The sequence below is a fragment of the Paenibacillus sp. FSL M7-1414 genome, from assembly GCF_038003195.1.
Lineage (GTDB): Bacteria > Bacillota > Bacilli > Paenibacillales > Paenibacillaceae > Paenibacillus > Paenibacillus amylolyticus.
In genome coordinates, this window is the sequence record NZ_JBBOOS010000001.1 from 5,997,834 (window position 1) to 6,055,504 (window position 57,671).

Here is a 57,671-nt window from a genome sequence, read left to right on the forward strand (position 1 = left end):
GCCTTAATGACCATCGGGTTTACAATTTCGGATGCCATCTTGGCCAATTACAGAACGATAGGTATTCTCAAGTCACTTGGGCTAACTTCCGGGAGAACAATAGGTACCTATGTCATTCAATATGCGATGCTCTCCATTGCTGCCATTATCCCCGGAATTGCACTTAGCGTATGGATCTCCAAGTGGATCATTAATATATCCGTGTCCTCTCTTCGAGTGGACCATCAGAACATTCCAGTCCAAGGATTGGACGCTGCCATTATGGCTGGTGTGCTTCTATTTGCTATAGTGATTCTGTCAGTTGTGTTATATGCCAAAAAAGCACGCAGCATACAGCCTGTGCAGGCCATTCGTTATGGTATGTCGGAGACAGATAATAGCCGGATGGCGGGCAAAATGAATTCACCCTGGGCACGATGGATCGGGTTTACACGACTGCCTGTGACTATGGCCCTTGGACTTCGACATTTGTTCAAAAACACCAAAAGTTCTATTCTAACCCTCCTGCTGACCACGATGGCATCCTCTGTATTAGTTCTAGGGTATGTTCTGCTGACCAGCATAACCGGAATCTATCAGACCGCAGCCCATTGGGGCTATGATAATGCCAACATCGCAGCAGTCGTGGTGAACAAAAGCACCTTCCCCAAGGTTGAGCTGAAGCACGTGTTAGAACAGGATTCAAGGATCAGCAATGTGGGCTGGCAAGGGAACACAACGGGTTTCATTAGTCTGGAGTCTTCTACGGGAGTGCAAGGCCAATCCATCAGTCTCAACTTGAGTGTACTGGACGGAAAATATCAGGAACTTGGGTTCACAACGTTGAGAGGCGATAACCCTCGCCATGTGAATGAGATTGCCATTGGTGTAAGTATAGCCCAATCATCCAATAAGGATCTTGGTGATCTCATCGACATCTATATTGAAGGAGAAAAGAGGACATTCCTCATCACAGGAATCTATCAGGCGATCGCCAACATGTCTGTTTCAGGCCGAATCACGATCGATGCCATGAGAAGTGTGAACCCGGCTTATGGTGAATTCGATGCCATTTTCATCAATGTGAAGGATATTACACAGGCGGATCTGGTTGCCGGGGAATTGAACGAACAATTTAAAGATTTTGCATCCGTAGTCACCCAGAAGACATTGCTTGATTCAGTATACGCGGAAGCTGCCAATATCCTGATCTATCCCATGAGTCTGATTGGATTGCTGTTCATCGCTGTGACGTTCATCATTATTTTCAGCACCTGTCGGATCAATATCCGCAAAGAGAGCAGAAACTACGGAATATACAAATCACTGGGAATGACATCCCGCCAGATCCGTTTCTCGGTCACGATGGGAATGATCGTGCTGTCCTCCATCGGAGCGATACTGGGTATTTTCGTCGGCGTATATCTGCTGCCTCTTCTACTCGAAATGATCCTTTCCGGTTATGGTATCGTACAACTTCCACTGATCCTGCATTGGGGTGGAATGGTACTGTTCACCTGTCTAAGCATCATTGCAGCCAGCCTTGGATCGTGGTTCTCTTCGAGAATCATTCGGGAAGCATCGCCACGTATGCTGGTTATCGAATAATGTAATCAGAATGCCTAACACAATAAAACAAGCCCTTCCATACCTCTATAGGATGTGGAAGGGCTTGTTATCATGATATGAACTATTTCCGCCATTTCTTCGCAAGTGCACCAATCTGATGTGGCGTAGTACGGCAGCAGCCGCCAATAATTTGCGCGCCCGCAGCAACCCACTGCTCCGAAGCATCACTCATGCTGCCACAAGTACCCTGTCCGCTCCACGTCTTCGTTGCTGCATCATATACTTCTCCCGAGTTCGGATACACAATAACAGGTTTATCGCTGGTACGGCTCAAAATACCCACTGCTTCCGTCACCACTTCCATCGGAGCACAGTTCAGGCCAATCGCCGCAACCTGCGGCTCGGAGCCAAACTTCTGTGCACATACCTCAAGCGGTGTGCCCTCGCTGATGCTTGTCCCGTCTTTTAAAGAAAAAGATAACCAAGCATACGCATGAGGGAACTCCTTCAGTACATCAACCAGCACCTGTGCTTCCTGCAAGGAAGGAATCGTCTCAAACGCAAGAATATCAGCACCTGCTTCAATCAGCGCCGCCATACGTGGACGGTGAAATGCGACAAGCGTCTCATCCGACACGCCGTAATGTCCCACATACTCTGAACCATCCGCCAGATAGGCGCCGTACGGACCAACGGACCCGGCAATAATTGGACGTGGACGAAAACAATCTCCTTCGCGATCTACTGTACGATCTGTTATATGCTCCTCATTCTCCTCAGTTTCGGAACGTACTGAAGGAGCTTTTACAAGCTGACCCTTTAAACCTTTACTCCCTACTACACCGCTCTGCACTTCTGCCCATACGTCATCTCTCGCTTGTGCAGCCAGTTCCACCGTCTTGCGGATCAGCTCCAGTGCTGCCTGTTCATCAATCCCTCTCTTGCGGAAACCATCCACCGTCGCCTGATAACTGGATGTAATCGCACAGTCGGCTCCTGCTCGAAAATAATCTGCATGGACCTGAACGATAACATCCGGATTCTCAATTAACACACGAGCCGACCAGAGCGGATCATCGAGATCACATCCATGCTGTTCGAGTTCCGTTGCCAGCGCTCCATCCAGAATCATGACCGGATGTTCACGCAGGATCTGTTCTATGGGGTTATTCTGTTGTGCTTGCGTCATGTACTTGTCCTCTTTTCTTATTCACACGTTCTGTCAGATAATAAGCAGCGTAACATACTGCGATAAACGGAACCCCACAATACAGCGCAATTCGCTGTGTCGGGTCAAAGGCAATACCTATACATGAAGCCAGGCATAATATAAATGAAACAATCGGTACCACCGGATATAGTGGTGTGCGGTAGACCAGATCTTTGACCGCATGTCCTTCCCGGATATATTGTCTGCGGAACATGTATTGGGAAGCGCTGATGCTCATCCATACCGCAACGACAGCCAGACCTGAAATGGAAACCAGCGTAATATACACCGTACCTGGCGCAATAATACTGGACAGCAATGCCAACGCACCACCCACCATACTAATTAGAAGTGCATTCAGGGGTACCCCGCTTTTGGTCAATTTGGCAAACCACGGAGAGATCGTTCTTTTGTCAGCCAGAGACCAGAGCATCCGTGAAGATGCATACAGGCCTGAATTGGCAGCAGAGAGAATCGCCGTCAGAATAACAAAGTTCATAATGTCTGCTGCATAGGGTACACCCACCCGCTCCATTACCGCTACAAATGGACTTTCCAGTACACTGGCATCCGACATGGGCAGCAAGGCCGACAAGATAACAATCGTTCCGATGAAGAAAATAACCAAACGCCACAGCGTTGTATGAATAGCCTTTGGTATCGTCTTTTCCGGGTTCTCCGTCTCACCGGCGGCAATCCCGATTAACTCGGTACCTGAGAAGGCAAAGTTTACAGCAAGCATGGTCATCAATATCGCTGTAGCCCCATGAGGGAACCAACCGGATGCGGTAATATTCGATAGAAATGGAGCCGGTTCAGAATCCGCCATGGGAATAATACCAAACATGGCTGCGCCACCGATAATAATGAAAATTACGATAGTAACTACTTTTACAGATGAGAACCAGAACTCGGATTCCGCAAATAATTTCACCGTTAGAGCGTTAAACAGAAAGATCATCAGTGCAAAAACCGCGCTCCATATCCATACGTTTACCGATGGGAACCAGCGCTGCATAAGCAATCCAGCGGCTGTGAATTCGGAGCCAAGCGCAACAGTCCAGGTTAACCAGTACAACCAAGCTACCGTGTAACCTGTTGCTGGTCCGATATATTTGGCTGCATAACTATGAAATGCTCCCGTCTCTGGCATATGAACAGACAGTTCACCAAGACAGAGCATCACCAGATATACAACGATGGCTCCAATCAGATAGGACAGAATGGTTCCCAGTGGTCCCGCCTGCTGAATGGTGTAACCTGAGCTGAGGAATAATCCCGTTCCAATGACTCCTCCGAGAGAGAGCATGACCACATGCCGTGCCTGCATTTTCCGCTGAAAATGCCCTTTGTCGTTGTTGTTCTCCATACCTGCTGCTCCCCTACTTCTTCATCCAGAAAAAACAAAAAAGACCCACTCTGCCTAAAGAGTGCGCCGTTACTGACAAATAAAAACAAACGCTCCTATCTATCAGGCTTTCACCCGCTGGAATTAGCACAGTATCCTTCAGATCTGTTGCTGAGGTTTCTAAGGGCCAGTCCCTCCACCTCTCTGGATAAGAAAATGATTTTTTACTAATATAGCGATCTATCATGAATGTGTCAACATTTAAATAATAAATGGCACACCTCGCTATTCGGTGGAAGACCCCGGATTGGTGATGGTGGTCTTTACCTCATAGGTGATCGGCACGGTGCTAAAAATTTTATCCCAATCGTCTTTGACTTTTTTCCATGTTTTAGGTTCTTTGATACGTAAGCTATCCCGAAAATCCGCAACATCTACTTTATAGGTATGCTGCAGTTTGTATAACAACTGTCGAATCTGTTGTTTGGCAAGTTCAGCAAATTCTTTTTCCAATTCACTGAGATATGCACCTTTTTCCTCTTCCTCGGGAGCACGCCAATCCTCCATCAACCAGCCTTCGGATTCAGTTTTCACATGGAATGAAATATCATCGCCAACCACTTTTGGAATTATTGTTGTTTTTTTCTTCTTCATTTCATATACAACAGTGAACCCCTCTTTATTGTATGTCTTCAAGATACCTCCTTTTTCTTTAGGTCTGAGCCAAGATAGCCCTTCTAGATCCGTTTGGCTGAGTTCCCCGATGAATTTGGTTGTTTTCCCATCAAAGATACTGGCACCGGAGAACTTGTCCTCTCCATTGAAGTTCAGTACATTCTGGAGCAAAAAGCTGGAACCGGATTGCATTTGTGCATCTAATTTGGAGAGTAGAACGGGGTCCAGGATTTTATTGGACAAGTATGAATTACCGGTAATACCTGTAAGATAAAATGCTGGAATCCGGGAAGGATCATCTGAAGTCAGTACATCAACAGCGCGATGATGGCTAATCAACACTAGACAGTTAGGACGAATATCGTTATCCCGAAGTACAAAATCCAGCAGCTGGTCCAGACCATACTTTTTGGCGATATCCTTGGACACAACGATAACCTTCAGATGATGTCCGATGAGCGGATGATCTCGTCTCAGTGCAAACTGACGAAAGATTTGCAGCAAGGAATCTCCGGTAAGCTGTTCATTGGAATAGGACGTTTTACCAGAAGCAGGCGAACCGGATTGTTGGCTCTTCTGACTGCTGGAATTACCGGGAGCAATCTGTACCGTGGCTGTCACATTGTTCTGCTTGGAATACCCTCCTCCCTGATTGGCGATGTTCTCCTCAAATTCAGTCTCTTTGCCGATATCGATCCCGAGACCAACGTAGACACTTAGATCCTCTATCTCTCGACTGCTCCAACATCCGGATATCGTTAAGAGAATGCATAATACAGTGGCTAAGCGTAACAACATGCGGAATGTAATCATGCATGCTTGCCTCCTTTTTTGCGAATCAGACTTAACAACAGTAGTACCAGAGGTAAAATGCCAAACAAAAATACGGACACATTGCCTAGCATATCTCCTAGTACGAAGGTATCATCCACTGTTTTGGGTATCATTGCTGTCAGATAAATGAACGGCAGCAGGCCGTACATGATGCCTTTGATTTTTTTGGAACGAAACAAATCACGAATACCCACCGAAGCGCAGTAATGTGTAATTGCTGTAGTCGAAAAGATTTGCATAATCCAGATGACCAGCAATAAGGATTCAAAACGCTCGAATATCAGACCCTGGATTTCGAAGCTTCTTACCAAATCCAGCGTTGGCCAGGTTCGAGTTTTGATGCCATCGAGCGATAAACTGCCTATAACCATCACCACCGTGATCAAGTAGATAATAGTGGATATGAGTATCCCCCAGGTCATCGCTTTATTGCTCTTCTTCGGATTTTTCATATAGGCAGTCATGATTAACATCACCTCATAGCCCGTATAAGATAATAGTGAAGGCTTCAACCCTTGGAAAACGGGCATAACCCCATCACCGAGCACGGGTCTCAGATTGCCAATCTCGAATAGCTGATTACTAAGCAAAATTTCAATCACAAATATAATAATCGTAATTGGAAGGATGATCTCAAACACGCGTACGATAACGCCAAGCCCGCCTGAGATCATATATACACCGATCCACATGAAGACCATCACAATCGCCCAGGTGGGGGTGCGTTCGAGCAGATACATCCCAGTCACTTCAGCCATAACTCTGATTTCGAATGCGGCAATAACTATGAAATACATAATCATAGACAATCCCAGTATGTAAGCAATCCAGCTGCCCGTAATCTCACGGGTGAACTGGAAGACGGTTTTCTCCGGAAATCTGCGACACAGGGTAACCAGAATTATTCCCACACCTATGATAATGAATCCAGATAGGATAATGGAAATCCAGACATCCGGTGTTCCGACAGCTTTGCTGGTCGTTCGAGGTAGTGTCAATATCCCGGCACCAAGCATGTAATTGACAATAATTACAACGGCCTGTGTCGTCGTTAGCTTTCCTTGGGAGCCATTCACTTTAGTTCACCTCCAGACCTTCAGTAGATGGAATTCCATTTATTTTTTCCGATCATCATCTATCGGATTAGTCATCTTGGGACGCATTCTCATCATATTTAACGGAGCACGGATAACGAAGTCTTTCCATTCATTGATGTGATAAGGAACGGCTGGTGCAACATAAGGTACGCCAAAGCTTGAGAGTCGTGCCAGATGTGTACACACAAGCAGAAAGAACATAACCACGCCAAACAATCCAAGTACGGCTGCGCTGAACATAGCGGCAAATCGTAGAATCCTTAGCGTTAATCCCGCACTATAGACCGGAATCGTAAAGGAAGATATGGCTGTTACCGCAACGACAATGACCAGAAATTGGCTTATTATTCCCGCTTGCACCGCTGCTTGGCCAATAATCAGACCTCCTACGATACCCATCGCTGGCGCAATCGGTTTGGGCAAGCGTATCCCGGCCTCCCTCAAGATTTCAATTGAAAGCTCCATGATGAGTACCTCAATAATTGAAGGGAATGGCACTCCGGTACGCGTTTCAATAATCGTCAATACCAGCTTGGTTGGAATAAGACCCGGATGGAACGAGATAAACGAGATATAGAGCGCAGGAGCAAGCAATGCCAGCATCGCGGCCATAAAACGCAGCACTCGCAAAAATGTTCCAGGAATCCAGCGTTCATAATAATCCTCGGGAGACTGAAGCAACATGCTAAAGGTCACCGGTACAATTAATACAAATGGCGTTCCATCCAACAAAATTGCCACTCGGCCTTCCAGAAGGGCACCCATCACCCGGTCAGGTCTTTCCGTATTCAGTACCTGCTGAAAAGGACTCAGCGTATTATCTTCGATGAGTTGTTCCACATAACCTGATTCCAACATCGAATCCATATCCATCTCTTCAATTCGCTTGCATACTTCAGCAACGAGATCTGGATCGGCAATATCCTGAATATAGGCTATCGCCAAATCTTTTTTGATCCGTGAACCCACTTCATACTTCTTAATAAACAGGCTCTGATCACTTCCATAACGACGTAAAATGCCTGTATTATCGCTTAATTGCTCTGTAAAACCAATACGAGGCCCACGAAGCAGTCCCTCTGACAAGGGTTCATTCATACCTCTTGTTTTGATCTTATGAGCTCCAATTAATAAAGCACCTGGCAAACCATCAACCAGCAGTGCATTTTTCCCAAACAACACACCAACTGCGAGTTCTTGGAGGGACTTCGTCTCCTCAACCAGACTGACAGGAAGTAATTGATCTTGCAGATATGCCGACAGTAAGTGTGCGTTGTCTGGATGAAGGAAACCCTCCTGCTTAAGTAGAGGAACACCTTCGAACATCAACGGTGTGATCAAGTGATCATCAACTAAGTCCTGATCTACCAGGCCTTCGGTATAAATGACCGCAGCCCGTGTATTCGTTCCCCTAATAATAAATTCCCGAATATGCACGTCTGCATTGAGTCCAAAGCTTTCTTTCACACTCGTCAGATTCATGCTGTACTTTTCGGTTAATTTTATATTGGCATATTGGCCTGTTTCGGTCCCTTCACCCTGCCCTTTGGCTGCTGGCGAGATATCCTTCGAGGATACGGACGATGGCTTGGAACGAGAGAAGCTTCCGCGCTTAATGGCAGCATTGATCCAGCGCATGCTCAATGTAATACCAATTGGAATGATGAAGACCAAGAATGCCTGAATCCATATGGACCAATCCGGCACGTAGGATACAATTGTTGACCACATGTTCCCACCCCAACATTTCTCTGCATGACATAGCTGCAGGTATTCCCAAGTATTGTGTCCCCGTTTGATCACAATAATTCCCGTTTTTTTGAGTACTGAACGACAAAAAAAACGGTTCCTGTGCAAGGAACCGCTATTACTATATATTGTTATACGATTCTGGTCACATGCTCCGCTTTGGCATCCAACAAGTGAGCTGAAGCAGCAATTGCTGTAAAATCATTCAATGCGATCTCAATCTGCTTCTGGCTCTGCTCCACATATTCTTCTACTTTTTTGGTACCACCCGTGATATTACCAATCTCCTTGGTTATTCCAGTCACGCTATCACGAATCTCATTAATCGAACTCTCCACCATTGCGGATAGTTTCTTAACTTCCTTGGCCACGATATCAAATCCTCGTCCGTATTCTCCTGCATGTGCAGCCTCAATGGCAGCATTCAACGCGAGCAGTTGCGTCTGAGACGAAATCTCGCGTATCGTTCGTACCACGCCCTGAATCGATCCGGCCTGTTCCTGCAAATGAGTCAGCGTTGCACGGTTAGAAGTTGACACCTCTGAGATATAGGAGATACTGGACATCAATTCCTGACTCCGTTCAATGCCTACATCTGCCTGCCCATTCAGTTCATGAGACATCGTTTTCAGTTCGTTCACTACGACGGAAATGTTGTTCTGACGGTTGGTAATGTTGGTGGCGATTTTGGAGACACCCAGTATCTTCTGATTCGTTTCATCGTACACCGGCATATATGTCGCCTCAAGCCATACGGAATTCCCCTTTGCATCCTTGCGTTCAACCTTGTCCTGAAAGCTGACACCATTAAATATGCTATTCCAAAAAGCATCATAGTCCGGGGTATTCGCAAAATGACCGAAGCACAGTTGCTGATGCTTCATGCCGTACATCTCATCTACCGTATATCCCATCGTCTGGGCAAAGACTTCATTCACGTAGGTTACCCGGCGATCCAGATCAAATCGAATGATAGCAAGACTTTTCTCCATCGCCTTGATGACCATTGCATCGGTGACAACATCTTTCTTTTCCATATCTAATATAGACACTTGATAACCCCCACAGTTCATTCCATAATAGACAGCCTTTAACTAGCAAAAAACAATCATAACAACATATGTATCCATCAGGTTCTAGATGGCTCTACTATGGATACCCAATTTGCAGCATTTTGGATCACCTGTTGTCATTTATTTTTATTGCAACCCTGTGAAGTCAAAATATATAGTTGTTCCTTTGTTTCAATGCTTCTTCAATATTCTGGATAAAAGGGTTCCATCAACATACTTTCGGAGCATATTCATCGTCCAGAAAAGAGACGTTATAACTTATCTTATCCGTAAAATATCTCTGTATCTACTAGTACGTATCGTAACATAAGGCAAAGAGGTATACACTTCTGTATTTGTAACGTATTTGTAACATAATTTCTGTTTTTTAGTGACTGTTTAGCCCCTATATACAAGAAAAACAGAACGATTTGTCTTGCATCGTCCTGTTTCTTATCCAGTCTCATCTTTATTATTTTTTTCGTGGTGTCCAGCGCTTCGTTTCACTGTGATTCGGATACTGAATGCCCGCAGGATAGGAGATCAGCTCGATCAGCATCCCCCAAGGTGCTCTTCCATACACAAACTGATTGCCTTCTCCACCTTCAATATGACCGGTCAACGCCCCAGGCTCTGTTAGCAACACCCCGCCCGCTTCTTTGAAGTGTCGTGTAGCTTCTTGCATATCGTCCACATACAACGCCATATGCTGCAATCCGTAATCTGATGCCCTAACTGGCTCCGATTGCGCTGTATTCGCGTACTGAAATAACTCTATACTGGCGCTCTCCCCTAGCGATAACATCCGAATATGAATAACCTTTGCTCCTGAACGCAGTCCTAATTTACGCTCTGCCTCGGGTCCTTCCTGTGGGGGATCATCCGGCGTTATATGGTCATAGGCAAGTTGAGCTCCAAACGCCTGTTGTAGAAATAGTGTCGCCTGCTCCATATCCGGTACAGTTATTCCAATATGGTCGATTCCTCTCGTAATCATGTTATCCCTTCTTTCCTTTATCCATTGAACTTGCTTGTACACAGCGACATCCGTACCTATATGATTTACACGAAAAGAGGGCCGCTATAACCATTCAGCTGTCTCACTTATCTGATGGTTGTGCGAACGACCTTGTATAAAAACCGAAAAAGAAGAGTGCATGATATCCATGGCTCTTCTTTTTTTGATGTTTTTAAGTTAGTTACAGGTTTACATAACGAGTGCTTAACCGGGGGCCTGAACTCATTTTAAAAATCATGTACAGTGACACACAGCTGAATCGCAATGCCAAATGGGTCCCTTACAATACCGTATCCTGGGCTGAATTCATTTTGTTCATACGGTACCAGTACCTTCACACCCTCATGTTGCATCAGAGAATGATACAGTTGATCGATGGTATCTTTATCCTTGGATTGAATACATAGCGACGTGCTGTTCCCCAGCTGCCATGCTCTCTCCGTGTCCATTGCTTCTTCCGCAATCATGACTTTGTTAACCCCAATCTCCAGCACCGAATGTGTAATATACTCATCTTGACCGGCAGGGTACTCGAAACCTGGGTTCATCTCCTTCATCTCTTTATAACTTTTCTTGAATATCACCTTGGCGTCCAGAAACTCCTCATAAAAAGCAATGGCTGCCGCCGCATCCCCGTTCATCGACAAAAATGGTATCACTTCAAAATTCATTATATTGCCTCCTTGTTCCTATTGGATTACACTTATCACTATAACAACGAAAGGTGCCAATCCATGGCACCATTAAGAGGGTTTGATATGAAAAAATCAGAACGTATGAACCAGATGCTGCGCTTCATTAATCAAAAACAACAGTTCACCCTGCAAGATCTCATGCAGGAGTTCCAGATCTCCAAACGAACCGCGTTAAGAGATATCACTTCATTGGAAGAGTTAGGTGCGCCCATCTATGTCGAATATGGACGCTACGGCGGATATCGACTGCTGCAACAGATGCAGCTGCCTCCCATTTCGTTTAATACGGGGGAGCTTCATGCCCTTTATTTTGCGATGCAGGCTCTCCGCAGCTTCTCCAGCTTACCCTTTCAAGTCTCTTTCCGTACCATTCATGAGAAATTTATGAGCGCGTTATCCGACAAGCAACGACAGGATATTGAGAACATCCAACACCGGGTTTACTTCCAACATACCGAGCAGATCCGCGACAGTGCACATTTGGAGTTTCTGTTGATGGCTGCTGTTCAGAATATAGTGATCCAGATTACGTACGCTAATCAGCGTAGATCCTCTGATCAAAGGCCATCTTCTGCAAACACCAATATCCGCACCATTCAACCCATCGCGCTTTATGCCAGGAAAGGTTATTGGTATTGCCAGGCCTATGATCTGCAAAAACAAGCTTATCGTGTATTCCGCTGCGACCGCATCATTTCAGCCGAAACAACGGAGATTGAACCTTTAACTCATGTAAAGGAACTCTATTCACAGGATGCCCAATCCCTATGGAAACCATCGGAACAAGCAATTCCATTCAAATGCCTGATTGACGAAGCCGGGATGGAGCTATTCCAGCAAGAACATTTCCCATCTATGCAGATCATCGAGAAGATGGGACACATGTATCTTGTCGGTTCGTACGAACCTCACGAGCTTGATTTCATAGTGAGATATCTTGCAGGCTATGGTAAATCGATTAAGATTATGGAGCCCATCATCTTACAGAAAGCATTAAGGCAGTACTATCTGGACTTGTTGGATCATGTATAAAGATCATAATTCTATAGCCATTTTACTTTACATGCCTTTTAGCTCTGCTCCTGGCTAACTTTTAAACTTTTTTTATTGCCAATAGCAACTTGAACGATAATCTGCAACACGATGATGATAGCCAAGCCATAAAATGCTTGCACAAAGCTGCCTGTTAGATCGCGGAGCCAACCAATCGCCAGCGGCCCAAGTGCTCCAAGAATGTAACCCCCAGATTGAGTCATAGCGGACCAGCTACTTGCTTCCTGAGCATTGTTTGTCTCATCAATCGGCAACATAAGTGCAATCGGGAACAGTCCACCTGCACCAATCCCGAGCGGAATCGCCGCGAGCCACGGACTGACAGAGAGATTCAGCATCAGGACACCTATTAATTCCAACATCGCACATCCAACAAGCCAGAAGACACGTTTTTGGTACCGATGTACAAGCATGGGAATGAATAATGTTGAGGGCAGTGATATCAATGTAAATAACGTTTGGATGTTGCCAGCAGTCTCTTGGCTATATCCATGGCTCTGAATGGCTGGCGCAAGCCAGGCGGTTAATGAATAGAAGATCGCGGCCATCAATCCAAAGAACAGTGTCAGCACCCATGCACGCCTGTTCTTCACAGGAAGTGGTGCATGGACTACAGCCGAAGTTTGTCCGGATTGCCGCTCTGTACGCGCAGACCAAGCTAATTTTAACCAGATTGGCAATGCAATGGCTGCGAGTAATGCCCATGTAACCAAAGAACCTCTCCAAGATCCACCCAAAGTATGCTGAAGCGGAACCGATAATCCCACACTAATGCTGGCCCCCATCACCATTGCTGTTGAATAGATGCCGACCATAGCTGCCACTCGGTTAGGGAAATACTGCTTAATGAAGCTGGACAACAGCGGCCCTGCCAATGCAATCCCTACACCTGACAGAAAAGAAGTGAACATCATCAACGGAGTTGCGCCTACAAACAATCGTAATCCCGTACCTATCCCAATAAGGATTAAAGCCAGCACAATGGCACCTTCGTTCCCCCACCTTCTACTTAGTCTTACAGAGAATGGAGCGAATATGCCCATACATAATACCGGTAGTGTAGTTAACAGACTGGCGGTCATGCCGCTCAAACCCAGATCATTCTGTATGGTACTCATCAGAGGAGAAATGGAAGTAATCGGTGGTCTTAAGTTCAGTGAAGCCAGAATAAGCGCCAATACAATATAAAAAAGTTTCATTATGAATCACCTCATGGGAGTAGTCTCGTTGCCTTCACCAAAGATCCTATTCTTTAATGACAAGATCTTCGAGTGGTGCACGAATTAAGTATAGGATCATTATAATGATTGAACAATACTATTGTTTCTATTAAAATGATTACTAAAACCAATGATTAGAGGTGAATTCATGGAGATTCGTCAAATGGAAAACTTTATTACGGTGTGTGAGGAGCTTCATTTTACACGGGCAGCGGAGAAACTTGGCATATCTCAACCTACGTTGAGTCAACAAATACGTGGGTTGGAAGATGAACTTGGTGTTCCTTTGTTTGACCGCGTCGGCAAAAAGATTGTGATGACCCAGGCAGGCACTCTGTTTCTGGAGCACTGTGTACAGATGATCCGGCATTTACAGAATACCCAGGATGCGCTAGCTGAATTCCGGAATGATCAGCGGGGACGATTGGTTATTGGTGTTCTTCCGTCGGATTTGGATTACCGTATCACTCCGCTGCTCGTTGATTTTCATGCCCGATTCCCCAAGGTGCAATTGAAGGTTATCTCTTCGATCTATGTCGTAAATCAAGTGTTGGAAAATGAAGTCGACATCGGCATCGAGATCACGTCTGCCCCTGATAGGCGGCTTGTACGCATTCCTTTGTGCAGTGAAGAATATGTACTGGTCGTATCCGAGAATCATGATTGGGCTGAACGAAGCACAATTGAAATTCAGGAGTTGCGTAATATCCAAACGGTGATGTTCCCCGAAGGATTTACAGGCAGAGAATTGGTCGATGGCTATTGCCGTAAATATGGATTCACCCTAAATACCATCATGGAGACCAGTTCGGCAACCTCCATCATTAGCCTGGTCAAAGCCAACGTTGGAGGAACACTGCTGCCTTATCCTCTGATCAAAGCCATGAATGAGCCCACGCTACGTTGCATCCGAATTACAGACGATCCGCCCTACCGGCACTTTGAGATCATCCATCGGTCCGACCGTTACCTGACGCAATCGGCCAAGGCATTTATTGAGAAAACAATCGAGTATTTCAATCAAAGGTAAGATTAAAAGGAGGATATTCAAATGATAATAAGAGAAGTTGGTTTGTTAACACATCAGGTCGAGGCCATAAAAGAGTTTTACGGTACACTACTGGAACTGGATCTTGTGGAGGATAATGCAACATGCGTTTCATTTCGTGCGGGGAACTCGGTCCTATCTTTCAAGAAGGCGCCAGAACAAGAGAAGCCATACTATCACGTAGCGTTTACAGTTCCAACGAATAAACTTGCTGATGCAAAAAGTTGGGCTCAAGACCGTAACATTTCATTGCTATCCATAGATGGACAAGATGAATTTTATTTCCCCTACTGGGATGCAACAGCCTTCTATTTTTATGATCCAAGCGGCAACTTGATGGAATTTATCGCTCACCATTCACTCGATAATGCAGTTGATGAAGCTTTTGAAGCGAAGCATCTGTTATGTATTAGTGAAATCGGTCTGCCTGTCGATGATGTTCCTGAGACAATGAACACATTGAATGAGCATTATCAACTTGAACCATTTGCCGGAGACGGAAAACAATTCTCCCCCACGGGTGATGCAGAAGGCATGTTTATTGTCATTGATAAACAGAAGCCATGGTTCCCAGACGAACGTATGCCTGGTGTATTTGTTACAGAGGTGAAGGTGGAAACTGGGCAGCCCGGTAATCTGCGTATACAGGACGATATGTACTCGATTGAATCGATATGATGTAAGAACGTACTGAATGAAAACCTTAAGAGGGACTTCCGGCTTAATACTTACCAAAACCATCCTCACACGTGATATCCGATTTAAGAATTTCGTACAGATTTTGTTTGGAATTCTCTAATTTATTTTGTATTTCTTCAATTTCTGATATTTTCGCTTGGATAACGCTTGCTTGATCATTACTTGAAAACCCATGTTTAGAGATCATAGATTGGATCTCATGGATCGTAAAACCAACAGCTAAACATTGTTTGACCACTTCCAGATGCTGAATAATGCTCTGCGCATATATTCGATAGTTATTATGATCTCTCAGCATATGTTCATCCGGGATCATACCTATTTTCTCGTAGTAACGAATCGTGGATATCGGAAGGTTTACATGGTTCGCTACTTCACTAATCTTCATATGTATTTCCCCCGTTTCTTCTTCTTGCTATAAAGTATACTTCATAGTTTACAATCCTCATAGTGAGACAGATGGAGATATAATTTATACCCTACTCTCACCAATATAGATATGAGGAGAGATTTCAATATGAACACAATTACCGGTCAATACAACAAAACAAATGATTTTGATACCATCGTCTTGGAGCGCCATTCCGTTAAAGCCTACGACCCTGAAGTGAAGATCAGCCGCGAGGAGATGACCGAAATACTGGCGAAAGCTTCACGTGCCCCTTCGGCCATTAACATGCAACCTTGGCGTTTTCTTGTTATCGACAGTGCCGAAGGGAAAGAGAAGCTTGCACCACTGGCCTCTTTTAACCAGACACAGGCACTAACGTCTTCCGTTGTCATTGCCGTATTTTACGATGCCAACAACGTTGAATACATGGAAGAGATTTTCAGCAGATCAGTGGAACTTGGGTACATGCCCCAAGACATCATGGATATGCAGATGCAGCAGGTAAAACCTTATTATGCGAACATAAACGCATCCGAATTGCGTGACATGAACCTCATTGACTCAGGCCTCATATCCATGCAACTCATGCTCGTTGCCCGTGCCCATGGTTATGATACCAACCCTATGGCCGGTTATGACAAAGGCCAGATCGCCGAAGCGTTCGGCCTGGATAAAGAACGGTTCCAGCCCGTGATGTTGATCTCCATAGGGAAAGCAGCCAAAGATGGCTATCCTTCCTATCGTCTCCCGGTTCAAACGATTACAACTTGGGCATAATCAACAGCTACTCTCAAGACTAAAATGACTATGGATGATACTATAGTAAATACTAAGTCTGAAAAATAGATGGAAATCACTGTGCATCCCATAATACCAGAGTACTCATCCTATATCAGTTAAAGGCTTTCATTATAATAGCCTCATACTGATTTGGACATAAGAACATTAATTATACGTTCATAAACAAAGGGTCCTGATGACAACTGTCATCAGGACCCTTTGTTACATAACTTAAATACCCATTTTCACCCAAGCCGGGTAAAGGATTAGAAAATAATATCAATAGCCTCTAGCTCATCTTGCTCCTGTTCGGATTGCCCGTTCAGGGAAATATCCTTGAGCAGCACCGAAGGCTGTTCGCCAATTTGGGTGATGATCACGAGCAGGTCCTGAGCGAAATTGTCGATCAGATTGCGCGTAAACAACTTCGTCGCATATTCAAACTGCCCGTTCATTCCCTCATCCAGCAACGAAATGACCAAGGTAAGGTCAAATTGGGAAACCGCATGCGTTTCCGGATAAGATTCGATCTGGATATCCCCGAAGTTTTGAACGTTATCTTCCTTCGTTTCCAGCGCAAACATGACATCAAATACAGGATTTCGGCTTTGATCTCGCGGCACCTGCAGCTTTTTCACAAGCTCTTCAAACGGATAATCCTGGTGGTCGTAGGCCCCCAGCATCGTTTCTTTGACTTCGTTCAAGTAAACAAGGAACGTCTTCTCCCCGGATGGATAATGACGAATCGCCAACGTGTTGACAAACATTCCGATGAGCGGCTCCAGGTCGGCATGTGTGCGGCCCGAAACCGGTGTGCCTACAATGAAATCTTCTTGTCCCGAGTACTTGCTGAGCAGGATTGAATAGGCCGCCGATAACACCATATATAGGGTAGCACCGTTCTCATCGGCAATGCGCTGCAAGCTGTCGGTCATCTTCTTGTCGATACTGAAAGGTAGCACATCTCCCTCAAAGCTACGAGCGGCAGGTCTGACAAAGTCCGTAGGCAGCTCAAGCGTTGGCAGTTCACCTTCCAACATGTCCAGCCAGTAGGCTTCCTGGCGTTTCAGCCGTCCTTTTACAGGTTCGGACTGCTGCCAAGCGGCGAATTCCTTATATTGAATCCGAAGCGGTTCCAACGTCTCACCGTTATACAGGCGCAGCAGCTCTTCGATGAAGATACCCATGGACATGCCATCCGTGACGATATGATGAATGTCCAGCATAAGCAGATGACGTTCCGCTTCCCATTCAACTAAGCCCACACGCAGCAGCGGCGGCCGCTCCAAATCAAAGACACGTACAAAGGCATCTGCAATGCTTTTCGTTTCACTTTCCGTCGCCTTTGTATACTCGACGGCAAACTCCAAGTCCGAATAAATCCGTTGTACCGGTTCGCCGTCGACCATTTCGAAGCCAGTTCGTAAAACTTCGTGACGAGCGATTAATCCTTGGATCGCCGCCTCGAATTGATTCTGATCCAAGCGCCCGACAAGAACCGTCATGCCGGACATGTTGTAGCTAAGCTCGGCCCCTTCCATCTGCTGCTGGATGTACAGCCGCTTTTGCACAGAGGAAAGCGGATAATACTCCCTTTTATCCAGAACCGGAATGGAAAGGAATTCCTGCTGCTCCAGTCGGCTAATCACTTCAGCCATCGCTTCAATAGTCGAGTACCGGAATACATCGCGCAGTGGCAGGTCCACGTGCAGCTCCTTGTGCACCTTGCTGACCAGCGTCGTCGCCCGCAGCGAGTGACCGCCGAGGTCGAAGAAGTTGTCCGTCACACCAATCGTAACTGACCCAAGCACGTCCTGCCAGATGGAGACCAGTTTCGTCTCCAGATCGGTGCGCGGCGCCACGTATTCACGCCCTGCACTTGCTCCCTCTTCCGGCGTCGGTAGCGCTTTCCGGTCGATTTTCCCGTTTGGTGTCAAAGGTAAATGCTCCAGCTCCACAAAGTACGACGGGATCATATAACCTGGCAGCTCGCTGGAGATCGCTCGTTTCAGGTCGGCCGCCGTCAGTTCGATATCCGTTGTGTAGTAGGCGCACAGCGCCTTTTGACCGTTCGCATCACTTCGAACCAGCACCACCGCTTCGCGTATACCTACCACCCGCAGCAGCTGCGACTCAATCTCACCCGTTTCGATCCGGTAGCCCCGGATTTTCGCTTGATTGTCGATCCGGCCGATGAAATCCACGTTTCCGTCCTCCATCCACCTCGCCAAATCTCCCGTGCGATATAACCGCTCACCAGCGGTGAAAGGACTGTCTACAAACTTCTCTTCCGTCAGCTCTGGACGGTTCAAGTACCCGCGCGCCACACTGACTCCGCCGATAACCAATTCGCCCAGCACGCCGACTGGCACCGGGTTCAGATGTGCATCCACGATGTAAAACTTCGCATTCAACCACGCTTTGCCAATCGGCACATGGCCTGTCTGCGGCAGTTTCGCCAATTCTTCGTCATAGAAACTGGAGTCGATTGCCGCTTCCGTCACACCATAGGCGTTAATGATGCGGAACGACGAGCCAAACCGCTCCTGCAAGGTACGGTAATCCGCTACACTGCAGCTGTCCGAGCTTGTGATCAACAGCTCCATACCACTTAACTTTAGCCCCTGCTCATGCACGTATTGCATAAACGGCACGATCAGTGCTGGTGTTGATTCAAAGATCGTCACTTGCTCCTGCTCTATCCAGTGGTGCAGACGAGACGGATCAATCCGGTCGTCCTTCGGTACAATGACCATGGTGCCTCCGTTATACAACGTGCGTGCGATATCGCCCACGAAAACATCAAACGAGAAGCTTGCGAGTTGCAGCAGTCGCACCGGGAACTGATCCAACCGGTATTCCCGTCGGTAGCCCGCTGCCGTGTTCACTAGGCTGCGATGCTCGATCATCACGCCTTTTGGCTTGCCCGTCGTTCCCGATGTGTAGATGACGTACGCCAGATCCTCCGGACGGGCTTCATGGAAGCTGTCCATACCGACAACATCAACATCATTTGGATGACTCTCGCCACCACCGTTCACAGCCCCCGTTAGCTTGCCGTTGACTCGATCGGGAGCACTGTTGGAGCCTTGGCCAAAGTCCATTGGCACATTGCTTCGTTCCTCGCTGTATGACGTTTCGTCGTCGAGATACAGCACCGTCGCCAGTGCCAGTTCCTCTTCACCGAGCCAGGCTTCGGCACGCTCTCGCAGCGGCGTTTGCGTCAGCAGCACCTTCGCTCCGCTGTCTTCGAGCATGAACCGCACACGGTCTGCCGGATAATCCGGGTCGAGGGGTACATACGCCCCGCCTGCTTTCCAGACGGCCAGCACGGCCACCAACAGGTCCACCGAACGCTCGGCGAGAATGCCAACAATCTCCTCACGGCCGATTCCACTTGCGCGCAGCATCGCCGACAGGCGGTTCGCCCGCTCGTTCAGCTCCACATACGTCAGCCGATCGTTTTCGTAAACGACAGCTTCAGCTTCCGGCGTGTGTTCCGCCTGTTCCTCGAACAGTCGATGGAACGCTGCCATAGGAGCCTCTTCCGGTTGCGCAGGGTTAAACGCGCCGACAATCTGCTCTTTTTCCTCTGCCGTTAACAAGTTCAGCTCGGCAATAGTCGCCGACGGGTTGCAGAGAATGGATTCAAGCAGCTGCAAGTAGTGAACAGCCAATTTCTCCACCGTTTCGGTTTTGTATAGAGCTGTGGCGTATTCAAACAGATATTCCAAGCCGTCCTCAATCTCGGTGACGTCCAAGCTGAGATCGAATTTGGAAACAATTTCTTCGCTGGCATACGTCGACAGATGCAGTCCCGGAAGCTGAATTTCTACATTTTCTGTATTCTGCAAAGCAAACATCGTATCAAACAGTGGATGACGGCGTAGATCACGAGCCACGTTTACCTTATCCACCAGTTCCTCAAACGGATAATTCTGATGTTCAAAAGCACCAAGCGTTGTCTCCTTGATTTCCTTCAAGTAGTCAAGGAACGTTTTACCGGCAGCCGGGTAACTGCGGATGGCCAATGTATTAACGAACATCCCGATCAGCGGTTGAACGTCGCTGTGATTTCTGCCCGCAATCGGCGTACCAACCACCACGTCTTCCTGACCTGAATATTTATGCAGAAGCACGTTATACGCCGCAAGCAGAACCATGTAAAGCGTTGCGCCGTTTTCAGCTGCAAGCCGTTTCAGACCTTCGCTTTTCTCAATATTCATAAACAATTGCAGCGTACGGCCCTCGTAGCTCTGCATAGCCGGGCGCGGATAGTCCGTTGGCATTTCCAGAACTGGCAGTTCTCCGCTGAACATGTCAATCCAGTAGGCTTCCTGCTTGGCAAGCTGCGTTTTCTGCTCGTCCGATTGCTGCCATACTGCATAATCTTTGTACTGAATGCGGAGTGGCTTGAGCGGCTCCCCGCTGTACAAGTGCACAAACTCTTCGATCAGTACGTCCATTGAAACGCCGTCCGATACGATATGATGTGTATCGAACATCAGGATGTGCCGGTCCGGCGCCAGTTCGGCAATGCCCACCCGCAGAAGTGGTGGCTTGGCTAGATCAAACGCACGAACGAATTGGCGCACCGTTTCTTCCGCCTGCTCCCCGCTGATCTGCACATATTCCACCTGGAAGGTGACTTCTTCGTAAATCCGCTGAACTGCTTCGCCTTCAACCATCTCAAAGCCGGTACGCAGCGTTTCATGACGAGCTACAAGCCCGCGGAATGCTTCTTCAAACTGCTGCCGGTTGAGCTGCCCTTCGAGTAGCATAGCTCCTGGTATGTTGTAGCTCAGCTCGCCTCCTTCCAGCTGGTTCAAAATATAGAGACGTTTCTGCGCAGAAGAGAGCGGATAATACTCGCTAGGTTCCGCAGCCGGAATAGCCATAAACGAGCCGATCTCCAAATGCTCCATAGCCACAGCCATTTCCTCAACTGTCGAGTAGCGGAATACGTCGCGAAGCGGGAATTGGGCGCCCAGCTCCTTATGCATTTTGCTGACAAGTGTTGTCGCCCGCAGGGAGTGTCCTCCGAGGTCGAAGAAGTTGTCCGTTACGCCTACCGCCTTCTCCCGAACAAGCACTTCCTGCCAAATGACGGCCAGTTTTGCCTCCAGTTCGGTGCGCGGTGCCACGTATTCGCGGCCTCCGCCTGCTCCCCCTTCTGGCGCTGGCAGCGCCTTCCGGTCAATTTTCCCATTTGGCGTTAGAGGCAATTGCTCCAGTTCGACGAAATACGACGGAATCATGTATCCCGGTAGCTCGCTGGAGATCGCCCGTTTCAAATCTGCCGCCGTCAAGCCTTTTTCCACTGTATAATAAGCGCACAACGCTTTCTGCCCTTCTTGATCTTCCCTGACAACAACTACCGCTTCCTTCACGCTACCTACACTCAGCAGCTTTGCTTCGACTTCGCCCGTCTCGATCCGGTAGCCCCGGATTTTTGCCTGGTTATCGATCCGGCCGATGAAGTCCACGTTGCCGTCCTCCATCCACCTCGCCAAATCTCCCGTGCGATATAACCGCTCACCCGCGGTGAAAGGGCTGTCTACAAACTTCTCTTCCGTCAGCTCTGGACGGTTCAAGTACCCACGTGCTACGCCAACGCCGCCGATGACCAGCTCGCCCAGCACACCGACGGGTACGGGATTCAGATGTGCATCCACGATGTAAAACTTCGCATTCAACCACGCTTTGCCAATCGGCACATGGCCTGTCTGCGGCAGTTTCGCCAATTCTTCGTCATAGAAACTGGAGTCGATTGCCGCTTCCGTCACACCATAGGCGTTAATGATGCGGAACGACGAGCCAAACCGCTCCTGCAAGGTCCGGTAATCTGCCACACTGCAGCTGTCCGAGCTTGTAATCAACAGCTCCATACTGCTTAACTCTAGTCCATGCTCATGCACGTATTCCATGAACGGCACGATTAGTGCTGGTGTTGATTCAAAGATCGTCACTTGCTCCTGCTCTATCCAGTGGTGCAGACGAGACGGATCAATCCGGTCGTCCTTCGGTACAATGACCATGGTGCCTCCGTTATACAACGTGCGTGCGATATCGCCCACGAAAACATCAAACGAGAAGCTTGCGAGTTGCAGCAGTCGCACCGGGAACTGATCCAACCGGTATTCCCGTCGGTAGCCCGCTGCCGTGTTCACTAGGCTGCGATGCTCGATCATCACGCCTTTTGGCTTGCCCGTCGTTCCCGACGTGTAGATGACGTACGCCAGATCCTCCGGACGGGCTTCATGGAAGCTGTCCATACCGACAACATCAACATCATTTGGGTGACTCTCATTACGGTCGTTCACAGCACCCGTCAGCTCGCTGGAGATCAGACCTGAAACCATGCTGGAGCCTTGGCCGAAGTCCATTGGTGCATTCGCTCGATCTTCGCTGTATGACGTTTCGTCATCGAGATACAGCACCTTCTCCAGTGCTAGTTCCTCTTCGCCGAGCCAGGATTCGGCACGCTCTCGCAGCAGCGTTTGTGTCAGCAGTACCTTCGCTCCGCTGTCTTCCAGCATGAACCGCACGCGGTCCGCCGGATAATCCGGGTCAAGCGGTACATACGCCCCTCCCGCTTTCCAGACGGCCATCACGGCCACCAGCAAATCGACCGAACGCTCGGCGAGAATGCCAACGATGGTCTCCCGGCCTATTCCGCTTGCACGTAGCGTGGTCGACAGGCGGTTCGCCCGCTCGTTCAGCTCCGCATACGTCAGCCGATCCTTCTCGTATACGATGGCCTCCGCTTCCGGCGTGCGTTCCGCCTGTTCCTCGAACAGTCGATGGAACGCTGCCACAGGAGCCACTTCCGGCTGCACCGGATTAAACACGCCGACAATTTCTTCTTTTTCCGCCGCCGTCAAAAGCTCTAACTCATGTACACGAACATTCGGATTAGCCGCAACCTGCTCCAATGCACGGGCAAAATGACCGTGGATCTGCCTGATGTCTTGCTCTCTGAATGTCAGTGCATTGTACGTAAACCGCAGCAAAATATGCTCTTCCGGAATGACGGTAATGTCCAGATCGTAGTTCGTTTGTTCCGGCGATTGGATATTAGCGATTTTCAGCGCTTCTTGTCCTCCGCCGACAACCTGCTCAATCTGTTCTTCCATCGGATAATTTTCAAAGACCATAATATGGTTGATCAAGTCGCTCTTTTGCTCGCTCAGCGACTGAATTTCGAAGAGCGGGAACGTTTCGTAAGCTCCCGATGTCAGCGCTTGATCCTGGGTTTTTCTCAAAATATCGGCTACCGTCTCCTCGGCTTTGCCTTGAATACGGACAGGGATCGTATTAATAAACAGACCGATCATGCTTTCGATACCCGGAATCTCCGCTGGACGCCCGGATACGACGGAGCCAAATACAACATCTTCGCTGTTGTTGTATACCTGCAGAACCAGTCCCCATACGGTCTGCATGAATGTATTAAGCGTCACCTGATGCTGGCGCGCCACCCGCTCGATTTGCCCAGTCAGTTCTTTGCTGAGTTCCACATCGATCTCAGCTGCTTCAAAAGCGCCCTGCTTCAGCCCTGTTTTCTCCCGAGGCAGCTTGGTCTGCTGATCATAACCCGCCAAATACTCGGACCAGTAACGCGAAGCTTTCGCGGCATCTTGAGCTTCCAGCCATTCGATATACCGAGAGTACGAGGTAACCGGAGGAAGCTCCAGCGTCCGCTGCTCCTGGAACGCGAAGTAGGTGTCGAACACTTCCTTGATCATTAAGGACATGCACCAGCCGTCCAACAAAATGTGATGGTGACTCCAGATCACTTGGTAGGACTCGTCGCCCGTACGCAAAACTGTAACGCGCATCAGAGAGCCTTGGGCCAAATCGAACTTGTTCGCTTTATCCGCGCTGACAAAATCGGCTATCGTCTTCTCCGGGTGTTCATCTCTTTCCGAGCGAATATCTTCAAAGTACACTTCACACTTCCGCTCGCGGAATACCACTTGAATCGGCTCGTCTCTCCAGCCGGTAATAAAATTGGTCCGCAGCGCCTCATTTCGCTGTACCAGCGTATCCAATCCGCGGGTGAAGGCTTCCACATTCAGGCTTCCATACAGATCGAAGGTCACCTGTTCGAAGTAGGCTTCCGAATCGGCATCCAGCAAGCTGTGGAACAACATCCCTTTTTGCAGCGGAGTCAGGGTGTATACATTCTCCAGTTCACCGAGTGCCGTCGTATGTTCTGACAGCCGCTCCAGTTCCTCCACCGTCACATCTTGAAGCAGTACGTCACTAGGCGTAAGCTCCGGCCGCTCTTTCGATACGCAATGGCTGATGACTTCACGCAAACTCGATTGAAGCAGGGTGCCCAGGCGCTCAACCGTCTCCCGTTGATACTGGGTTTCCCCATAACGGATCGCAAGTTCCAACACGCCTTCCGATACCATACCGTTGATATCGAGGACATAATTCATCACAGCATTCGGGCTTGAATCGGAGCCCGGACTGAACGGAGACGGCTGCGAGCCGCTGCTTTCATAATCCTGGTCGAACTGACCCAGATAGTTGAAACTGATCTCCGGCTCTAAAGCAAAGCGCTCGCCGTCATGCGGCGCCGACAAATAACGCAGGATGCCGTAGCCGATTCCTTTGTTCGGAATGCGGCGCAAGTTTTCTTTCACCTGTTTCACCTGATGACCGAGTGCCTGAGCGTGACCTGGCTCCAGAACAACAGGGAATTGGCTTGTGAACCAGCCTACCGTGCGTGTAATGTCCACATCTGGCAAAAGTTCTTCCCGGCCGTGGCCTTCAAGATTCACCAGCACGCGTTCTTGACCGCTCCAAGCTTGTACTGAGAGGCCCAGCGCAGCAAGCAGCAAATCGTTCATTTCTGTATGGTAAGCACGGTGTGCCTGCTTCAGCAGTTGTTCGGTTTCCTCCGCCGTCCAGCGGACAGTCACGATCCCGCTGTCCTTCAGCTTGGATCTGCCTTGTTCAAAATCTTTCGGAAGCGGCTCATAGGTCAATTGCTCGATATGCTGCCAATACGCTCTCTCACTTTCCATCGCCGGACCGTTCGCATAATCAGCGAGCTGTTTCGCCCACGTTTGGAATGAGTCCGTTTTGAGCGGCAGACGGATCAGCTTCCCTTGCAGCGCCTGCTCATAGCCGGCAGCAAAATCCTCAAGCAGAATCCGCCAGGATACGCCGTCTACGACCAAGTGGTGGATCGCGATCAGCAGATGATCTCCATCCGCACAACGGAACAAGCCGAGCTTCAGCAAAGGCCCTGCCTGCAGGTCAATGCTGCGCTGAAGCTCGTTCGCCTTGGCTTCGATCGCCTGCGCGCAGTCCGTCATTCCGCGGAAATCGATCACTTCTAGGCTGTAGAGCTCGCCGTCACTTTCCTCGATGGCCCGGTTCCATGCCGCATACCCGCTCTCGGTCCAGCTAAAGACGAGGCGCAGCGCATCGTGATGCTCGGCCAGCTTCCGCACGGCCTGACGAAGCGCCGCTTCGTCATAGCCTTCCTCCCGGTACAGCATCACCGCCTGGTTAAAGTGGTGCAGCTCGGCGAACGACTGCTCGAAGAACCAGCGCTGAATCGGCGTCAGCCCCGTCTCTCCCGTAGCTGCCCCCTGATCGGCGCGTCTTAAGACCGACTGGAGATACGGGCTTAATTCCGCTACGGTCGGATATTTGAACAAATGCTTAATTTCCAGCTTGTACCCGGCCTGATGTAGCCTGGACGACACCTGGATCGATTTAATTGAATCCCCGCCGAGTTCGAAGAAATTGTCCATCACGCCGATCGGACGACCCGTTCCCAGCACCTTTTGCCACACCGCAACCAACGTCTGCTCCGCCGCCGTCCGGGGCGCCACGTATTCCGTTCCAACGAGCATACTGCTTTCCGGTGCGGGCAGCGCCTTGCGGTCAAGCTTCCCGCTGTGTGTGAGGGGCATCCGCTCCAGCTGCACGAAGTAGGACGGAATCATGTACGCAGGCAGATCCTCCGCCAGCGCGCTTCGCAGCTCGCTCGCCGCAAGCGGCTTGTCCGCCACGAAGTACGCGCAGAGCTGCTTCTGACCGGCTTCGTCCTCTCTGGCGATGACAACCCCCTCTTGTACGGACGCCGCTTTCAGGACCTGCGCCTCCACCTCGCCGAGTTCGATCCGGTACCCGCGGATTTTCACCTGATGGTCGATCCGGCCCATATACTCGATGTTGCCGTCCGGCAGCCATCTGGCCAGATCGCCCGTCCGGTACATCCGCCCGCCCGGCGCGAACGGACACTCTACGAATTTCTCCGCGGTCAGCTCGGGACGGTTCAAGTAGCCTCTAGCCAGACCTTCGCCCGCGATGCACAACTCGCCCGGCACGCCGATCGGCTGCAGCGCTGTCGTCCCTTCCTTGACAATATGCAGCCGTATGTTCGAGATCGGCTTGCCGATCGGCACCGATACATACGCCTCTTCCGGTCCGCAATCGTAGTACGAGACATCAACCGTCGCTTCCGTAGGCCCATAAAGGTTGATCAGCTGCGCTTGATTCACGGATGACGAAATCCACTGCCAGAACCGGCTCACATGCGACGTCGCCAGCGCTTCCCCGCTTGCAAACACCCGTTTCAGCGAAGACAGCTTGTTACCCAGATCTTCGCTCGGCTGACGCTCGACATATTCGAGGAAGGCGTGCAGCATCGACGGCACGAAGTGCATCGTGGTGACGGCTTGCCGTTCGATCGTATCCAGAATCGTCTCGGGATTCTTCTCCCCGCCCGGCGGCAGCAAGCAAACTTTGGCCCCCGTCCAAGCCCACCAAAACAGCTCCCACACGGAAACGTCGAAGGTAATCGCCGTCTTTTGCAGAATCGTATCCCTGGAGTCAATCGGATAAGCATTCTGCATCCACAGCAGCCGGTTGATCACCGGACGGTGCTCCACCATGACGCCTTTGGGCTTGCCTGTCGAGCCCGATGTGTAAATGACGTAGGCCAAGTGCTCCGGTCCGCTCGCCGGCTCCAGGTTCGAGCCGTCTTCATCATACGCGGATGGATCGTTCAGATCGACGAGCGATAGACCGCCAAGTGGCTCTGTCCCGGCAAATGACGCGCTTTCCCGCAAATGGCTCTGAATCAGCAGCAGCCTAGCGCCCGAATCTTCGAGCATGTAGCGGATGCGCTCCTGCGGGAATTGCGGGTCAATCGGCACGTAGGCGCCCCCGGCCTTCAAGATTGCATAGATGCCGACAATCATCTCTAGCGAGCGCTCGGCCATGATCGCGATCGGCTGATCGGCCTGCGCGCCAGAGGCACGCAAGAATCGCGCCAGCCGGTTCGCCCGCTCGTTCAACTCCCGGTAAGTCAGGCTGCTGTCCTCATAGACAACGGCCACTTGCTCCGGCGTTCGCTCTGCTTGCTCCTCGAACAGCTCGTGGATCGTTCTCTCTCTCCACGACTCATCCGCTTCCAAGCCTAGACCCTCTGAGGCAGATTGCTTCGCCAGAGCCGCAGACGACACGGCAAACCCGACCAGCAAATCATGCTTTTCGCTGTCCTTCAAAATATTCAAATCCGAGATCCTCGCACCCGGCTGAGCCAGGATCGATGCCAAAAGCTGCTCGTAATGACCCGCCAGCCGTACCATCGTTTCCTGTCTAAACAACGAGGTAGCGTACTCGATCTTGCAAACCAGCTCGTTACCCTCTTCCACGATATCCAGGCTAAGATCAAACTTTGCTCTCTTTTCCTCGATGTCAAACAGCGACCATTGCAAACCTTCCAGGGCTAAATCCAGGCTTTCGTGCTTTTGCAAAGAAAACATGGTGTCAAACAGCGGATTCCGGCTTAAATTCCGGCTCACCTGAAGAGCTTCTACCAGCTCCTCGAACGGATAGTCCTGGTGCTCGTAGGCTCCAAGCGTCGTTTCCTTCACATCCTGCAAGTAATCCAGGAACGTCCGCTCTGCCGTTGGACCCAAGCGAAGGGCCAGCGTATTGACAAACATGCCGATAATCGGTTGCAGGTCGGCGTGAGAACGAGCGGCAATCGGAGTGCCGACTACGATATCTTCCTGTCCCGCGTATTTATGAAGCAATACGGAGTAAGCAGCCAGCAGAAGCATGTACAGCGTCGCCCCCGAATCTCCGGCAAGCCGTTTTAGAGCTTCGCTTTTCTCCGCATCCAGCGCAAACGTGAGCGTTTGACCGTCAAACTGCCGGACGGCTGGGCGGGAAAAGTCAAGAGGCAGCTCAAGAACCGGAAGCTCGGAGCTGAATACCCCACGCCAGTATTCCTCCTGCCGTTTGATACGCTGACATTGCTCGTCGGATTGCTGCCAAACGGCGTAATCCTTGTATTGAATCCGCAGCTCCGGCAATTCTTCCCCATTGTAAAGCCCCACAAATTCGCGTAGTAGCACGTCCATGGAAAGACCGTCGGAACCAATATGATGCATATCCAGCGCAAGCAGGAATTTCTCTTTTTCAAGTATGATCAGCAGGACGCGCAGCAAAGGCGGCTGGGTCAAGTCAAAAGGCTGAATGAAGCCTTCCAGAATGGCCGCGACCTGATCTTTGGTTGCTTGAAGCTTCTCGACCTTGAAATCTACGAGCGGATGAATACGCTGAACCGGCTCTCCATTCACGATTTCAAAACCGGTGCGCAGCATATCGTGCCGGGCCACCAAAGTAGTCAGCGCCTTTTCCACTTTGGCCTCGTTCAAAGTCCCTTTCAATTGCAAGGCGCTCGGAATGTTGTAATTCAGCTCCGAGCTATCTAGCTGGTGCAGGACATACAGCCTTTTTTGCGCAGAGGAAACTGGATAGTATGCTTTCTCTTCCGCTTTTGGAATGGAGCTGTGCTCTGATTCTTCCAAGCTGGCAATAGCCCCGGCCATCGATTCCACCGTCATATAGCGGAACACATCGCGCAGCGGAAGTTCAACGTTCATTTCCTTACGAATCTTGCTGACAAGGTTTGTCGCCCGCAAGGAATGCCCTCCGAGCTCGAAGAAATTGTCCAGGATTCCAATGCCGGAGTAACCCAGCACTTCCTCCCAGATCTGTACAAGCTGGGACTCAATAAGGTTACGAGGGGCTACGTGTTCGATGCCCGTTTGCAGGCTACCTTGCGGCTCCGGCAGTGCTTTGCGGTCCACTTTGCCGTTAGACGTCAGCGGCATGCGCTCCAGCTGCACGAAATACGACGGGATCATGTATCCCGGCATTCCCTGTGCCAGCGAGGTTCTCATTTCGCTGACTGTCAGCGTCCGGTCTGCAACAAAGTAGGCAACAAGTGCCTTCTCTCCCTCGTTGTCCTGACGGGCGAGCACCACCGCTTCTTCCACGCCCTCCACGTTCAGAAGTTGCGTCTCGATTTCGTCCAGCTCGATCCGGTACCCGCGGATTTTGACCTGATGGTCGATCCGGCCGAGGTATTCAATGTTGCCGTCCGGTAGCCATGCCGCCAAGTCGCCTGAGCGATACAGTTTTTCCCCCTCCGCAAACGGGGAATCAACGAACTTTTCCGCCGTCAAATCCGGTCGATTCAGGTATCCTCTTGCCAGGCCTTCACCGGCCACGTACATTTCGCCTGCTACGCCGATCGGAACAGGACGACGGTTTTCATCCAGAACATACACGCTCAGCGTCGGGATCGGCTTGCCGATATTACTCTTTGCCGCCTCCATCTCGATCCATGTAATTTCCTTATACGTCACGTGAACCGTCGTCTCGGTAATACCGTACATATTGATCAGCTTTGTCTCCGGGTACTTCGTCTTGAAACCCTTGAGCAACAGCGGGCTGAGTGCTTCGCCGCCGAAGATGACGTTGCGAATCCGCAGATTGTACGGATGGTCCGCTAAAACCTCACGCAGCAGTTGGTAGAAATATGTTGGCGTCTGGTTCAAAATCGTGACCCGTTCGCGGCTCAGCAGTGCCAAGAACTCGGCTGGATTTTTCGCCGTAAGTGGCGGTACGATAACCAGCTTTCCTCCATTCAGAAGTGCTCCGTACATCTCCCAGACGGAGAAATCGAAGCAGAACGAGTGGAATAACGTCCACGTGTCGGACGGCCCAAAGTCGAACAGGTTCTTGTCGTTGAACAAAAGGCGCACGACGTTTTTATGCTCAATCAACGTGCCTTTGGGTTTGCCGGTCGTTCCCGATGTGTAGATGACATAAGCCAAGTTACCCGGGCCAGAAATTGGTTCCAGATTCGAAGCGTCCAGTGCATCAGCGGAGTCCGCCCCTTTGTGGCCCCAAACGAAATCGTCCAATTCAAGGCGCGTTCCTGCGAAATCGGTCTTCTCATGCAAATGCTTTTGAATCAGCAATAACGGTGCGCCCGAATCCTCAATCATGAAGCGGATGCGTTCCTCCGGGTAGTCGGGATCGACAGGCACGTAGGCTCCGCCCGCTTTGAGAATCGCCAGAATGCCGACGACCATATCAAGTGAACGTTCGGCCAGAATCGCTACCAACTGATCCGCTTCGACTCCTGTCTCCCGCAGCTTACGCGCAAGGCGATTGGATCGCTCGTTCAGTTCGTGGTAGCTCAGCTGCCGCTCATTCATGACAGCGGCCACGTTATCCGGGTAAAGCTTCGCCTGCTCTTCGAACAAGCCATGAATCGTCTGCTGACGCGGGTAGTCTGCCTCCGAATCATTAAAACCGCGCACCAGTTCACGGATTTCCTGCTCGGTTAGCATTTCCAGCGAAGCAATATCCCCTTCCGGCGCTGTTGCGATAGTTTCGAGTAGCTTGTCATAATGTCTGGCGAACCGTTCCGCGGTCTCCTGTTTATACAAAGCCGTAGCGTACTCCAACCGGCATTCGAGCTGGCCATCCAGTTCCGAAATGTCCAGAAGCAGCTCGAACTTAGACGTTCGGTTTTCCAACGGATAAAACGATTGCTCCAGCCCCTCGATGACAATTTGCTCATTCTCCGTATTTTGCAGGGAGAAGAACGTATCAAAGAGCGGATTCCGGCCGGTCGCGCGCGGAATATGAAGACTTTCCACCAAATCTTCGAACAAATAATTTTGGTGTTCAAAAGCCCCGAGTGTGATTTCCTTCATTTCTTCCAGGTACTTAAGGTACGGCTTGGAACGCTCCGGATGGCTGCGAATGGCAAGCGTGTTGATAAACATACCTACGATTGGCTGCACTTCTTCCTGCGTTCTTCCGGCAATCGGGGTCCCCACGATCAGATCTTCCTGACCCGAGTATTTATGCATAAGGATCGAGTAAGCAGACAACAGCACCATGTACAGGGTCGTGCCCGTCCGTGCGGCCAGTTCTTTCAGCTTCTCCGTCCGTTCTTTCCCAATATCAAACTTCACGGTCCGGCCGTCAAAACTTTGCACCGCAGGCCGCGGGAAGTCCGTCGGAAGTTCCAATACAGGCAGCTCGCCCGACAGCTGTTCCAGCCAGTACTCCTTCTGCGGCTGGATCAACTGCCCGTAGGCTTCGGAATGCTGCCAAACGGCATAATCTTTGTATTGAATACGCAACGGAGCCAGCTCCTCACCCCGATACAGGCGGCTGAACTCGTCGAAAAGCAATGCTGTCGAGATGCCATCCGAGACGATGTGATGCATATCGAACAACAGGATGTGGCGATCCTCGGCGACTTCGATCAGGCCGATGCGAAGAAGTGGCGGCTTAGTCAGATCAAACGGGTGATAGTATGCTTCCACCACATGGTCCACTTCTCGCTCGCTCGCCTGGAAATAATCTACAGCAAACTCCACCTCGTCATAGATGCGCTGCACAAGCTCGCCTTGAACCTGCTCAATCCCGGTAAGCAGCGTCTCATGGCGCTGAATCAGTGCCCGGAACGCGTACTCTACGCGCTTGCGGTCCAACTTGCCTTCGAGAAGAAGCGCCGCCGACATATTGTAGCTGCGCTCTGCCGCGTCAAGCTGGCGCAGGACGTACAGACGCTTTTGCTCGGATGAAACTGGATAATACTCGGCCTCTGCCGCCTTTGTAATCTCATACGTCTCCTGCTGCTTGAAACCGCTAATTCTTTGGGCAAGTTGTTCGATCGTGGTGTAGCGGAAAACGTCCCGCAGCGGAACCTCGACTTGCAGCTCTTTTCGAATCTTGGAAACAAGCGCGGAGGCCCGCAAGGAATGACCACCCAGGTCAAAGAAATCGTCTTGGACTCCAACTCGCACAATACCCAGCACCTGCTGCCAAATAAGAGCAAGTCTTGTTTCCAGCGTTGTGCGAGGAGCCACATACTCACGGCCGGCTTCTATCTCTCCGGTCGGTTCAGGCAGCGCTTTACGGTCAATCTTGCCATTCGGTGTGAGCGGAAGCTGATCAAGAGACACCAGTCGGGCCGGGACCATATGGGCCGGCAGCTCTTGCTTCAATTGGGACAGCAGATCGCTCAGCTGCAAGGAAACATCCCCCGCCACGTAACCGCACAAATACTTTTGCCCCTGCTCATCCGTACGGTCAGTCACCACAGCCTGCTTGACCCCCGGGAAACTGAGCAGGGTCGTTTCAATTTCACCGAGTTCGATCCGGAACCCGCGAATTTTCACCTGATAGTCGATCCGGCCGATGAAGTCAACGTTGCCGTCTTCCAGCCAGCGGGCCAAATCTCCTGTCCGATACAGACGTTCTCCAGGCACAAACGGGCTGTCTGCAAACTTCTCGGTGGTTAGGTCCGGACGGTTCCAATACCCGCGCGCCACCCCGGCGCCGCCGATGACAAGCTCACCCGGAACCCCTACAGGAACCGGCTTTAACCCGGCATCGACAATGTAAAACCGGGCGTTCAGCCAGGCTTTGCCGATCGGCACATGACCCAACAATGGCAGCTTGTCCAGCGGCTCATCGTAAAAACTGCTGTCAATGGCCGCTTCGGTAACGCCGTAGCTGTTGATGATGCGGAATTGTCCGCCGAATCTTTCCTGCAGCAATCGGTAATCGGTGACACTGCAAGCATCCGAGCTGGTAATCAGCAAATGCATGGAGCTGACGTCCAGCCCTTCTTCATAAATATGCTGCATGAACGGTAGGATAAGCGCAGGTGTCGATTCAAATACCGTAATGTTTTGGTCCCGAATCCAGCCGTATAAGCGGTTCGGATCAATCCGGTCATCCTTTGGCACAATTACCATCGTTCCTCCGTTATACAGCGTCCTCGCGATGTCTCCAACGAACACGTCAAACGAGAAGCTCGCCAGTTGCAGCAACCGCACCGGGAACTGATCCAACCGGTACTCGCGGCGGTACGCATCCGCCGTATTCATGAGACTACCATGCTCGATCATGACGCCTTTTGGGCGTCCCGTCGTACCGGAGGTGTAAATCACATAAGCCAAGTCTTGTGGGGCACTGTCAGCAGATTCAAATTCCACGGCTGAGGTATCCCCGTTATACATCTGTTCATCGTCCATCGCATAGACTGCTTGAAGCTTCAGCCGGTCATCGGCCAGCCAACCTCCGGCCCCCTCCAACAGATGACGCTGCGTAAGCAGCACCGATGCTTTGCTATCGCTGAGCATGTACTCAATCCGCTCCGCAGGATAATCGGGGTCCAGCGGTACATAAGCTCCGCCGGCTTTCCATACGGCGAGCACACCGACCAGCAGTTCCACCGAGCGCTCCGCCCAGATCCCCGTAATCGTCTCCCTTCCCACGCCCTGTTCCCGAAGGAGCGCAGCCAGCCGCTCGGCGCGTTTGTTCAATTCGCCGTAAGTCAGCTGTTTGTCCATGTAAACAACTGCCGGGTGATCCGGAATGTCTCGGGCAAACTTTTCGACATACCGATGAAACGCTATTCCCTCGCTCAGTGCTGCCACCGGCGGGTTAAACACGTCCAGAATACGGTGTCTCTCCTCATCGCTCAACAGAGAAATCTCGCGCACCCGCAGTTCGGGAGTCTCAAGAAACTGGTCCAAAACGGTTACATACTGCTCCATAATGCGATCAATCTCGGTCGTCTCGAACAGGCCGGTACGATAGGAAGCATGGAGAATGACATGGCCTTCATTCAGCATATGGTCGAAGCGCAGCAGTAGATCGTCCATCTCGTGTCTAGCAAAGTGAGCCTCCAGACGTACCTTGATTTCTTCGTACTCCACGATTTTCAAAGGCAGATATTCCAGAGACGTGCGGAACAACTCCGAAAGATCGTTGCGGCCGTGTTGTTCGCGTAAATCCTGGATCAATTGGTTATAAGGATATTTCTGATGCCGCAGATCCGCCGTATTTTCCTTGGAAACCGTTTGGATCAAGGAAAGCACGGACCCAACTGGATTCAGACTAATCCGCGTAGCCACGGTGCTGACGAACATACCGATCGTTTCTTTTTCCTTCTTGCTGGTGCGATTGGCAAACACCGTGCCGACTGGAACATCGGTGCTGTCGGTCAGCTTATACAATAAGACGTACATGGCGGACAAAAATAACGTATATAAACTAACCTGATATTGTTCGCTAAAAGCCAGAATGCGGTCATAGCGGGAACCATCCAAAGTGATGGAACGTTTATTCGATTCGCTGCCAATCGAGAATGGCGGAACCGATTTAATGCCGCTCGTTTCAGGCAAAGTGTTGTACTTGGTCAGCCAATATTCCTTGCCTTTTTGATAACGCTGCGATTGCTCATATTCATGCTCAGTTGAAATATAATCCAGATAGGATGGGGCCTGGTAACTCCTGAAGATGCCATTGCGAAGTTCCAGGTATTTTTCCATCACCGCATGCAGCAAAGCAGTGACGGACAAGCCATCGGCGATGATATGATTTATAGTCAAATTAAGCCATACTTGGCCGTTCGCAAAATGGATCATCGTAAATTGGTAGAGGTGTTCGTCGAACACACTGGCCGGTTTTTCGGTTACTTCTTTCACCCAAGCATAGAATTGTTCGGTCGTGCCTATTTCGAGGTGGCTTATCCTGGTTTGGACATTCTCCAGCTCTTCGAACCACTGCGTTGGATTTTGCATATCCCCGCTAATGCGGATTCGGAAAGCGTCATAGGTTTTGACAATCTCTGCCGCCGCTTGCTCAAGCAGCTTGGTGTCGATCTCGCCCGTAATCTGGTAGGTCGCGGAAAGCATCGTGATGGATGTGCCCGGATTCATAATTTCCATGAACCATATCCGGCGCTGGGCTTGCGTTAATCCATATTGCTTGTTCGTATTCTCTCTCACATCGACACACTCCCGTATTAGAGATTGTTTTTAGATAGGCTTTGTACTTGAATACCAGCAGGAAGCCGCCCGCCAAAAAGCGGGTCTAGCCGTACAGCCGCGCGTAATAACCTCCGAGCGCCAGCAGGTCCTGATGGCGGCCCCGTTCGACGACCGTTCCTTGATTCATGACTGTAATCAAATCTGCATGTTCCACAGTGCTGAGACGGTGGGCAATCAGAATAGTGGTCCGCCCCTTCATCAATACGTTCAGGGCTTGCTGTACCCAATGCTGGGATTCGTTATCCAATGCAGAAGTCGCTTCATCCAGCAGCAGAATCGGGGCGTTTTTGAGAATCGCCCGGGCGATCGCAATTCGCTGCCTTTGTCCGCCTGACAACGACGCTCCTCTCTCTCCCACCGGCGTTTTATACTGTTCAGGAAGTTCCTGAATGAAATGGTGAGCGTACGCCGCTTTGGCCGCTTCCACCACTTCTTCATCCGTTGCATCCGGATTGCCATAGCGGATATTTTCCTCAATCGTGCCGGTAAACAAAAACGGCTCCTGCGGAACATATGCAATCTGCCTGCGAATTTCGTCCAGCGTGTAATGGCCGAACGGTTTGCCCTGGAGCAGAATGTCTCCGCTGTCCACAGGATAAAAGCCGAGCAGCAGCTTGATCAGTGTACTTTTGCCGCTGCCGCTGGCTCCTACGATCGCAGCGACCTGACCAGGAAACACTTGCATGGACATGTCGACAAGCACCTTTTTATCTGCCTGATAGGAAAATTCCACATCGCGAAACTCCACCGCAGCCTCCGATACAAGCTCGCTATGAGAAGATCCCAGACGCTCCGGTTCCTCTTCCTCGCTTAGTACCTCTTGAATCCGGTGAGCACCCGCGAGCGAATTTTGGGTCATCGACAGAACCATCCCCAAGTTCAACAAGGCGTGCGTCAGATTCACTTGCAAAACTGCCAGAGCGGCGACGCTTCCCATTCCCATTAATCCGTAGGCATATAGAAGACTACCGATGACGATGATGCCGCAGAACGTGACGTAGCTGATAAAATGGTTCACCGCAGCCTGCATACCGTTCTTTTTCGCAGTTTGCCGAAGCGTTTGCGTCATTTGTTCGTTCAACGCCTCGTACTGGCCGTAAATCGTGCGGATGCGGAACAACTTCACAATTTGAATGCCGCCCATAAAATCTTTGAATTTTTCGGTCATTTTACCGAGCGTTTGCAAGCCTTGTTCGGACAAGGTACGGATATCCCGTGCAAATTTCAGGCTGACCAGAGAGGACAGTAGCAGAATGACGAAGGATACGCCGGCAAACCGCCAATCGATCACCGCCATAGAGACAATGGAGCCGATGCAGAAGACAACTTGAAGCAGCAAAACGAAGTAAACCTGCGAGAATGTAAACTCAACGGTCGTTACGTCGTTGTTCACTCGCGACAGCAAGTCCCCATGGTGGTTCTGCTCCAGGAATCTCGGCCGCACCCGGCACAGCTTGTCATAAAGACGTTTGCGGATATTCAGCACGGTCAGCTCTACACTGCGCTGGTATAAGTAAATGAACCAGGGAGAAATTATATTTTCCAGGAACAGGGCCACGCCCAAAATAACAAAAGCTTCTACCATCAGGGACGTATCTCGGGACACGGCGAAATCAACCAAGTTATGTACGACCAAGCTGAAGGCGATCAGAAACAATGTCTGGGTGAGCGCCGTTACAGCAAGGCCAATCGCGTACTGGGTTTTGCGCTTGCGGTTCATAAACGTCAGCAAGTAGCCGAGTTCTTTCACTTGTGATAGCCTTCCGCCCTTTTTCATGTGTACGACACCTCCCTGCGTTCGGCAGACTCGGTAAACTCCTGGTAATACGACTGGGCGTACAGCCCCTTCCTCTCGAGCAATTGTTCATGAGTGCCCTTTTCGACAATACTTCCTTGTTCCATAACCCAAATTTCATCGGCGTTTTGTACCGTAGAAAGCCGGTGGGCAATAACCATGGTCGTTCTCTGCTTCATCAATACGCCCAACGCTTCCTGAACCGCGCTTTCCGACTCCGGATCAAGTGCCGATGTGGGCTCGTCCAACAGCAGAACGGGAGCATCCTTCAGAAACGCCCGAGCCATTGCAATGCGCTGGCGTTGCCCACCGGACAAAAACCCGCCGCGCTCTCCGACATACGTCTGGTAACCGTCCTCAAGCTGCATAATGAAAGAATGAGCCTGAGCGGCTTTGGCGGCTTCGATAATCTCGTCCATCGACGCTTCTTGCCGCCCATAGCCGATATTTTCGGCGATCGTACCGCTAAACAAATATGAATCTTGGGTTACCACGGAAAAATGCGACCGAAGCTGCTCCGGATCTGCACCGTGGATCAGGCTTCCGAACACGCGGATCTCGCCCTGATCCTCCGGAAGTGGATAAAAGCCGCATACCAGCTTAAACACCGTACTCTTCCCTCCGCCGCTCGCTCCGACAAGTGCAATCGTCTTGCCTTCCGGCACCGAGAAGCTAACATTTCGCAGAATCGGGGAACTCTCTTCATACCCGAAGGTTACGTTCTGAAACTGGATGGGGGCGGCGCTCGCTTTTGGAAGCAAACGGCCATTTTCCGTTTCGGTCGGCTGCTCGACGATTTCGGAGACCCTTCTCAGGGCACCGGTCATTTCGAACGTGCGCGTGATGAGCTCGGGAATATGCTCCAGCGGCTCCAGACACAGATTAAGCAAGTACAGGAAGGCGATCAGTTCTCCCGCGCCTAGCTGCCCGTTGTAGATCAAATAGCTTCCGTAACTGACGGCGAAAATGATCGGGCTAATCATCAGCGTAGAAAGCAGCGGGTTGACCCAGGCTTCCCGCTTTTTCACGGCCAGCTTTTTTTGAGCCGTCAATTGTAGCAGCACTTGGTAGGAGCGAGATAACATACCGGATATCAGGTAGCTTTTTACAATAGGCATCCCCCCAAGCGTATCCTGGAGGTTGACGTTCATTCGGCCCATGTTCGCCTGGGCTTCCTCCGTCAACTGTTCCAACTGCTTGCCGATCCATTGGGAAACCAGCAGTGCTACGGGAAATAACAGCAGGCTGTACAGCATCAGCTCCCATTGGAGATACATCAAATAAGCGAAACAGCCGATAAATAATAGCGGATGATAAAACCACTGGGCGAGGTCCCGAATCATAAATTGCTGGATGAGCTGCAGATCGTTGTTGATCCGCGACAACACGTCGCCGGAGTGCTGCTTTTCCAAATAGGGGACCGGGAGTTTGCCGATATGACGCATGACATGGTTGCGGATATCCTGCACCGCAGAGGCACTGCTTCGCTCCACACCAAAGCTCATGAAAAACTTCGCCGGCACACCGATCAAGATGACCACAAAGACCGTGTACACGATCTGCAGAACGATAGGCCCCGCCCCATTCTCGGCCTGTGTGGTCAACTGCTCGACCAAACGTCCCGTCCATATCTCAATAACCGCGGCGGCAATTGCGGACAGGATACCGACGATCATCCAGCCTTTGTGACGGCTTACATAGGACATCAGCCAGCGGAACGCTTTCCAGGTGGCATAAGCGGTTCGGCGCTTGGAAGGCGCCGCCGTGCCTTGTCCTTGAACAGACGTCTGCCGGTCAGCTCCCATGCAGGACCCCTGCCTCCGCTTCGATCTGCCGCTTGAGTTGCACTAAGATGTCACGGATGACAACGGCCGTTTCGTCCACGCGCGCGAGTTCCAGTAACTCCTCGTGTGCGCCCTCCAGCCGGTAATCGGCGTAAGCTTGCGTCGTTGCCCTCTGCCAGGACGGCAACTGGTGCTCCAGGCGGAACGCTTCGCTGTCCTTCGCAATCAGTTCGTAAATCCGGGCAGTTATCGTTCCTGAATTAATAAGCTGCGCTTCGTACGTCAAGGTGGCTTTGATCTTCCGATGAACACGCTCCCGCACGAGCGGATTGCTCATTAATTCCTTCTCTTCTTCGTCGAAATCCGCAAGCATCTCTTCAAGCTCTTTCTCAGACGTTTCATAAGGTGTGAGTGTGTCCTTAATCCACGAGTCCACCATGAGCACGTCCGTTACGGAATACCCTCTTCTTTCCATCGATTTGGCTACCTCGAACGTCAGGTTGCCTCCGAAGCAGTAACCGAGCAGCACGTAAGGTCCTTCAGGCTGGATACGAACAATCTCATCCACATAACGGTTCAGCATGGCCTCGTAATCGATGACATCGTCGATAAAATCAATGCCGTAAAGCACGAATCGGCCGTCTAGTCTGCTTGCAAGCTCTCGGTAACCGATGCCGAAGCCGCTGCCTGGAGGGAAGCAGAACACGTTCAGATCCCCTGTTTTATTTAGCTTAATGAAGCAGTCTCCCCCTTTATCCAGACCCAGATCCTCCTCTCCAAAAGCCATGGCTTCAACGGTTACATGATGGAATTGGCGATTCAGCGGTATCTCAATGCCCGTTTCATCGTAAACGGCTTGAACGAGCCTAATCAGACTTAAGGAATTGCCTCCCAGCTCAAAAAAGTTATCCTTTACGCCGACCTGTAGAATGCCAAGTGTATCCTGCCAGACACGGGCGATCTTCATCTCGAGCAGTGTTCTCGGCGCAACATATTCCGTTCCTCCAGTGGCAGCTTCCTCTGGTGCGGGTAGCGCTTTGCGGTCGATTTTCCCGTTCGGGGTCAGCGGCATCCGCGAAAGCTGCACGAGGTACGAAGGAATCATATATCCCGGAAGCTGCTTAGCGAGCTGCTCCTTGAGTTCATGCGCCGCCAGCCTCGTTTCCGCAACGTAATAAGCAACAAGCTGCTTATGGCCGTTCGCGTCGTCGCGGGCGAGCACCACCGTTTCTTGCATGGCGGCGATCTTCAGCAGCTGCTCTTCAATCTCGCCGATTTCGATCCGGTAGCCGCGGATTTTCACCTGATGATCGATCCGCCCCCGGTATTCGATGTTGCCGTCCGGCAGCCAGCGGGCGAGATCTCCCGTCCGGTAAAGGCGTTCTCCCGGCGCAAACGGATGTTCCACAAACTTCTCTGCCGTTAGCTCCAGATGGTTCAGGTAACCTCTCGCAAGCCCCACGCCTGCCACGCATAACTCGCCGTCCACTCCCGGAGGCACAAGCTGCAGGTGGGCATCCAAAATGAAAATCCGGTGATTGGACAGCGGGCGCCCGATCGGAATAACTCTGCGCTCCGGCTGCTGCTCATCCGCATCCCAAAGCGTCGTAACAATCGAAGCTTCGGTAGGCCCGTAAGCATTGAAATAGTGGACCTTCTCCTTCCACTGCTGCACAAATTCGGCCGATACCGCCGAACCTCCCGTTACAAGCTTCGTTAAGCTGGGAAGGCGGTCCGGGTTCAAATATGCGCTGTACGTCGGAGGCAAAATCGCCGCCGTAATCGCATGCTCGTTCATATAACTCTCGAACAGGCGGTTGTCGAGAATCGTCTCGGCCGTCGGGATGTACAAAGTCGCGCCAAAATAGAGCGCTTTGAACACTTCCCAGCAGGACGCGTCGAATGACAGGCTGGCGAATTGAACGATCCGGTCATGCTCCGTGATGCCCAGCCTGTCCGCGAACATCAGCTTCAAGCTGACCAAACCACGATGCTCCAGCATGACCCCTTTGGGTTTGCCCGTCGTACCTGATGTATAGATGACATAAGCCAGATCATTCGGACCACTGGCCGGCTCCAGATTCGAAGCATCCAGCACACCAGTGGATTCCGCCCCGCTATCGCCCCAAACAAAATCGTCTAATTCAAGGCGTGTTCCTTCAAAGTCGGTCTTCTCGTGCAGATGTTTTTGAATCAGCAATAACGGTGCGCCTGAATCCTCGATCATGAAGCGGATGCGCTCCTCCGGGTAGTCGGGATCGACAGGCACGAAGGCTCCACCCGCTTTAAGAATTGCCAGAATGCCGACGACCATATCAAGCGAGCGTTCGACCAGAATCGCTACCAGCTGGTCTGCTTCTACTCCTTTTTCCCGTAGCTTCAGCGCAAGGCGGTTGGATCGCTCGTTCAGCTCGCGGTAGGTCAATTGCCGCTCGTTCATGACGACGGCCACGTTATCCGGGCGATGCTCCGCCTGTTCTTCGAACAAGCCATGAATCGTTTTCCCCCGCTCGAACTCGGTTTCGGTGTCATTAAATCCCTTGACCAGCATCTCCCTCTCGACTGGGAACAGCATATCGACTTGTCCAAGCTCCAGATCTGGCTGAAATAAAAGCATGGACAGCAACCGAACAAGATGGTCGGCCGCCTGCTCCATAAATGCCCGCTCGTACCGCTGTCCGTCAAAGCTTATTTCCAGCTCGATGGAGTGGTTTTGGCGGTCGAAGCGAAAAACGGTATCAGCCGCCACACGGTTACCCAGCGGTCCCGGATGAATCGGGGCGAAGGATGCGATGGTGTTGACGACCGGGAGGCCATGCCCCGTATAGTTCAGATGGAGCGGCTCCACCATTTTTCGAAAAGGCAGGTGCTGATGCTCCAGCGCCTCGCCGATGGAGCCTTTGATGCCCCCAAGCAGCGTTTTCAGCGTAGTCTGGCTGCTTACCGATGTCTTGATCACCAAGATGTCATGCGGCGGCGTCTCGCCCTGGTCTGCGCTATACGAAGGCATGCCGACCAGCACTTGGTCCCGCCCGGTATATTTGAACAGCAGGGTTTTTACTCCCGCCAAAACAATCATGTACAGAGCCAAATCCGAACCGCTGGCGAGGCCAATGATTCTCTCCGAGAGTTCGCTCGGCAGAGTACGGTGAAGCAAGTCCGGCTCTGCCGCAGCTTCCCCGCCCTCGAATAATTTGGAGGATTGACTGTATGGAAGGAAGCTCAGGCTATCATCTGCGTCAAACTTGCCGCTCCAGTACCGTTCTTCCTTTTCAAATAAAGATTTCATTCGTACCTCCCCTAAAAATGAAGTGACCGCATACCCCGACGCAGGTCTGAAAAGGCTTGCTTTCGACCTGCGCGTTTACGGGTTGATTTACGGACTTGCAAGTTGTTCGCCGTTTTTCTTGGATGCGCACCACTTTCGGTTGACGGTGGAGCGCGCTTGTATTATTAGAACGCGAATTCGATCGTATCGACGGCACTCTTTGCGCCTGCCGCCGGTTTATGACATTCAATCCGGCTTAGCTCAAGTTGTGGATTTTCCACAATTTGAGACAGTACCCGCAGGTAATCCTCAGTCAAGGTGCGGATCATCGTTTCTTTAAACAGCTTGGTGGCGTAGAAGAAGCCCCCGCTCAACGCCCCTTCGTTTTCATACATAAACAGCGTCAGATCAAACTTCGCTTCCTCCAAATGGTCAAGCTCGTAATTCTTCAGGCTGACCCCTTCCAGTTCGGCGTCTCGTTCTTCGATATTTTGCAAGTCGAAAACGGCATCGAACAATGGGAAGCGGCCCGGCTCCCGTTTCACATTCAAACGCTCCACGAGATCCTCGAATGGATAATCCTGGTTCTCAAAAGCACCCAAAGCCGTTTCCTTCACTTCTTCCAGGTAGGACAAGAACGTTTTGTCGCCAGACGGACGATTGCGGAGCGCCAGCGTATTAACAAACATGCCGATGACCCGCTCCAAATCGGCGTTAGTTCTTCCAGCCACCGGGGTGCCCACGATCAAGTCCTCCTGACCGCTGTACTTGGACAGCAACACAGTATAGGCCGCAAGCAGCACCATGAACAGTGTGCTTTCACACTCGGCCGCCAATTCACGCAGCCGCGCAGAGAGAGAAGCTTCGACATCGAACTCCACATGCGCGCCTTCGTAGCTACGAACGGCAGACCGTTCGTAGTCCATCGGCAGGTCCGCCGTGGGCAGCTCGCCTTCGAAGGTTTGCAGCCAGTACGCTTCCTGCCGCCCGATTCGCTCTCGGTGGGCCTTCGACTGCTGCCAAACGGCATAATCCTTGTAATGAATGCGCAGGGGTGGCAGCTGTTCTCCGGCGTAGAAACTCGAGAACTCCTCCATCACAATCGCCATCGATACACCGTCGGACACGATATGGTGCATATCGAAAAGGAGAATACGCAGGTGCGGCTCCAGCTCGATGACCCCGGCGCGCAGCAGCGGCGGTTGGCCGAGATCAAACGGACGAACGAAGTTGCGGACGATCTGCTCGATTTGATCTGAATCCTCTGTATCAGCTTGATGATGCTCGATAGCAAAATCGAACTGTGGGTATATCCGCTGAACCACTTCGCCCTTCACCATTTCAAAACCGGTGCGCAGCGATTCATGCCGTGTTATCAATTTCCGCAAGGCGGCTTCCAACCGGTCTAAATCAAACTCACCTTCCACCTGCACCAGTTCCGGCATGTTGTAAAGCTGATCTGCTCCATCCAGCGTGTGCTGAATGAACAGCCGTTTTTGCGCGGAGGACAGAGGGTAGTACTCTCTCTCTTCCGCTTGAGGAATGGCCTCATGCTCCCGCCGTTCCATCCGGGTGATCGCCTCGGCCATCGCCGCAATCGTTGAGTGACGGAATACGTCGCGCAGCGGGAGGTTGACGTTTAGTTCCTTAAATACCTTGCCTGCCAGTGACGTCGCTCGCAGGGAGTGCCCGCCAATGTCGAAGAAGTTGTCGTAAACGCCAATCTGCTTCGTAAGCCCCAGCACCTCCTGCCAAATCACCGCCAGCTTCATTTCCAGCTCATTGCGCGGTGCGACATACTCCGTTCCACTTCCCGCTTCCCCTTCCGGCGCTGGCAGCGCCCTCCGGTCTATTTTCCCGTTCGGTGTCAGAGGCAGGCGCTCCAACCCCACAAAGTACGACGGGATCATGTAACCCGGCAGCTCCTGTGCCAGTGCACTGCGCAGATCGTTCACCAACAGCTTCGCACCGGTATCAGGCGTGTAATACGCACACAGCACCTTCTGCCCATTCGCATCACTTCGAACCAGCACCACCGCTTCGCGCACACCTTCCACCCGCAACAGCTGCGACTCGATCTCACCCGTCTCGATCCGGTAGCCCCGGATTTTTGCCTGGTTATCGATCCGCCCGATGAAGTCCACGTTGCCGTCTTCCATCCACCGCGCCAAATCTCCCGTGCGATACAACCGCTCGCCCACAGCGAACGGACTGTCTACGAACTTCTCTTCCGTCAGCTCCGGTCGGTTCAAGTACCCACGCGCCACGCCGACGCCGCCGATAACCAATTCGCCCAGCACGCCGACTGGTACGGGATTCAGATGTGCGTCCACGATGTGAAATTTCGCATTCAACCACGCTTTGCCGATCGGCACATGGCCTGTATGCGGCAGCTTCATCAGCGGTTCGTCATAGAAACTGGAGTCGATCGCCGCTTCCGTCACACCGTAAGCGTTAATGATGCGGAACGACGAGCTGAAGCGTTCCTGCAAGGTTCGGTAATCCGCCACACTGCAACTATCCGAGCTCGTAATCAACAGCTCCATCCCGCTCAACTCCAGCCCTTGCTCGTGCACGTATTCCATAAACGGTACAATCAGTGCTGGTGTTGATTCGAAGATCGTCACTCGCTCCCGCACTATCCAGTAGTGCAGACGAGAAGGATCGATCCGGTCGTCCTTCGGCACAATCACCATCGTGCCTCCGTTGTACAGCGTCCGGGCAATGTCGCCCACGAACACGTCAAACGAGAAGCTGGCGAGCTGCAGCAACCGCACCGGGAACTGATCTAATCGGTATTCCCGCCCGTAACCCGCCGCCGTGTTCACCAGGCTGCGGTGCTCGATCATCACACCTTTTGGCTTGCCCGTCGTTCCCGATGTGTAGATCACGTACGCCAGATCCTCTGGGCGGGCTTCATGGAAGCTGTCCATGCCAACAACATCAACATCAACATCATCCACAACATCCAGATGGTTCCGATCCGCACCGTTCACAGCCCCCGTTAGTTTGCCAGAGACCCGACTAGAAGCCATGTTGGAGCCTTGATCAAAGCACATCGGAGCATTTGCCCGATCTTCGCTGTACGACACTTCGTCGTCGAGGTACAGCACCGACATCAGCGCCAGCTCCTCTTCGCGGAGCCAGGCCTCGGCACGTTCTCGCAGCGGCGTTTGTGTCAGCAGTACCTTCGCTCCGCTGTCTTCGAGCATAAACCGCACGCGGTCCGCCGGATAATCCGGGTCGAGGGGTACATACGCCCCGCCGGCTTTCCAGACGGCCAGCACGGCCACCAGCAAGTCCACCGAACGCTCGGCGAGAATGCCAACGATTGACTCCCGGCCGATGCCATTTGCACGCAACGTGACCGCTAAGCGGTTCGCTCGCTCGTTCAGCTCCACATACGTTAGGCGGTTATTTTCATACACAACGGCCTCCGCTTCCGGCGTACACTCTGCCTGTTTCTCAAACAGACGGTGGAACGTAGCCGCAGGAGCCGCTTCTAGCTGCGCTGGATTAAACGCATTGAGAACTTGTTCTTTTTCCTCTGCTGTCAGCAAGTTCAGCTCGGCAATCTTCGCATCTGGACGGTTTACAATTGTCAGGAGCAACTGCTCGTAATGTTTTGCCAGCCGTTCAATCGTCTCCCTTTTGTAAAGAGCTGTCGCATATTCAAAGCTGTAATCCAAGCCGCCGTTCTCCTCGCCCACATCCAAGCTGATATCAAACTTCGCAGTATCCAGTACGCTCGGATAAGGAATCAGGCGAAGCCCTTCCAGCTCAAATTGCTCGTTCTCCGTATTCTGCATCGTAAACATCGTGTCGAACAGCGGATTACGGCTTAAGTCACGGGTGACTTGCACCTTGTCCACCAATTGTTCGAACGGATAGTTTTGATGCTCAAAAGCACGCAGAGTTGTTTCTTTGACTTCGTTCAGATATGACAGGAATGTTTTCTCCGAAGACGGATAACTGCGAATCGCCAGCGTGTTTAGGAAAATCCCGATCAACGGCTGTACATCTCCATGATTCCTTCCGGCAATCGGCGTACCAACAATTACGTCTTCCTGACCTGAATATTTATGCAAAAGCACGTTATACGCCGCAAGCAGCACCATAAACAGCGTCGTGCCCGTTTCCGAAGCAAGCTGTTTCAGGCCGCTGGTTTTTGAAGCGTCGAAGGAAAACTCCAGCGTTTGACCTTCGTAGCTCTGTACAGCCGGACGTGGATAGTCGGTCGGCATTTCCAGCACTGGAAGCTCGCCCTGGAACATGTCCAGCCAATACGCCCCCTGATGCTGAAGCCGTTCCTGCTGCTCCTGCGAATGCTGCCAAACGGTGTAGTCTTTGTACTGAATGCGTAGCGGCTCCAATTGCTCTCCACCATACAAACGTACGAATTCTTCAACAAAGATTTCCATTGAAACGCCGTCAGAAATAATATGATGCATGTCGTACATCAGAATATGGCGTTCCGGAGCCAGCTCAACAAGGCCTACCCTCAACAGCGGTGGCTTAGCCAAGTCAAACGGACGGACGAAACCGTGTACCACCGCTTCGACCTCTTGCTCATCCGCTCGATAGAACTCCACCGCAAAATTCACGTTCTGGTAAACCCGCTGTGATGCTTCTCCATCCACCATTTCAAACCCGGTGCGCAACATTTCATGCCGCGCCACGAGCTTACGGAACGTTTCTTCGAACCTTGCCCGGTCCAAAGCACCCTCCAGCAGCATCGCTTCCGGCATGTTGTAGCTAAGCTCCGCAACTTCCAGCTGATTCAGAATAAAGAGACGTTTTTGAGCAAAAGATTGCGGGTACACCTCTCGGCCATCCGTCACCGGAATGGAAACAAATATCTGCTGATCCAGCCGAGAAATGGCGGTAGCCATGCTCTCGATCGTGGAATGGCGGAACACGTCGCGCAGTGGCAGATCCACGTTCAACTCTTTATGAATCTTGCTGACCAACGTTGTCGCGCGCAAGGAGTGGCCACCGATGTCGAAGAAGTTGTCGTGAACACCAATCTCCTTCGCAAGCCCCAGCACCTCCTGCCAAATCGCCGCCAGCTTCGTTTCCAGCTCATTGCGCGGTGCGACGTACTCCGTTCCGCTTTCCGCTTCCCCTTCCGGCGCTGGCAGCACCTTCCGGTCTATCTTTCCGTTCGGTGTCAAAGGTAGACGCTCCATCTCCACGAAGTACGACGGGATCATGTAACCCGGCAGCTCCTGTGCCAGGGCACTGCGCAGATCGTTCACCAACAGCTTCGCACCGGTATCCGGCGTGTAATACGCACACAGCGCCTTCTGACCGTTCGCATCACTTCGAACCAGCACCACCGCTTCGCGCACACCTTCCACCCGCAGCAACTGCGACTCGATCTCACCCGTCTCGATCCGGTAGCCCCGGATTTTCGCCTGGTTGTCGATTCGGCCGATGAAGTCCACGTTGCCGTCCTCCATCCACCGCGCCAAGTCTCCTGTGCGGTACAGCCGCTCACCAGCGGTGAAGGGACTGTCTACAAACTTCTCTTCCGTCAGTTCTGGTCGGTTCAAATACCCACGTGCTACACCAACGCCGCCGATGACCAGCTCGCCCAACACCCCGACCGGTACTGGGTTCAGTTGTGCATCCACGATGTAGAACTTCGCATTCAACCACGCTTTGCCAATCGGCACATGGCCTGTCTGCGGCAGCTCCTTCAATTCTTCGTCATAGAAACTGGAGTCAATTGCCGCTTCCGTCACGCCGTAGGCGTTAATAATGCGGAACGATGAGCCAAAGCGCTCCTGCAAGGTCTGGTAATCCGCCACACTGCAGCTGTCCGAACTTGTGATGAGCAGCTCCATCCCATTCAACTCCAGCCCTTGCTCGTGCACGTATTCCATAAACGGTACGATCAGTGCTGGTGTTGATTCAAAGATCGTCACTTGCTCCCGCTCTATCCAGTGGTGCAGGCGAGACGGATCAATCCGATCATCCTTCGGTACAATCACCATGGTGCCTCCGTTATACAACGTGCGTGCGATATCACCCACGAACACGTCAAACGAGAAGCTGGCAAGTTGCAGTAGCCGGACTGGGAACTGATCCAACCGGTATTCCCGCCGGTAGCCCGCTGCCGTGTTCACCAAGCTGCGGTGCTCAATCATTACACCCTTAGGCTTGCCTGTTGTCCCCGACGTGTAGATCACGTACGCTAGGTCCTCAGGACGAGCTTCATGGAAGCTGTCCAAGCCAGCAACCTTCAGATGACTCGGATCATCGCTGTTCACAGCACCCGTCAGCTCACCGGAGACTTTACCGGAAACCATGCTGGAGGCAAGCGGTGCATTCTCCCGGTCTTCGCTGTATGACGTTTCGTCGTCGAGGTACAACACCTTTGCAAGTGCCAGTTCCTCTTCGCTGAGCCAGGCTTCAGCACGCTCTCTCAGCAGCGTTTGTGTCAGCAGCACCTTCGCTCCGCTGTCTTCCAGCATGAACCGCACGCGGTCCGCCGGATAATCCGGGTCAAGCGGTACATATGCCCCGCCTGTTTTCCAGACGGCCAGCACGGCCACCAGCAGGTCCACCGAGCGCTCGGCGAGAATGCCAACAATCTCCTCCCGGCCGATTCCACTTGCGCGCAGCGTGGCCGCTAAGCCGTTCGCCCGTAAGTTCAGCTCCGCATACGTCAGCCGAACGTTCTCGTAGACAACGGCTTCCGCTTCCGGTGTGCGTTCCGCCTGTTCCTCGAACAGTCGGTGGAACGCGGCCAAAGGAGCCACTTCCGATTGCATCGGGTGAAACGCGCCGAGAATCTTCTCTTTTTCATCTGCCGTCAGCAAGTCCAGCTCAGCGATCTTTGCATTCGGATGGCTTACAATCGCCGCAAGCAAATGTCCAAAATGAATCGACAGCCGCCGGATCGTGCTTTCTTTATAAAGAGCCGTTGCGAATTCAAAGTTGCACTCCAGTCCGCCATTTTCTTCCGTGACATCCACACTCAGGTCGAACTTGGCCATACCATATTCGCTAGGGTACGGGGACAATTTCAGCCCTTCCAGCTCAAACTCTGACTCCTCCAGGTTTTGCAGGGAGAACATCGTGTCAAACAGCGGGTTGCGGCTCAAATCCCGGCTAACCTGCACTTTATCGACGAGTTCTTCGAACGGATAATTCTGATGCTCGTAAGCGCCTAAAGTCGTTTCTTTCACTTCTTCCAAATACGACAGGAAGGTCTTCTCCGAAGCCGGATAATTGCGGATCGCCAGCGTGTTGACGAACATTCCGATCAAAGGCTGCGTGTCGCCGTGCGTTCTGCCCGCAATCGACGTTCCGACGATCAAATCGTCCTGACCTGTGTATTTATGCAAAAGCACGGTATATGCGGCAAGCAACACCATATATAGCGTCGTTCCTTTTTGAGCGGCCAGCTGTTTCAAGCCTTCGTTCGTTGCCTCGTCCACGAAGGACGTCAGCGTATGTCCCTCATAGCTCTGTACAGCAGGACGCGGATAGTCCGTTGGCATTTCCAGAACCGGCAGCTCGCCCCGGTAACGGTCCAGCCAGTAAGCTTCCTCGCGTTTCAATTGAATTTTTTGCTCGTCCGATTGCTGCCATACCGCATAGTCCTTGTACTGAATGTGCAAAGGCTCTAATGACTCACCGCCATACAGACGAACGAGTTCCTCAACGAACACGTCCATCGAAACCCCGTCGGAGATGATATGGTGCATGTCAAACATCAGTAAATAACGATCGGCTGCCAGCTCTACGAGCTCGGCACGCAGCAACGGTGGCTTCGCCAAGTCGAAAGGTCGGATAAAAGCCTGCACGACTGCAGACGCTTCTTCCTCGTTCGCATGTCGACACACGACGGAAAAATCAACGCTCTCGTAAATACGCTGTACCGCTTCGCCTTGTACGACCTCAAATCCGGTTCGCAACGTTTCATGACGTTGGATCAGTCCGCGGAAAGCTTTCTCCAGCAGGCTATGGTCAATTGATCCTTCAAGCAGCAGCACACCCGGCATGTTATAGCTCTGCTCGGCTCCTTCCAGCTGATTCAGGATAAACAGCCGCTTCTGAGCTGAGGAAAGTGGATAATACGCTCTTGCGCCTACCAGCGGAATCGACGAGAACAAATGTTCTTCGATCCGGGAGAGGGCGAGAGCCATCTGTTCGATCGTCGAGTAGCGGAATACGTCACGCAGAGGCAACTCGACGTTCAACTCCTGATGCACCTTGCTCACCAGTGTCGTTGCCCGCAGGGAATGGCCGCCCAAGTCAAAGAAGTTATCATGAACCCCGATGTGCTCCAATCCAAGCACACTTTTCCATATTTCAGCCAAACTGGCTTCGAGCGGAGTCCTAGGCGGAGTATGTCCTTCGCCTGGCTGCAAGCTCTCCTCAGGTGCCGGGAGGGAGCGGCGGTCAACCTTGCCATTCGTCGTCAGCGGGAGACGCTCCAACTGGATCAGGTACGTCGGGATCATATAGGCCGGCAGTTCCTGAGACAGCACGCTCTTCAGTTCGGCCGCCGGAAGCTCACAGTCCGCTTCATAATAGGCGCAAAGCTGCTTTTCGCCGGACACGTTTTCCCGCGCAAATACTGTCGTTTTTCGAATTCCCTCCACTTTCTGAAGCTGAGTTTCGATCTCGCCCAGCTCTATGCGGAAGCCACGGATTTTCACTTGGTCGTCCGTTCGTCCCACATATTCAATCGTGCCGTCCGGTAGCCATTTCGCCAAATCCCCCGTCCGGTACATGCGCTCTCCTGACGTAAAAGGATTGTGCACAAATTTCTCCGCCGTCAGTTCCGGCCGGTTATTGTAGCCCCGTACCAAACCTTCTCCGCCGACACATAGCTCCCCGACCACGCCGATCGGTAGCAGCTTATTCCGGCTGTCGACGATATACACCGTCGTATTGCTGATTGGTCGTCCGATAGGAACGGTAAGCGCCGACTCATCAACGAAGTCGACCGGAAGGTACGTGGTAAATATCGTGCTTTCCGTCGGTCCGTATACATGGTTGAGCCTACCCGCTCCAAGATGGGCGAGTGCTTTACGTACATGACCAACCGAGACACGCTCTCCTCCAAACAAAATCGCCCGGACATCCCGGAAACAATGGACATTCACATCTACAAGCACGTTGAAGAAAGCCGTCGTAATAAACATGACCGATATGCGCTGGCGCTGGATGAGATCCGCCAGTAGACCAATTTCCAGCAACGTCTCGCGGGGAACCAGCACCAGCCGCGCCCCGTTGGTCAAAGCACCAAAAATATCGAAAATCGCTCCGTCGAACGAATAGCTCGAAAGCTGGAGGACATGATCGCGATTGGTGATGTCGATATAATTTGTATTTTGCACAACGCGCACGATGTTGCGGTGCGAAACAAGGTTTCCTTTCGGCTTGCCCGTCGTGCCTGACGTATAGATCACGCAGGCCAGATCTGTCGCTTCAATCCCTGGATTTAGGTTTGTTCCGTCCTCGTGATAGAAGGACTCTTCATCCAGTAAGATCAACGAGTCCAAACCCGCCAGTCGCTCGCGCAAGCGGCTTTGTGTCAGCATGACCTGCGCTCCTGAATCCTCTATCAAGAAACGGATACGCTCCTCTGGATATTCCGGGTCAATCGGTACGTAAGCGGCTCCGGCTTTGTGTGCTGCCAGTATACCTATAACCATTTCGATGGAACGCTCAGCCATAATGGCGACCAGACGTCCTTGGGATATCCCGTGGCTACGCAAGGTACGGGCAAGGCGGTTGACACGTTCGTTCAGCTCCCGGTAAGTCATCTCTTGCTCATTCATGGAGATGGCGGCTGCATCCGGGATGTACTCCGCCTGCTCTTCGAACAATTGAATGAGCGTCTGCCCGCGCGGAAATTCCGTCGTGGTGTCGTTAAAACGTCCGAGAAGGTCGGCCTTTTCTGCCTCCGTCACAAGTTCCAGCTCGCCCACAGTAATTTCTGGGTTATCCGTTACCTGCTCCAGCAGATGCACGAGATGCCCCTTGAGCCGCTCGATACTGTCTTTATCGAACACTTCGGCGTTAAAGTCGAATCGAATTTCGATCTCGGCTCCCGGCATCACAGTCACGTTGAAGTTATAGTTCGTCTGCTCCTCCATCTGAACGTCAGCAATTGTCAGGCCGCCGTGCTGCTGGTCCCCCGCCTGCTCCATCTGCTCGTCCACCGGATAGTTCTCGAAAGCGATGATATGGTTGATCAGATTCTGCTTTTGCACGCTACGAGCTTGAATTTCATACAGCGGATAGTAATCATAACGCCCGGAATCCAGCGCCCGCTCTTGGAGCTTCGCCATCAGGTCGGCGAACACGGTGTCCACTTCGCTATTGACGCGGACCGGCACCGTATTGATGAACAGCCCGATCATAGACTCAATACCCGGGATTTCCGCCGGTCTTCCGGCAACGACACTGCCGAATACGGCATCGTTTGTTCCGTTATATTTTTGCAGCATCACGCCCCAAACGGCTTGCAGCAGCGTATTGACTGTAACCAGGTGCTGTTTCGCCACCCGGTCCATCCGTTTGCTCAAGTCCTTGCCTAGTTCGGCGGTGACGTGATCAGCTGTAAATCTGCCGCTCGGCGCTGGTTCCTTTTGCCCCGGAAGTACGGTTTGCCCTTCGTAGCCTGCCAGGAACGCCGTCCAATAGCCGGATGCCGCCTGATCGTCCTGTTTCTCCAACCATTCGATATAATCGCCATAATCCGATCCTTTACCTCCCGCTGGCTGCTTCCCAGAGGTCAGGGCCGAGTATATCTCAAACAACTCCTGCGTCAGCTGAGTCAGGCACCAGCCGTCCATTAAAATATGCTGGAAACTCCACAGAACGTGATAACTTTGCTCTTCAGTGCGCAGAATCGTAAACCGAACGAGCGCATCATGTTCCATGTCGAAGCCACGAAGCTTGTCCTCCTCGGCCTTTTCATCCAAGTAAGCTTGTTTCTCATGTACCTGCAAATGAAGCAGCTCTTCATATTCAAAGCCGACTGGCTTATCGCGGTATATGATTTGCAACGGCTCGCCCGCTGGTCCATTCACAAAATTCGCCCGCAGCACCAGATGACGTTTTGCAAGCTCCATCCAGCTCCTCTCAAAAAGCTGGACGTCAAGCGCTCCCCGCATCGTAAACCGCGTCTGCTCAAAGTAAGCTGCCGTTTGCCGGTCAAGCGCGCTGTGGAACCACATACCCTTTTGCATCGGCGTCAGCGAGTAAATATTTTCGATTTCCCCGAGATGACTCGAGCGCTGGGCGATTTGCTCCAATTCTGTGATGGTCAAGCCTTTAAATTGCACGTCGCTTGGCGTCATTTCGGTGTTCTCTTTGCCTGCGCAGTGGGTAATGAGCTCTCGGAGACTTTGCTCAAGCCGCTGAGCGAAGGCTTCCATCGTTTCCTTCCGATACTGCTTCCGGCTGTAGCTGAGATCGAGCGATAAAGCACCGTCCAGCACCATACCGTTGATATCCAGCACAAAGCTGCGGGCCTGCCGGTCGCTAGCCGGGCTGCCACTGGAATAAGAAGATATGCCGATCTCGCCCTGGTTGACATCATCGTCGAACTGGCCGAGGTAGTTAAAATTAATTTCCGGCTCTGCGCCCCAAACCAAGCCTTCCTCCGATTTCGAAAGATAGCGGCATATGCCGTACCCAAGCCCCTTGTTCGGAATGCGGCGCAAGTTTTCCTTGACCTGTTTAATCTGATAGGTCAAATCCCGGTCAGTTTCCGGCTCTAGGACGACCGGAAACTTGGTCGTAAACCAGCCGACTGTACGCGTGATATCGATATCCGTTCCGATCGATTCACGTCCGTGTCCTTCGAGATTGATCCGCACCCGTTCGTGCCCCGTCCATTTGCGTAAGGCTATGCCGAGCGCCGTTACCAAAATATCATTCATTTCGGTGTTGAAGGCACGGTGAACCCGCTTCAGTAGCAGCTCCGTTTCTTCGGGAGCCAAACGGACAAACAGCGATTCGTTGTCCTGCTGCGTCGTAACGTCCGCCTCCATATCCTTCGGCACGGCCGGAACCTCCATTTGATCCACGGTCTGCCAATAGGCCCGTTCCTTCTCCATCTCCGGGCTTTGCGCGTAAGCAGCCAACTGCTCGGACCAAGTGCGGTACGCATCTGTTTTCGCCGGGAAACGAATTTCTTCGCTTTTGCCAGTCTGCTCGTAACCTAGAGCGAAATCCTCCATTAAAATGCGCCAAGACACGCCATCTACCACAGCATGATGAACCCCGAGCAGCAAATGATCACCGTCCGCGCACTGGAACAGTCCCGCCTTCATGAGGGGCCCGTTCTCCAGATCGATGCCCGCTTGAATGTCCGTTGCCTTCGCTCCCACAGTCTGCGTGGGATTCTCCGCATCTTTGAAGTCGAACACGTCCAGCGTGAACATCTCGTCTTCCTGAATCGCGCGGTTCCGTGCGCTAAACCCTTGTTCCGTTTTGCGGAACACCATCCGTAAGGCGTCATGATGCTCTGCCAGCTTTTGCAGCACCTGACGTATCATCTCTTCGTCGAAGCGTTCCTTCCGGTACAGCATCACCGACTGGTTGAAATGATGCGGGTCCGCAAAGGAGCTCTCGAAAAACCAATGCTGAATCGGCGTCAGCGCCGTTTCACCCGTAATTTCGCCTTGATCGATGGTACGTCCGATCGGTATCACATGCAGGCTAAGCTGTGAGATCGTCGGATATTTGAACAAATCCCGGATTTCCAGCTTGTACCCGGCTTGATGAAGCCGCGAAGATACTTGAATGGACTTGATCGAGTCTCCGCCCAGCTCGAAGAAATGATCCGTTACCCCAACGCGATCGGCGTTCAATACCGCCTGCCACACATCGGCAAGCGTCCGCTCGGCTTCATTGCGTGGAGCTACGTACTCGCCACCGGTCAGTGCGTTTCCTTCTGGGGCAGGCAAAGCCTTGCGGTCGATTTTGTCGTTCGGCGTGAGCGGCATCCGCGGAAGCTGAACAAAATGCGCCGGAATCATGTAATTCGGCAATTTTTGCGCCAGCGCGCTTCTCAGCTCGCCGAGCGTAAGAGGGAGACTAGCGACCAGGTAAGCGCACAGTTCTTGCCCACTTTTGCCTTCCCGCGCAATCACAATCGTCTCCTGCACCGAGTCGATCTTCAGAAGCTGCTCTTCAATCTCACCGACCTCGATTCGGAATCCACGGATTTTCACCTGATGGTCGATCCGGCCCAAGTACTCCATATTACCGTCCGGCAGCCAGCGGGCGAGATCTCCTGTCCGATAAAGGCGTTCTCCCGGCGCAAACGGATGTTCCACGAACTTCTCTGCCGTCAGCTCCGGTTGGTTCAGGTAACCTCTCGCAAGCCCCACGCCTGCCACGCACAGCTCTCCGTCCACTCCCGGAGGCACAAGTTGCAGGTGGGCATCCAAAATAAAAATCTGATGATTAGACAGCGGGCGCCCAATCGGAATGACTCTGCGCTCCGGCTGCTGCTCATCCGCATCCCAAAGCGTCGTAACAATCGAAGCTTCGGTAGGGCCGTAAGCATTGAAATAGTGAACCTTCGCTTTCCACTGCTGCACGAATTCGGCCGATACCGCCGAACCTCCCGTTACAAGCTTTGTTAAGCTGGGAAGACGGTCCGGGTTCAAATGAGCGCTGTACGTCGGGGGCAGAATCGCCGCCGTAATCGCATGCTCGTTCATATAACTCTCGAACAGACGAGTGTCGAGAATTGTCTCGGCCGTCGGGATGTACAAAGCCGCGCCAAAATAGAGTGCTTTGAAAACTTCCCAGCAGGATGCGTCGAAGGATAAGCTCGCAAATTGAACGATCCGGTCATGTTCCGTGATGCCCAGCCTATCTGCGAACATCAGCTTCAAGCTGACCAAACCACGATGCTCCAGCATGACCCCTTTGGGTTTACCCGTTGTACCTGACGTATAAATGACATAAGCAATATCGTGTGGACCACTGGCCGCCTCCAGGTTCGAGCCATCATCGCTATAGGCCTGCTTGTCATCTAGCGCCAATACGGTCCCTTCGAACGGGACTTGCTGTAACAGCTCTCTTTGAGTCAATAGCAACTGCGCGTTCGAGTTCTCCAGAATGTAGCGGATACGTTCTTCCGGGTACTCCGGGTCGATCGGCACGTAGGCACCGCCAGCTTTCAGAACCGCCAGAATGCCAATGACCGTCTCCAGCGATCTCCTAACCATCAAGCCTACCAACTGATTGGGCAGCACACCGACCGATCGTAGCGTACGCGCCAGCTGGTTTGCCCGTTCGTTCAACTCTGCGTATGAAAGCCGCTGCCCCTCAAAGACAACCGCCGTCGCATGGGGCACACGCTTCGCTTGCTCCTCCACAAGCTGATGAATCGTCCGATCACGAGGATAGTCCTTCTCGGTATCGTTGAAGCTTTGTATTAATTGAAATTTTTCGTCCTCCGACAGCATGTCCGCTCGCACGATGTCCAGCTCCAACTCATGAAGCCCCACGGACAGTAGGCGATTCAGATGGCCGACGACCCGATTCATGAACTCGGAGTCATATAAGTGCTCGTTATATGACAGCGCTAGCTGTATCGTCCCGCCGGCTAAACTGAATTCAAAGGAACAGTCCGTGACCACGTTTTGCCCAATTTCGTCCAGATGCAACTCCTTAAGGGATACTAGCGTATGGACGAAGGGTATCCCTTCTGCATATTGCAGATCCAGCTTCTCCGTCATTTTCAAGAACGGAATATGTTGATGCTGAATGGCTTCCGGCAAGGAAGTCCTCAGTTCGCTCAGAAGCGTTTTAAAAGTTGCCCCCACCGAAAGCGAGTTTTTCAAAATGACCGTATGATTAATGGATCGACGCGTCTCCCCCTTTTTCGGCACAACCGGCATGCCGACCAGAATGTCTGAAGCACCTGTATATTTATACAAGAGTGCCTGAACACCTGCGAGCAAAATCATAAAAGCAGCCAGCGGAGCACCCTTGCTCATTTGAAGGACGCGCTGCGCCGCTTCCTCCGAAAGCGAACCGCCAACGGTTTTAACATTGGGCACCAGGGAGTTTGGAGCTTTGCTGTAAGGCAACCGCGTCAAGGTATAATCGTCACTACCGAATTTTTCGTTCCAAAACAACGTTTCTTTTTCAAAAGCCATCTGGATCGTTCCCCTCTCTTCATCGGTAAAAGCAATCCGGCGGAGCATAT

General features: G+C 51.6%; 19 protein-coding genes, 1 pseudogene and 1 riboswitch (2 of these 21 cut by a window edge). Of the genes and pseudogenes, 5 read left to right on the plus strand and 15 right to left on the minus strand.

Annotation, left to right across the window (positions count from 1 at the left end):
• Positions 1 to 1,587, plus strand: the 3' portion of a protein-coding gene (locus MHH92_RS26360) for an ABC transporter permease (RefSeq protein ID WP_076253523.1). 816 nt of this gene lie to the left of the window's left edge; 1,587 of the gene's 2,403 nt are visible here — the last part of the coding sequence; its start codon lies beyond the left edge, outside the window; its stop codon occupies positions 1,585 to 1,587.
• A gap of 82 nt (positions 1,588 to 1,669) precedes the next feature.
• On the opposite strand, the gene mmuM is transcribed toward MHH92_RS26360, so the two are convergent.
• The 8 genes and pseudogenes from mmuM to MHH92_RS26400 all read right to left on the minus strand — a co-directional run bounded on the left by mmuM (position 1,670) and on the right by MHH92_RS26400 (position 11,202).
• The gene (gene mmuM, locus MHH92_RS26365) at positions 1,670 to 2,737 is read right to left on the minus strand and encodes a homocysteine S-methyltransferase (RefSeq protein ID WP_253503439.1); all 1,068 of its coding nucleotides are present in this window, start codon (positions 2,735 to 2,737) and stop codon (positions 1,670 to 1,672) included.
• Positions 2,717 to 4,127 (minus strand): annotated as a pseudogene (gene mmuP / locus MHH92_RS26370) (S-methylmethionine permease); the annotation flags it as partial. The gene mmuM and the pseudogene mmuP, both read right to left, overlap by 21 nt.
• A 92-nt stretch (positions 4,128 to 4,219) precedes the next feature.
• A riboswitch (SAM riboswitch) is annotated at positions 4,220 to 4,321 on the minus strand.
• 70 nt (positions 4,322 to 4,391) lie between these two features.
• Entirely contained in the window at positions 4,392 to 5,594 is a 1,203-nt protein-coding gene (locus tag MHH92_RS26375) for a Ger(x)C family spore germination protein (RefSeq protein ID WP_076253520.1), read from the minus strand.
• On the minus strand, positions 5,591 to 6,691 hold the full coding sequence (locus tag MHH92_RS26380; protein WP_339191275.1) for a spore germination protein: 1,101 nt from the start codon (positions 6,689 to 6,691) through the stop codon (positions 5,591 to 5,593). The genes MHH92_RS26375 and MHH92_RS26380 overlap by 4 nt, the downstream gene beginning before the upstream one ends.
• A 39-nt stretch (positions 6,692 to 6,730) precedes the next feature.
• The gene (locus MHH92_RS26385; protein ID WP_340907157.1) at positions 6,731 to 8,443 is read right to left on the minus strand and encodes a spore germination protein; all 1,713 of its coding nucleotides are present in this window, start codon (positions 8,441 to 8,443) and stop codon (positions 6,731 to 6,733) included.
• A 149-nt stretch (positions 8,444 to 8,592) separates the two neighbouring features.
• Positions 8,593 to 9,513: a methyl-accepting chemotaxis protein gene (locus MHH92_RS26390; RefSeq protein ID WP_340907158.1), complete on the minus strand. Its 921-nt coding sequence runs from the start codon at positions 9,511 to 9,513 to the stop codon at positions 8,593 to 8,595.
• A 472-nt stretch (positions 9,514 to 9,985) separates the two neighbouring features.
• The gene (locus MHH92_RS26395; RefSeq protein ID WP_340907159.1) at positions 9,986 to 10,510 is read right to left on the minus strand and encodes a VOC family protein; all 525 of its coding nucleotides are present in this window, start codon (positions 10,508 to 10,510) and stop codon (positions 9,986 to 9,988) included.
• A gap of 248 nt (positions 10,511 to 10,758) precedes the next feature.
• The gene (locus tag MHH92_RS26400) at positions 10,759 to 11,202 is read right to left on the minus strand and encodes a VOC family protein (RefSeq protein WP_253503467.1); all 444 of its coding nucleotides are present in this window, start codon (positions 11,200 to 11,202) and stop codon (positions 10,759 to 10,761) included.
• A gap of 87 nt (positions 11,203 to 11,289) precedes the next feature.
• Between MHH92_RS26400 and MHH92_RS26405 the strand changes: the two genes are divergently transcribed.
• On the plus strand, positions 11,290 to 12,258 hold the full coding sequence (locus MHH92_RS26405; RefSeq protein ID WP_253503470.1) for a helix-turn-helix transcriptional regulator: 969 nt from the start codon (positions 11,290 to 11,292) through the stop codon (positions 12,256 to 12,258).
• Between the two features lie 38 nt (positions 12,259 to 12,296).
• On the opposite strand, the gene MHH92_RS26410 is transcribed toward MHH92_RS26405, so the two are convergent.
• Positions 12,297 to 13,478, minus strand: coding sequence for an MFS transporter (locus MHH92_RS26410; protein ID WP_253503473.1), 1,182 nt, complete (start codon positions 13,476 to 13,478; stop codon positions 12,297 to 12,299).
• A 169-nt stretch (positions 13,479 to 13,647) separates the two neighbouring features.
• On the opposite strand from MHH92_RS26410, the gene MHH92_RS26415 reads away from it, so the two are divergent.
• Positions 13,648 to 14,529, plus strand: a complete 882-nt coding sequence (locus MHH92_RS26415; protein WP_315370515.1) for a LysR family transcriptional regulator — start codon at positions 13,648 to 13,650, stop codon at positions 14,527 to 14,529.
• A 21-nt stretch (positions 14,530 to 14,550) separates the two neighbouring features.
• Positions 14,551 to 15,225, plus strand: a complete 675-nt coding sequence (locus tag MHH92_RS26420; protein WP_315370514.1) for a VOC family protein — start codon at positions 14,551 to 14,553, stop codon at positions 15,223 to 15,225.
• A gap of 43 nt (positions 15,226 to 15,268) precedes the next feature.
• Here the strand turns inward: MHH92_RS26420 and MHH92_RS26425 are convergent, their stop codons facing one another.
• The gene (locus MHH92_RS26425; RefSeq protein WP_164783186.1) at positions 15,269 to 15,634 is read right to left on the minus strand and encodes a MerR family transcriptional regulator; all 366 of its coding nucleotides are present in this window, start codon (positions 15,632 to 15,634) and stop codon (positions 15,269 to 15,271) included.
• A 129-nt stretch (positions 15,635 to 15,763) separates the two neighbouring features.
• On the opposite strand from MHH92_RS26425, the gene MHH92_RS26430 reads away from it, so the two are divergent.
• Complete coding sequence (locus tag MHH92_RS26430) at positions 15,764 to 16,414, plus strand: nitroreductase family protein (protein ID WP_340907160.1); 651 nt, start codon at positions 15,764 to 15,766, stop codon at positions 16,412 to 16,414.
• Between the two features lie 269 nt (positions 16,415 to 16,683).
• Here the strand turns inward: MHH92_RS26430 and MHH92_RS26435 are convergent, their stop codons facing one another.
• The 5 genes from MHH92_RS26435 to MHH92_RS26455 form a co-directional block, all read right to left on the minus strand.
• On the minus strand, positions 16,684 to 35,577 hold the full coding sequence (locus tag MHH92_RS26435) for a non-ribosomal peptide synthase/polyketide synthase (RefSeq protein ID WP_340907161.1): 18,894 nt from the start codon (positions 35,575 to 35,577) through the stop codon (positions 16,684 to 16,686).
• An 85-nt stretch (positions 35,578 to 35,662) separates the two neighbouring features.
• A complete protein-coding gene (locus MHH92_RS26440) occupies positions 35,663 to 37,396 on the minus strand; it encodes an ABC transporter ATP-binding protein (RefSeq protein WP_253503501.1) in 1,734 nt (577 codons plus the stop codon).
• Positions 37,393 to 39,219: an ABC transporter ATP-binding protein gene (locus MHH92_RS26445; RefSeq protein ID WP_253503503.1), complete on the minus strand. Its 1,827-nt coding sequence runs from the start codon at positions 39,217 to 39,219 to the stop codon at positions 37,393 to 37,395. The genes MHH92_RS26440 and MHH92_RS26445 overlap by 4 nt, the downstream gene beginning before the upstream one ends.
• Complete coding sequence (locus MHH92_RS26450) at positions 39,209 to 42,487, minus strand: non-ribosomal peptide synthetase (RefSeq protein WP_340907162.1); 3,279 nt, start codon at positions 42,485 to 42,487, stop codon at positions 39,209 to 39,211. The genes MHH92_RS26445 and MHH92_RS26450 overlap by 11 nt, the downstream gene beginning before the upstream one ends.
• A gap of 164 nt (positions 42,488 to 42,651) precedes the next feature.
• A protein-coding gene (locus MHH92_RS26455) for an amino acid adenylation domain-containing protein (RefSeq protein ID WP_340907163.1) crosses the window boundary here: on the minus strand, positions 42,652 to 57,671 show its 3' portion. Its footprint extends 43 nt past the window's final position; 15,020 of the gene's 15,063 nt are visible here — the last part of the coding sequence; the start codon falls outside the window, past its right edge; the stop codon is at positions 42,652 to 42,654.

Excerpts from the sequence above, each read along its gene's own strand:
- mmuM (WP_253503439.1), bottom strand. The coding sequence starts at position 2,737 with ATGACGCAAGCACAACAGAATAACCCCATAGAACAGATCCTGCGTGAA.
- MHH92_RS26375 (WP_076253520.1), bottom strand. The coding sequence starts at position 5,594 with ATGATTACATTCCGCATGTTGTTACGCTTAGCCACTGTATTATGCATT.
- MHH92_RS26385 (WP_340907157.1), bottom strand. The coding sequence starts at position 8,443 with ATGTGGTCAACAATTGTATCCTACGTGCCGGATTGGTCCATATGGATT.
- MHH92_RS26395 (WP_340907159.1), bottom strand. The coding sequence starts at position 10,510 with ATGATTACGAGAGGAATCGACCATATTGGAATAACTGTACCGGATATG.
- MHH92_RS26400 (WP_253503467.1), bottom strand. The coding sequence starts at position 11,202 with ATGAATTTTGAAGTGATACCATTTTTGTCGATGAACGGGGATGCGGCG.
- MHH92_RS26405 (WP_253503470.1), top strand. The coding sequence starts at position 11,290 with ATGAAAAAATCAGAACGTATGAACCAGATGCTGCGCTTCATTAATCAA.
- MHH92_RS26410 (WP_253503473.1), bottom strand. The coding sequence starts at position 13,478 with ATGAAACTTTTTTATATTGTATTGGCGCTTATTCTGGCTTCACTGAAC.
- MHH92_RS26415 (WP_315370515.1), top strand. The coding sequence starts at position 13,648 with ATGGAGATTCGTCAAATGGAAAACTTTATTACGGTGTGTGAGGAGCTT.
- MHH92_RS26420 (WP_315370514.1), top strand. The coding sequence starts at position 14,551 with ATGATAATAAGAGAAGTTGGTTTGTTAACACATCAGGTCGAGGCCATA.
- MHH92_RS26425 (WP_164783186.1), bottom strand. The coding sequence starts at position 15,634 with ATGAAGATTAGTGAAGTAGCGAACCATGTAAACCTTCCGATATCCACG.
- MHH92_RS26430 (WP_340907160.1), top strand. The coding sequence starts at position 15,764 with ATGAACACAATTACCGGTCAATACAACAAAACAAATGATTTTGATACC.
- MHH92_RS26440 (WP_253503501.1), bottom strand. The coding sequence starts at position 37,396 with ATGAAAAAGGGCGGAAGGCTATCACAAGTGAAAGAACTCGGCTACTTG.
- MHH92_RS26445 (WP_253503503.1), bottom strand. The coding sequence starts at position 39,219 with ATGGGAGCTGACCGGCAGACGTCTGTTCAAGGACAAGGCACGGCGGCG.
- MHH92_RS26450 (WP_340907162.1), bottom strand. The coding sequence starts at position 42,487 with ATGAAATCTTTATTTGAAAAGGAAGAACGGTACTGGAGCGGCAAGTTT.